At 66.6% G+C, this 49,954-nt stretch carries 44 protein-coding genes and 2 pseudogenes; 22 read left to right on the top strand and 24 right to left on the bottom strand.

All coding sequences use genetic code 11. The annotated features are described in order from the left end of the window. Nucleotides 1-152: 152 nt before the first annotated feature. Both DIE13_RS29820 and DIE13_RS29815 read right to left on the bottom strand, forming a co-directional pair. Nucleotides 153-2,900: a type VI secretion system Vgr family protein gene (locus tag DIE13_RS29820; RefSeq protein ID WP_124830613.1), complete on the bottom strand. Its 2,748-nt coding sequence runs from the start codon at nucleotides 2,898-2,900 to the stop codon at nucleotides 153-155. Between the two features lie 35 nt (nucleotides 2,901-2,935). Beyond that, entirely contained in the window at nucleotides 2,936-3,613 is a 678-nt protein-coding gene (locus DIE13_RS29815) for a response regulator transcription factor (protein WP_124830612.1), read from the bottom strand. 376 nt (nucleotides 3,614-3,989) lie between these two features. Here DIE13_RS29815 and DIE13_RS29805 point away from each other — a divergent pair, with 376 nt between their 5' ends. Further along, on the top strand, nucleotides 3,990-4,481 hold the full coding sequence (locus DIE13_RS29805) for a hypothetical protein (protein WP_124830611.1): 492 nt from the start codon (nucleotides 3,990-3,992) through the stop codon (nucleotides 4,479-4,481). Nucleotides 4,482-4,556: 75 nt separating this feature from the next. Here the strand turns inward: DIE13_RS29805 and DIE13_RS29800 are convergent, their stop codons facing one another. The 7 genes from DIE13_RS29800 to DIE13_RS29765 all read right to left on the bottom strand — a co-directional run bounded on the left by DIE13_RS29800 (nucleotide 4,557) and on the right by DIE13_RS29765 (nucleotide 11,281). Further along, on the bottom strand, nucleotides 4,557-5,918 hold the full coding sequence (locus tag DIE13_RS29800) for a sigma-54 dependent transcriptional regulator (protein ID WP_124830610.1): 1,362 nt from the start codon (nucleotides 5,916-5,918) through the stop codon (nucleotides 4,557-4,559). A gap of 172 nt (nucleotides 5,919-6,090) precedes the next feature. Next, nucleotides 6,091-6,675 carry a hypothetical protein gene (locus DIE13_RS29795; protein WP_124830609.1) on the bottom strand — a complete coding sequence of 195 codons (585 nt, stop codon included), beginning with the start codon at nucleotides 6,673-6,675 and terminating at the stop codon, nucleotides 6,091-6,093. A 155-nt stretch (nucleotides 6,676-6,830) separates the two neighbouring features. Beyond that, nucleotides 6,831-8,375 (bottom strand): chemotaxis protein CheA, encoded by a 1,545-nt coding sequence (locus DIE13_RS29790; protein ID WP_124830608.1) that lies wholly within the window; start codon nucleotides 8,373-8,375, stop codon nucleotides 6,831-6,833. A 44-nt stretch (nucleotides 8,376-8,419) separates the two neighbouring features. Beyond that, complete coding sequence (locus tag DIE13_RS29785) at nucleotides 8,420-8,692, bottom strand: hypothetical protein (RefSeq protein ID WP_098551554.1); 273 nt, start codon at nucleotides 8,690-8,692, stop codon at nucleotides 8,420-8,422. A 74-nt stretch (nucleotides 8,693-8,766) separates the two neighbouring features. Continuing rightward, nucleotides 8,767-9,357: a hypothetical protein gene (locus DIE13_RS29780; RefSeq protein ID WP_124830607.1), complete on the bottom strand. Its 591-nt coding sequence runs from the start codon at nucleotides 9,355-9,357 to the stop codon at nucleotides 8,767-8,769. A 110-nt stretch (nucleotides 9,358-9,467) separates the two neighbouring features. Beyond that, the gene (locus tag DIE13_RS29775; protein ID WP_124830606.1) at nucleotides 9,468-9,794 is read right to left on the bottom strand and encodes a hypothetical protein; all 327 of its coding nucleotides are present in this window, start codon (nucleotides 9,792-9,794) and stop codon (nucleotides 9,468-9,470) included. A 1,271-nt stretch (nucleotides 9,795-11,065) separates the two neighbouring features. Beyond that, nucleotides 11,066-11,281: a hypothetical protein gene (locus DIE13_RS29765; RefSeq protein WP_124830604.1), complete on the bottom strand. Its 216-nt coding sequence runs from the start codon at nucleotides 11,279-11,281 to the stop codon at nucleotides 11,066-11,068. Nucleotides 11,282-11,724: 443 nt separating this feature from the next. Between DIE13_RS29765 and DIE13_RS32705 the strand changes: the two genes are divergently transcribed. Genes DIE13_RS32705 through DIE13_RS29740 form a run of 5 tightly spaced genes read left to right on the top strand, consistent with a single transcriptional unit; the run spans nucleotide 11,725 to nucleotide 18,068 of the window. Then, the gene (locus DIE13_RS32705; RefSeq protein ID WP_148094092.1) at nucleotides 11,725-11,949 is read left to right on the top strand and encodes a hypothetical protein; all 225 of its coding nucleotides are present in this window, start codon (nucleotides 11,725-11,727) and stop codon (nucleotides 11,947-11,949) included. Further along, the gene (locus tag DIE13_RS29755) at nucleotides 11,942-12,949 is read left to right on the top strand and encodes a UDP-glucuronic acid decarboxylase family protein (protein ID WP_124830602.1); all 1,008 of its coding nucleotides are present in this window, start codon (nucleotides 11,942-11,944) and stop codon (nucleotides 12,947-12,949) included. The genes DIE13_RS32705 and DIE13_RS29755 overlap by 8 nt, the downstream gene beginning before the upstream one ends. Then, nucleotides 12,946-13,935 (top strand): UDP-glucose 4-epimerase GalE, encoded by a 990-nt coding sequence (galE, locus tag DIE13_RS29750; protein WP_124830601.1) that lies wholly within the window; start codon nucleotides 12,946-12,948, stop codon nucleotides 13,933-13,935. Before DIE13_RS29755 ends, galE begins: the two co-directional genes overlap by 4 nt. A 39-nt stretch (nucleotides 13,936-13,974) precedes the next feature. Then, complete coding sequence (locus DIE13_RS29745; RefSeq protein WP_233410029.1) at nucleotides 13,975-15,393, top strand: UDP-glucose/GDP-mannose dehydrogenase family protein; 1,419 nt, start codon at nucleotides 13,975-13,977, stop codon at nucleotides 15,391-15,393. 29 nt (nucleotides 15,394-15,422) lie between these two features. Beyond that, a complete protein-coding gene (locus DIE13_RS29740) occupies nucleotides 15,423-18,068 on the top strand; it encodes a glycosyltransferase (RefSeq protein WP_124830600.1) in 2,646 nt (881 codons plus the stop codon). 12 nt (nucleotides 18,069-18,080) lie between these two features. Here the strand turns inward: DIE13_RS29740 and DIE13_RS29735 are convergent, their stop codons facing one another. Continuing rightward, nucleotides 18,081-19,007, bottom strand: coding sequence for an AraC family transcriptional regulator (locus tag DIE13_RS29735; protein ID WP_124830599.1), 927 nt, complete (start codon nucleotides 19,005-19,007; stop codon nucleotides 18,081-18,083). A 180-nt stretch (nucleotides 19,008-19,187) separates the two neighbouring features. Between DIE13_RS29735 and DIE13_RS29730 the strand changes: the two genes are divergently transcribed. From DIE13_RS29730 to DIE13_RS29720, 3 genes are all read left to right on the top strand, one after another. After that, nucleotides 19,188-19,649, top strand: coding sequence for a (2Fe-2S)-binding protein (locus DIE13_RS29730; protein WP_124830598.1), 462 nt, complete (start codon nucleotides 19,188-19,190; stop codon nucleotides 19,647-19,649). 2 nt (nucleotides 19,650-19,651) lie between these two features. Next, entirely contained in the window at nucleotides 19,652-21,862 is a 2,211-nt protein-coding gene (locus tag DIE13_RS29725; protein ID WP_124830597.1) for a xanthine dehydrogenase family protein molybdopterin-binding subunit, read from the top strand. 335 nt (nucleotides 21,863-22,197) lie between these two features. After that, a complete protein-coding gene (locus DIE13_RS29720; protein ID WP_124830596.1) occupies nucleotides 22,198-22,596 on the top strand; it encodes a winged helix-turn-helix domain-containing protein in 399 nt (132 codons plus the stop codon). A gap of 161 nt (nucleotides 22,597-22,757) precedes the next feature. On the opposite strand, the gene asnB is transcribed toward DIE13_RS29720, so the two are convergent. From asnB to DIE13_RS29705, 3 genes and pseudogenes are all read right to left on the bottom strand, one after another. Then, the gene (asnB, locus tag DIE13_RS29715; RefSeq protein WP_124830595.1) at nucleotides 22,758-24,725 is read right to left on the bottom strand and encodes an asparagine synthase (glutamine-hydrolyzing); all 1,968 of its coding nucleotides are present in this window, start codon (nucleotides 24,723-24,725) and stop codon (nucleotides 22,758-22,760) included. Nucleotides 24,726-24,942: 217 nt separating this feature from the next. After that, nucleotides 24,943-25,068, bottom strand: a pseudogene (locus tag DIE13_RS33060) (EscS/YscS/HrcS family type III secretion system export apparatus protein); the annotation flags it as partial. A gap of 119 nt (nucleotides 25,069-25,187) precedes the next feature. Beyond that, a complete protein-coding gene (locus DIE13_RS29705) occupies nucleotides 25,188-26,021 on the bottom strand; it encodes an autoinducer binding domain-containing protein (protein ID WP_124830593.1) in 834 nt (277 codons plus the stop codon). Nucleotides 26,022-26,304: 283 nt separating this feature from the next. Between DIE13_RS29705 and DIE13_RS29700 the strand changes: the two genes are divergently transcribed. After that, the gene (locus tag DIE13_RS29700) at nucleotides 26,305-27,216 is read left to right on the top strand and encodes a LuxR family transcriptional regulator (protein ID WP_124830592.1); all 912 of its coding nucleotides are present in this window, start codon (nucleotides 26,305-26,307) and stop codon (nucleotides 27,214-27,216) included. 117 nt (nucleotides 27,217-27,333) lie between these two features. Here DIE13_RS29700 and DIE13_RS29695 read toward each other — a convergent pair whose 3' ends face one another. From DIE13_RS29695 to treA, 3 genes are all read right to left on the bottom strand, one after another. After that, nucleotides 27,334-28,980, bottom strand: a complete 1,647-nt coding sequence (locus tag DIE13_RS29695; RefSeq protein ID WP_124830591.1) for an NRAMP family divalent metal transporter — start codon at nucleotides 28,978-28,980, stop codon at nucleotides 27,334-27,336. 114 nt (nucleotides 28,981-29,094) lie between these two features. Beyond that, nucleotides 29,095-29,232 (bottom strand): hypothetical protein, encoded by a 138-nt coding sequence (locus DIE13_RS33055; protein ID WP_175752182.1) that lies wholly within the window; start codon nucleotides 29,230-29,232, stop codon nucleotides 29,095-29,097. A gap of 675 nt (nucleotides 29,233-29,907) precedes the next feature. Next, nucleotides 29,908-31,656: an alpha,alpha-trehalase TreA gene (gene treA, locus DIE13_RS29690; RefSeq protein ID WP_124830590.1), complete on the bottom strand. Its 1,749-nt coding sequence runs from the start codon at nucleotides 31,654-31,656 to the stop codon at nucleotides 29,908-29,910. Nucleotides 31,657-31,986: 330 nt separating this feature from the next. Between treA and DIE13_RS29685 the strand changes: the two genes are divergently transcribed. Continuing rightward, entirely contained in the window at nucleotides 31,987-33,375 is a 1,389-nt protein-coding gene (locus DIE13_RS29685) for an MFS transporter (protein WP_124830589.1), read from the top strand. A 354-nt stretch (nucleotides 33,376-33,729) separates the two neighbouring features. Continuing rightward, nucleotides 33,730-34,941, top strand: a complete 1,212-nt coding sequence (locus DIE13_RS29680; protein ID WP_124830588.1) for a winged helix-turn-helix domain-containing protein — start codon at nucleotides 33,730-33,732, stop codon at nucleotides 34,939-34,941. Nucleotides 34,942-35,008: 67 nt separating this feature from the next. On the opposite strand, the gene DIE13_RS29675 is transcribed toward DIE13_RS29680, so the two are convergent. From DIE13_RS29675 to DIE13_RS29665, 3 genes are all read right to left on the bottom strand, one after another. Further along, entirely contained in the window at nucleotides 35,009-35,227 is a 219-nt protein-coding gene (locus DIE13_RS29675) for a DUF1653 domain-containing protein (protein ID WP_124830587.1), read from the bottom strand. Nucleotides 35,228-35,291: 64 nt separating this feature from the next. Then, nucleotides 35,292-35,735: a GNAT family N-acetyltransferase gene (locus tag DIE13_RS29670; protein WP_124830586.1), complete on the bottom strand. Its 444-nt coding sequence runs from the start codon at nucleotides 35,733-35,735 to the stop codon at nucleotides 35,292-35,294. Between the two features lie 94 nt (nucleotides 35,736-35,829). After that, the gene (locus DIE13_RS29665; RefSeq protein ID WP_199568879.1) at nucleotides 35,830-36,156 is read right to left on the bottom strand and encodes a DUF4087 domain-containing protein; all 327 of its coding nucleotides are present in this window, start codon (nucleotides 36,154-36,156) and stop codon (nucleotides 35,830-35,832) included. 278 nt (nucleotides 36,157-36,434) lie between these two features. Between DIE13_RS29665 and DIE13_RS29660 the strand changes: the two genes are divergently transcribed. Continuing rightward, on the top strand, nucleotides 36,435-37,058 hold the full coding sequence (locus DIE13_RS29660; protein ID WP_124830584.1) for an HAD hydrolase-like protein: 624 nt from the start codon (nucleotides 36,435-36,437) through the stop codon (nucleotides 37,056-37,058). A gap of 397 nt (nucleotides 37,059-37,455) precedes the next feature. Then, the gene (locus tag DIE13_RS29655; RefSeq protein ID WP_124830583.1) at nucleotides 37,456-38,025 is read left to right on the top strand and encodes a DUF4142 domain-containing protein; all 570 of its coding nucleotides are present in this window, start codon (nucleotides 37,456-37,458) and stop codon (nucleotides 38,023-38,025) included. 97 nt (nucleotides 38,026-38,122) lie between these two features. On the opposite strand, the gene DIE13_RS29650 is transcribed toward DIE13_RS29655, so the two are convergent. Next, on the bottom strand, nucleotides 38,123-38,722 hold the full coding sequence (locus tag DIE13_RS29650) for a GNAT family N-acetyltransferase (RefSeq protein ID WP_124830582.1): 600 nt from the start codon (nucleotides 38,720-38,722) through the stop codon (nucleotides 38,123-38,125). Nucleotides 38,723-38,797: 75 nt separating this feature from the next. Continuing rightward, the gene (locus DIE13_RS29645; protein WP_124830581.1) at nucleotides 38,798-39,712 is read right to left on the bottom strand and encodes a LysR family transcriptional regulator; all 915 of its coding nucleotides are present in this window, start codon (nucleotides 39,710-39,712) and stop codon (nucleotides 38,798-38,800) included. A 109-nt stretch (nucleotides 39,713-39,821) separates the two neighbouring features. Here DIE13_RS29645 and lysA point away from each other — a divergent pair, with 109 nt between their 5' ends. From lysA to DIE13_RS29610, 7 genes are all read left to right on the top strand, one after another. Next, on the top strand, nucleotides 39,822-41,060 hold the full coding sequence (gene lysA, locus DIE13_RS29640; RefSeq protein ID WP_124830580.1) for a diaminopimelate decarboxylase: 1,239 nt from the start codon (nucleotides 39,822-39,824) through the stop codon (nucleotides 41,058-41,060). A 148-nt stretch (nucleotides 41,061-41,208) separates the two neighbouring features. Then, nucleotides 41,209-41,502: a hypothetical protein gene (locus tag DIE13_RS29635; protein WP_124830579.1), complete on the top strand. Its 294-nt coding sequence runs from the start codon at nucleotides 41,209-41,211 to the stop codon at nucleotides 41,500-41,502. A 157-nt stretch (nucleotides 41,503-41,659) separates the two neighbouring features. Beyond that, nucleotides 41,660-42,463 (top strand): transporter substrate-binding domain-containing protein, encoded by an 804-nt coding sequence (locus tag DIE13_RS29630; RefSeq protein WP_124830578.1) that lies wholly within the window; start codon nucleotides 41,660-41,662, stop codon nucleotides 42,461-42,463. A gap of 67 nt (nucleotides 42,464-42,530) precedes the next feature. Further along, on the top strand, nucleotides 42,531-43,190 hold the full coding sequence (locus DIE13_RS29625; protein WP_124830577.1) for an amino acid ABC transporter permease: 660 nt from the start codon (nucleotides 42,531-42,533) through the stop codon (nucleotides 43,188-43,190). A gap of 44 nt (nucleotides 43,191-43,234) precedes the next feature. Further along, nucleotides 43,235-43,960, top strand: coding sequence for an amino acid ABC transporter ATP-binding protein (locus DIE13_RS29620; protein ID WP_124830614.1), 726 nt, complete (start codon nucleotides 43,235-43,237; stop codon nucleotides 43,958-43,960). A gap of 51 nt (nucleotides 43,961-44,011) precedes the next feature. Then, complete coding sequence (gene metC, locus DIE13_RS29615) at nucleotides 44,012-45,199, top strand: cystathionine beta-lyase (RefSeq protein ID WP_124830576.1); 1,188 nt, start codon at nucleotides 44,012-44,014, stop codon at nucleotides 45,197-45,199. A 95-nt stretch (nucleotides 45,200-45,294) separates the two neighbouring features. After that, nucleotides 45,295-45,639, top strand: coding sequence for a DUF3088 domain-containing protein (locus tag DIE13_RS29610; protein ID WP_124830575.1), 345 nt, complete (start codon nucleotides 45,295-45,297; stop codon nucleotides 45,637-45,639). Between the two features lie 133 nt (nucleotides 45,640-45,772). On the opposite strand, the gene DIE13_RS29605 is transcribed toward DIE13_RS29610, so the two are convergent. Next, nucleotides 45,773-46,660 (bottom strand): DMT family transporter, encoded by an 888-nt coding sequence (locus tag DIE13_RS29605; RefSeq protein WP_124830574.1) that lies wholly within the window; start codon nucleotides 46,658-46,660, stop codon nucleotides 45,773-45,775. Nucleotides 46,661-46,787: 127 nt separating this feature from the next. Between DIE13_RS29605 and DIE13_RS29600 the strand changes: the two genes are divergently transcribed. Beyond that, nucleotides 46,788-48,269, top strand: coding sequence for a PLP-dependent aminotransferase family protein (locus DIE13_RS29600; RefSeq protein WP_124830573.1), 1,482 nt, complete (start codon nucleotides 46,788-46,790; stop codon nucleotides 48,267-48,269). Here the strand turns inward: DIE13_RS29600 and DIE13_RS29595 are convergent. Then, complete coding sequence (locus DIE13_RS29595) at nucleotides 48,266-49,696, bottom strand: cytosine permease (protein ID WP_175752196.1); 1,431 nt, start codon at nucleotides 49,694-49,696, stop codon at nucleotides 48,266-48,268. The genes DIE13_RS29600 and DIE13_RS29595 overlap by 4 nt on opposite strands. Nucleotides 49,697-49,841: 145 nt before the next feature. Beyond that, nucleotides 49,842-49,954: pseudogene (locus tag DIE13_RS29590) on the bottom strand (electron transfer flavoprotein subunit alpha/FixB family protein); the annotation flags it as partial.

The following is a 49,954-nucleotide window of genomic DNA, read 5'->3' as shown; positions in this document are numbered from 1 at the left end:
CCTTCGACACGACCGACGATGATCGATGGCGGTTCAGGGCGCGACGCAGGTGCGTCAGGCAACCCGGCCTCAGTGGCTGGTTCGTCGGTGGGTGTGTCCGCTACCGGATGCGGATCGAGAAATGAATCGATCATTCAGACTCCTACGCATGCTTATACGTTTTTCTTGATGAACTGCACCGCCAGCCTCTCGACCTGGTCGGCATCAACCGCCGGCAGCGTGCCCGCCGCGTCGGTCATAGAATTCGGCAGCCCGGTGGACGACTTCTTTACCCGGCCGTCGACCCCCGCAGCCGCGTTGCCGTCGGTGGGATGGATCAGCTTCGGCACCCTGCCAAGCTTGTCTCGACCGAATTTCGGCATGTCCGCCGTCATGCTGGCCGCCCCACCCCACGAATGCCCCGCCGACTTCACCGTAAAGGTGCCCGGACACCCCAGCTCGATATCGCCGCCGCGCAGCTTCAGATACGCGCCACCGGACGTCACGAACACGACTTCATCGCTCGCCGTGCCGGTCAGCGTTCCGCCCGCCGCGGTCAATTGAATGTTCTTCGCCGAATCGACTTGCGTATCGTCGTTCTGCGACTGAATCGTGACCTTCCCGTGATTCGCGATCGCCGACACGCCATCGCTGTGCGCGAACATCGCGACACCGCGACCGGCATGCAGATTGATGCGCTCGCCGCTCGCGACCTGTACGTGCCGCTGCGCGATCTGATCGATGTTCTCGCCCGCATACACGACATGCGTTTTCGGCGTGACGTTGAGCGATCCCGACTGCGCGCCGAATGCCATCAAGGCGGACGCGTCGTCGCCCTCACCGCGCTGCGCGCTGTCGGGTGTCCAGTTTCGAAACGCGTCGGCGATGCTGTCCTGGCCCGCGGCATCGGCGGTCCGCCCACCGTGCTGGCCGGCATGGTCGCCGAGCGACTTGAAGAGTTCGGTGCATTGATCGAGCAGGCGAATCAGTTCCTCCCGATCAAGCTGGCCGCCGGTAGCCCGTGCACGCGCATAGGTCGACAGCAAAATGCCGCGGGCCGCGCGCAACGCCGCGGCGGCATCGGTGCGCAGTTCCGCACCTTCCCCCCGGTCGCTGCCGTGCCCGCCGTCGCGCGGCTGAGTCAGATAGCCCAGATTCAATTGGGTATGCGCGTGTTCGCTCGCCAGCTGTGCGGAGATTTGCGACGGGGTATCGTCCAGACGAAGCTGGTTATGACGCCGGCCCTTGATTTCCCTGGTCTTGATGCCGGACAGGTAGCGATTGCCGGGCAGCGCGCCGGTATCGCTGAAATTCGCGGGCGGGTTCGCACCGTTGCTCAACACCCCGATGATGACCAGCCGGTCGGGGTCGCCCGACAGACACCCCAACAGGACTTCCATACCGACCCGCGGCAGGAACAGCGCACCGAACCCGCTGCCCGCCAGGCTTGCCCCAACGCGAATGGGTGCACTGTCGCCGGCCGAATCGTTCGTACCGGCACCTTGCGCGTGCGCATGGTCTGCCGGATCGAAGCCGTGTATGCGCACGCGCACACGGCCGGCCGCGTCGCAAAACACTTCCTCGCCCTCGGTGCCGACGATCGTGCCGGTCAGCAGGTGAACCGGCGGCACATCGATGTTCGGATCGTAGGCAGGCTTGAGCGGCACGCCGCGCCGCACGCACGTGAAGCGGTTCTCGTAGCGCGTGTCGGTGTGCGCCGATCCGTCGACAGGTGCCGGGGAAGCGGTTTGCGCGAGGTTCAGACTCGCCGCGAAGAGCTCGCCCACGCGCCCCGTCAGATGCTTCGGCAGGTTGTTCAGGATCTCGTGCCGAACCGACGTGACCACGAACTGACGGCGATCGACCGGCTTCATGTCGAGCTCGGGGTCGCCCGTCAGCGTGAACCAGTGACCGACCGGCAAATCGCGCACGCTGCCGATCCCGTCGTAACGCTCGGCTTCGAACTGGTGCGCCAGTATCCGGTCGCGCGTGATGCGGTCGTGATCGCACCATGAATCGCCGACGTGCGGAATGTCGATCGCGACGTCGGTCAAGAGGTGCGCAAGGTCGTTCCCCGCGTCACCCTGGTCGATGCCGGTGACGGCCATGGAATCGTCTGCGCGAGCCGTCTTGTAATCCCAGGACGGACGGCGCACCTTGCCGGACGACAGGCTTTGACCGTGCGCAAACAGCGTCACGGTGTCGCGTTGTCCGGCCCGGGCGTCGCGCGGCTGAAGGCGCAGCGTACCGGCCGGTGCTTCCGTCACGCGATACGGGTCGTCGCAGAATATGAGCGTATGCGTCGGCCGCTCGCCACCCCGGCCGGCCTTCGCGAAGACCGTGATGCCCTCCCGGCGCAGCAGCCGCCGGATGAAACGCGCATCGGACTCGTTGACCTGCCGCGTGAGCTCGCGCACCGGATAGCGTTCGGCCTGCAATCCCGACAGGTCGAAATCGAACGCACGCGCGAGCGCGACGCTGCGCAGCTTCCACTCGTTCATCAGCGTCGCCAGGATTTCCGTCACGCTGCGCGACCGGAACACACGGGCGTTGGTGCGGCGATCCATCAACGACAGCGCGTCGCACACGTGCAGTTGATACACGGTCAGTTCGCCGTCGGACTGACCGGTCCGCACTTCGCGCACGATCGCGTTGATCGCCCGAATGCCGCCCCGGTCGGTCGTCAGCCGGACCGACACGGGCAGGCCGAGAAACAGCGCAGGCGACAAATGATCGTGGATGGACACGCAGGTCAGCGTGCCTTCGATGCCCGACATCAGCCCTTCGCGGATATCCGCGTGGTGAAGCGCCAGCAGATGGCCGACCGCGTGTTGTGCCTGCCCGAAATGAAGGGCGACCGGCCGCCGGTTCAAGTCACCCAGACCGGACGCAAAATGCCGGAATGCGGTTGCTGTCGACATCGCCATGCCCTCGTCATGCTTGCTTCCGGCCACCTCTATTGCACCCCGCCCGACCGTATCGCCACCCTGTTGCCGGCGAACCCGAGCCCGGCCGCCCGCTGGACCAGCTCGATATCGTTGGTCACGCCGAGCTTCTTCATCGCGCTGATCTTCTGCGCACTGACGGTCTGCTTGCCCTTGTTCAGCCGCTGAGCGATCGTCTTGATCGGAACGCCGGCCAGATACATGCGAATCACCTCGATCTCGCGCGCCGACAGCTTCACCGGCTGATGGTCGGGTTCGGCGAGCGAGTCGAGCGCGCGCCGCACGAGCGGCGACAGATAGCGCCCGCCGCTGTAGCTCGAATGGATCGCGGTCACAATGTGGCCGACTTCGTCGAACTTGCTGACGAGGCTGGCGCCGCCTTGCGCGAGGATCGAGCGGAAGATCACCGGATTCTCGTTGCCGACCAGCGCGACGATGCCGACGTTCGGGCGCATGCGCCGCAGCCACTCGAACAGCGCGAGGCCATCCATTTGCCTGTCGGCGCTGATCGAATAGTCGACCAGTGCGATGTCGCATTCGATGCTGTCGAGCGCCGCGGCGAGTTCGCCCGGGGACCGGTAGACGCCGACGAGATCGATCGCGCACGCGTCGACGGCGATGTGCTCCATGCCCGCCAGCGTCAACGGCCAGTCGTACGCGAAAACGGTGCGAATACTGAATTTCCCCATGCGCAGTTCCAGAAGGTTCGCCGGGCCGCGTAGCGCGGAATGCGCGCGCGGCCGGATCGGCGTTGAATCGGCAAGCGAGATATTTTTATCCCGGTCGTTATTCTATGAAGCCGTGCGCGGCAGGGATATCGGACGACGTATAGGACAGCCCTCAGGAACGTAATACGAGTTTGATATTTGCGCCGATTCGCTCGTTCGGCGGCAACCGGAGTCGGCCGGACGGCCAACGTTGCAGGCTGCGCGGGCCGCATGGCCGGCCCGCGGGGTAAAATTGCCCCCTTTGCATGCCATTCCGGGCGACCGGCCAGCGGCAGCGCGCCGATCGCGGCAGCGCGCCGCGCCCGCTCGCCGGCAGCCCGTACTCCCCGCTTCTCCCATGACCGAATCCGACCTGCAATCCGACGACACCTCCATCCACGAAGACGGCCTCTGGCGCGACAACGGCTGGACGGCACGCATCATCAAGAACGAAGACGACGACGGCTGGGCCGTCGAGATGATCAAGGACGGCGAGGCCGAGCCAGCGCTCGTCGGCCCGTGGACGATGGGCCGCGACAAGAAGAATCCGAAACCGATGGACGCGAACGCGTTCCGCACGCTCGTGAAAACCGCGACCGAGGTGCTGATGCGGCACGCGCAGCAACGCCGCGCGCTGCTGCACAAGGAAGTGACGGTTCAGGGCGAAGACGGACAGGATGTGTCGGTCACGCTCGACATCGTGCCGGACGAGTTCGAGCCGTACGCGGAGCTGAAGGCGTTCGACCCGTATGGCGAGCTGCTGGCCGACGCGAAAGTGTCCCCGGGGTTCAAGCTCAACAAGGCCAGTGCCCAACGCTGGGTCGAATCGGGCTTCGAACGTCCGGCCTGACGCCTGCGCCGGCGGCCCGACGCCGCCGGGCCCGCACCGTGGGCGGCGCATCCGGCGCGATCGGCACGATCGGCGTCAGCCGTGCAACCCGTGCGCGATCATCAGGCGGTACAGCGTCGCGCGCGAGACGCCCAGCTCCGCCGCGACGTCCGCGTGCTGGTGCCGGTGGCGCAGCAGCGTTTCCTCGATCGTGCGCCGCTCCGCCTGCCGGCGCACTTCCGCGAGCGTCGGCGGCTGGCGCGACGTGTACTGGTTCAATTCGAGGTCGGCAGCCGAGATCAGCGGGCCGTTCGTCATCACGACCGCGAACCGGATTCGGTTGATCAGCTCGCGCACGTTGCCGGGCCATGCATAGTTGTGGATCGCCTCGATCGCACTCGGCATGAAGCCGCGGATCCGGTGCGAGCTGTCGCCGCGATAGCGCCTGAGCACGTGCTCGGCGAGCAGCATGATGTCGCGGCCGCGCGCGCGCAGCGGCGGCTCGTCGATGCGCAGCACGCACAGGCGGTAATACAGGTCCGGGCGAAAGCGCCCTGCCTGCATCGCGGCCTCGAGATCGACGTGGGTCGCGGATACGATCCGCACGTCCACCGGAATCAACGCATGGCCGCCCAGCCGCTCGATCTTGCCTTCCTGCAGAAAGCGCAGCAGGCTCGCCTGGCTCTCGAACGGCATGTCGCCGATCTCGTCGAGAAACAGCGTGCCGCCGTGCGCGGCCTCGATACGCCCGATCTTGCGCTGATGCGCGCCGGTAAATGCCCCGCGCTCATGACCGAACAGCTCGGCCTGCAGCAGCGTCGACGGAATCGCCGCGCAATTCACGGCGACGAACGGCGCATCGGCGCGCGACGACTGCTGATGGATCGCGGCCGCGGTCAGCTCCTTGCCGGTGCCGGATTCGCCGGCGATGAAGACAGTCGCCTCGGTGTTGGCGACCTTGCGGATCGTCGCGAACAGGCGACGCATCGCGTCGCAGGCGCCGATCATCGTACCGCCGGGTAGTGCGGCATCCGCGGCCGGGTCGCCCTCCGACAGTTTCACCATCCCGTATGCGTGGCCGACGAGATAACCGATGGTCGCGTCCGCGCTCCCGTAGCGCACGTAGTCGAAGCAGCACTGGCGGATCAGGCGCGCAACCGTCGTATCGCGCAGCCCGTCGTCATCCGCGAGCGCGACCCAGCCGACGCGCGGATCGCGCAGCAACGTCTCGAACGCTCCGACGTCGGGCGACGCGAAGTCGCCGAAATCGACGATACCCGCATGCAGCCGGTTCGCCTTGACGAGATTGAGTGCGTCCGCAACGGTTTTCGCACGCCATACGTCCCAGCCGCGCGACGCGAGACAGTCGATCAGCGCAGGGGCGGGATGCTGCGACAGATAGATGAGCGGACGCGACGGCGCGGTGTGGTGGCGCCGGGCCGGCACGAACGGCGGCATGCATGCGTCCGGTTCGTCCTCCTCCGGGCCTGACAGTCTGATCGGGCAGCAATAGTTCACGATGGCCTCGCCGCGTGGGATTGTCCGTCGGGCCGCCCGGCGCGCCACGATGCGCGACGGGTCTCCCTGCCCGCGCGCGGCGCTGCCGGCGTGTCCGCACGGTAGTGTTTCGTTATCGGCAGAACACGACCCGCTGCGTATAGATTTGCGGTTCTGCGACTGGCCCCGCGGGCTGGTTGAGTTCATGGTTGTAGGGCCGGTAGACCTTGCCGTTCACTGTCACGTCCGTCGCACGCGCCGTCTCGATCGTGTTCAGACTGTTGCGTTGCCAGTCGCTGACGCGGTCCGACGCCGATACGCTCGACTCGCCGGCGATCTTCTGCGTGATCGCGCTGCTGTCGCTCCACGGTTGCGTCTGCATGTCCTCCGCGTGCTGCATCGCGCCGACCGTCTTGCCGGTCGACGCCGGCCCGTTCTGCGCTTCGAACGGCGTGCCGCGGCCGTATACCGGCGATTGCCACGAAGGCGCATGGCCTTCCTCCGGCATCATGTAAATCATCTGCGGATCGCCGACCATCATCATCGGCACGCATGCCGTGTTGTCCGGGCGGCCGAGCGTGGTCAGCGCCTGCTGCACGCTCGCTGCGTTCGCAAGGGTCTGCTCGCTCAGGATGACGAAAACCGCAGGGTTCTGGAAAACCGACTGTGCGGCAGCTTGCGTGCCGTACAGCAACAGAGCGACCAAAAAGATCCTCATGATTGAGGCCTCCTTGTACCCTCGACAGGCAAAAAGAGGTGTTGACCTCGGGGATGGGACCAACACCCGTCAAACCTGCAACGCGCGTCGCGCAGCGGGTTCCGGCGGCTCCCGCACGGCCGGCGTGCGGTCGCGCGGGAGCCGGACCCGCTTGCTTACGACGACGTGCTCGTCGAGATGACGGCCGGAGCCGGCATGGCCGGAGCGGCCGGTGCAGCCTGCTGGTCGACTGCCGGCGCGAGATCCTTCGCCTGGTCGGTCACGGCCGGCGAATCGGCGGCCGGTACCGGCGCGGCGGGCTGGGCGGCTTCGGGGGCCGGCGCTTCGGCAGCCGGCGCTTCAGCAGCCGCTTGCGGTGCCGCATCGGCAGCCTTCGCATCGACCGCGGGCGCGGGCATTGCAGCAGCGTCGGCCTGCGGTGCGGCGTCGGTCGTGGCCGGAGCGGCTTGCGCGGCATCCTGCGTCTTCGTGTCGACGGCCGGCTGCGCCGCTGCTTGCGCGGCGGTGTCGGTCGCGGCCGGCGCAGGTTCCGGTGCCTTGTCGGCCACTGCCGGCACTGGTTCCGGTGCCGGTGCCGTGTCGGCAACCGCAGGTGCGGGCTCCGGTGCCTTGTCGGCAACGGCCGGCGCAGGTTCGGCTGCCTTGTCGGCGACGGCCGGCGCAGCGACGACGGCGGCCGCAGGGACCGCGGCCATCGCGGCCGGTACGACGGCAGGTGCAGCCGCAACCGCAGGCGCTGCCGCAGGTGCTGCTGCCGCAACCGGCGCAGCGGCGGCAGCCGGCACGGCTGCCGCGGCCTGGGACGCCTTCGCGGCGGCCGCCTGTGCGGCGACCGGCACTGCGCTGACAGCAGGTGCGGCGATCGACGGTGCGGGCATCGGTGCGGCGATCGGTGCTGACTGGACGGCGGTCGTCGCCACCGGGCGCGTCTGTGCGGGTGCCGGCGCGGCCGCGTCGAGCGGCGGCAGACCCATGCGGTTGCGCACCAGCGGATCGCGATACTTCACGTCGTCGGCGACGGTCGCTTCGGCAGCCGGCGCCACGTTCGAGCGCGCCAGCGGCGCGGTCGTGCCCGGGCACAGGTGGCCGGTCGCTTCCACTGCACGCCGGTTCGCATCGCTCTGGCAGAGCAGCGCGAGCGCAACGTCGGTCAACCCCATCGCACGGAATTCACGCGCATCGAGGCGACGCACGCACGCCTGGTCGACGAGCGTCGTGCCGCCGGTCGCGCCGAATCCCGGGAACGACACGCCGACGCTCACCGAGCCCATGCAGGTATCGGACAGCGTGGTCGTGAGGCCGGGCGCCTGGATCGCCGGGTTCGTCTTGATTGTCTGGGTACCCGAATAGTTGACGTTTTCCGCCGACTGGGTGTTGTACGGGTTGGTGCCGGGTGAGCCAGCCGACGCGAGAGAGCTCACGCCTTGCGGTGTCACGTTCGAACCGCCGCTCGTGCTGGACGGCATCGTCACGTTCACGTTCACGTTCGAATTGCCGCTCCCGCGCACGCCGCTGCTGCTGGTCGCACTGCCGCCGGTCGAGGTGTTCGTATTCATGCTCGAACCGCCGCCCTGGCTGATCGACGTCGACGATGTCGACGACTGCGCGCTTGAGGTCGAGTCGGCGGTTTGCGCTTGGGCACCGATCGTGGTCATCGCGAACATTGCCGCGCATGCCACCTTGATCTTGTTGCTGTTCATTTCAATCTCCGGACGAGGTTTGACCTCCCACCCAGGCAACCGTACTAATTCCCCTGAATTCCTTCAGCTTTGCCTGCTTCCCCGAACTGCTTCCAGCCACTACCCAGCTGGGACCACGAGCCGCCCGACATTCCCGGCCATGGCTGAGAGTCCGGTGCCCCGATGGCATTGCCCGACGAAAGCGATTGTTGTTCTGACGGGTTGGTTGTAGGGTTTGACGTCTGCAAATTTGATTGCACGTCCTCGGCAGCACGGTCAGCGCCATATGCCGTCAGAGACGCGAGCATCAGAGCGGCGGCAATCAGTTTCTGCTTCATGCCAACTCCTTACGGTGACAACAGGTGAGGCAAGAGACCAGCGTCGCTGGGAAACTGGTCCCCCCAACACACTGTTATGGACTGCTTGCGGTTGCGCCAGAACTTCCCTGGCTGCCGCCCGATGCGGACGGTGATCCTGCCGAACCGGTACTCCACACGGTGGACGAGTTGTAGTGGTTGGAACCAGCGATCGTCCCCGACCCGCCACTGCCGGTTCCGCCAGCAGCGCCAGCGTTGGCAATGCCGTTGTCGTTCGCACCCGTTGCCGTGTAGTGATTTGCGCCGAGTACGATCGTGGCGGTAACACCGCCCGACAGCGCATTTGCGTTCTCGCTGGTCGTGCTGTTCCCGCCGTACGAGCCTGCGGCACCGATACCGCCGCCTGCTGCGAACGCGCCCCCGTTCGTGCCTGAACCGCTGGCCGTCGAAGTCGAGTTGTGGAAGGCGGATGCCGTTCCGGCGGAACCACTGGGTGTGACGGTACTTCCTGCGCTGGCACCCGCGACCGAATTCGAATTGCTCGTATAGCTGCCGGAGCCGACCAATACCGAACCGGACACACCCGCTGCGACGGATTGCGTCTGGTTCACTGTCGACGGCCCGGCGGCCAGTACGGCCGACGATAGGGCTGTGAGCGCTGCAGCTACAAAGACGTTGGCTTTCATAGCAATTCCTTGCTGTGATGAAGTTCAGCAGTCCGGTGCCGGGCCCGCCTCAACCAGACGCCGCCCGGCATCCGCACCGCCAGCCAATGACGAACGCTACGCGCCGCGGCTTAGTGGTGATACGTCGTCCAGCCGATCGAGCCGGCGTTCGCGCCGCTGCTGCCGCCAGCTTGCGAGCCGCCGAACCCGAAGCCGCCAACCGACGAGGTTTGGGTGTGGCTCGTGTACGAGATCGAACCGCTGCCCGGGCCGCCGGCAACTGCGCCAGCTGCGCCGAGTGCCGAGCCCGAATCGGTCGCAGTGAAGTGACCGAACCCGACGACGCCGGCCGACGTCGCACCACCGCTCGACGAGCTGCTGCTCGACACCGTGCCGCCACCTGCGAACGCTGCACCCGAAACGGCCAGAACTGCTGCTGCAATCAGAAGCTTCTTCATGGTCGACTCCATAACGGCGTGGACGGAATAAGCGAGGAAGGTTGCACGCCTTCAACCCTCCCGCCTTGAGCAATCCCAATAAATTAGGACCACCATCTAATTACGAAGCATCGATTCGAATTCTCCGCTTCATAATTTTTGCCAAGCGAAGTGTAGTTCTTATTTCTTAGTTTTCCGAAATTTCTTGTAGGTGTTTTCGATAATACCCGCAATACTCCGCGATTACCAAAAGTCAACACATTCACAAAATCCGGATTAACTAATTCGATATACCGGATTATTTTATTCGACACCCTGCCAGCGGCATGCCGGCACATGGCATCCCGTTTCAGCGATCGAAAATGCGTGAATATAATTATCTACCGCAAACACAGGGCCGCCGGCAATATCTGCCTTATTACAGCGATAACGGGGCTGCTTCACGGTCAGATGGCATCGCATCTCCCTGAGAAACCGATCAAAGGTCTTCCTGGCAATCCGGCCGAGGGCATTCGAGCTAATCCAGCCAGCGCCGGCATTGGTCCGACGCAATCGAAGCGGCCCTGCATGGTCGAAGACGAATCGGCGTCAAGCTGTTCGGCACGAACAGCATGGTCCAGCCGGGTGAACTGAATGAAGGCGAGCGTCGCTGTCGGCCGGTCGTCGTCCGCAGCGAAAGGCGCTCCAGCGCGTGCACCGCGCGGAGACCATGAAACCGGCAAGGTGTAACCCGCGAAGCTGGCACTGCGTCGCGAGCGATACCCCTATTTGTCCGACTACCCCACTGTTGCGCCAAGAACGCGCGGATCAAGCTGCTGCTTATGGTCTTCATCGCCGTTTCCCCGACTGGCTTATTGACGAGTTGGCCGCCCCACATCTTTGTTACGTGATGTCGACCGCCCGCCGATGCCCCGAATGTCGCAAGCAGCATGCCATGCGTTATTCCACCAACCGTTGCGCACGATGCGCTACAACGACCGCGAAACGCAGCGTCATAAATCGCACTTTTTGTTTCAGGAATGTATCGCGACAACCGTCGGGAACGCTCCGCGATCATTGAACGCCACGAAGCAATCCCGGCAATAGACGGACGAATGCGGCATGCAGCCGGGCCTGGAACGGGTCCGCGAACGGGTGTTTCAAACTTGAGAAACGCGCCGCCGTGCGCTCGAGGCAGCGCCCTGCACGGCTGTCGCGAAACGGCCGCGGCGGCCCCGGATCGCCCGGACAGCAGTAAATCGAAGTGCACAACCCGCAGTTCCGGAGGCCCGGCGCGACGGGCATCGATACGTTTACACGATACGCGCTGCCTCAGAACCCGAACGCAATTGATTCATCCGTGAAAATACCGCCAGACTCGCCCGCGAGCGACATGTCGCATGGAAGACGAAGCCGGCGAAAAAACAAATCCATTCGCACTGCGCCAGCACGGCCGCCACCCCGACCCAGCACCCGAGATAAACCATCGACGCGCCCTCATTACCATCTATTGCAGTTTCCTTATCCATCCATTCCATCCCATTCAATTCACTTTCTTTCAATAAAAAACGCCTTTTCGATGATTATTTTTATATCGAATCGATCGGGACACAGTTCACGGACGATACATTTTTTAATCGACGACCAACGTCAATCTCATTGCTGCAACATGCGCATTCCAACGTCCGATCGACCGCTGAACATCCGTCGCAGCAGGATCTGCCGTGCATTTCGTGTGATCGATCCGTGTCGCGGCGACCATCTCCAGGCGCATCGAACTGTCCCGACGATTCACGTCTGAAACAGAAATGCGCATGCCGCGCGGCCGCGCGGACGCAATGCCGGGACGACGCGTTCAGCCAGCGTCCCTGGCATGCCGATTGCCTGATATCCGATCCTGGCGAGCCGCACGTCACGCCCCGAAGAAGGCGGGCGGCGGCGGCATCGTCAATAAGCCATCCGGGGTAAGGCAATGAAGCTCACCAGCGATCGAGCGGCGTTCGCGTCGCTCAGGCATCAGCGTGGCAATCAGCGAAACCGGAGTGCCGGTCACGGCACTTCGGCGAACTCCGCCTACATGGGCCGGCGTGCGCCGACTCAATGCCCGCACAACGCGATGGCGCCCGTTCGTGCGCTCTTCACACACCTCGATCTCGCGCTGCCGACGATGCTCGACGACGGAGAGGACCATGAATGACCGGGTTTCGATCGAAACGCGCGTCGGTCAGCGCGTGCTCGTAACGGGCGGCGCCGGCTTTCTCGGCAGCTATGTCTGCGAACGCCTCGTGATGGAAGGCGCAAGCGTCACGTGCGTCGACAACCTGCTGACCGGGCGCAAGCTCAACATCGCCGACCTGAAGGCGTCGGGCCGCTTCGAGTTCGTGAAGGGCGACGTGTCGCTCGGCCTGCCGCAACTGCAGGTGGACGAGATCTGGAATCTCGCGTGTGCCGCTTCGCCGCCGACGTATCAGATCGATCCCGTCCACACGATGATGACCAACGTGCTCGGCATGAACCACTGTCTCGCGCTCGCGCGCAAGACGGGCGCACGGGTGTTCCAGGCGTCGACGAGCGAGATCTACGGCGACCCCGGCGTGCATCCGCAGATCGAGACCTATCGCGGCAACGTGAACACGATCGGCCCGCGCGCGTGCTACGACGAAGGCAAACGCGCCGCCGAGGCGCTGTGCTACGACTACTATCGCGCACACGGCATCGACGTGCGCGTCGCACGCATCTTCAACACGTACGGCCCGCGGATGTCGCCGCGCGACGGCCGCGTCGTGTCGAACTTCATCGTCGGCGCGCTGAACGGCGAACCGCTCGAGATCTACGGCGACGGCAAGCAGACACGCTCGTTCTGCTTCGTCAGCGACCTGATCGACGGCTTCTTCTCGCTGATGGGCGCCGCGCGCAATGTCGGCACGCCGGTCAATCTCGGCAATCCCGGCGAATTCACGATGATCGAGCTCGCGGAGAAAGTGCTGGAGATAACCGGCTCGTCGTCCGAAATCGTGTTCCGTCCGCTGCCGATCGACGATCCGCACCAGCGCAAGCCCGACATCGCCGTCGCCGCCACCGAGCTCGACTGGCACCCGGACGTCGATCTCGACGAGGGGCTGCGCCGCACCGTCGACTACTTCAGCCGCGAACTGTGGCTCGAGCCGGTGCTGCGCATGACCGGAGCCATCGCATGAACGTGCTCGTGACAGGCGGCGCAGGCTATATCGGCAGCCATACGTGCAAGGCGCTCGCACAGGCAGGGCACGAGCCGGTCGCCTACGACAACCTGTCGACCGGCCATCGCGACGCGGTCCAATGGGGACCGCTCGTCGTGGCCGACATCCTCGACCGCGACGCGCTCGCGATCGCGATGGCCCGGTACCGGCCCGAGGTAGTGATCCATTTCGCCGCGCTCGCCTACGTCGGCGAATCGGTGCTGCTTCCCGAGCGCTACTACACGGTGAACGTGACGGGCACCTGCACGCTGCTCGGCGCGATGCGCGAGGCCGGCGTGAACCGGCTCGTGATGTCGTCGTCGTGCGCGACCTACGGCATCCCGGACACGCTGCCGATCTCGGAGCGCACGCCGCAGCAGCCGATCAACCCGTACGGCTTCAGCAAGTATGCGATGGAACGGATGGCCGCGGATTTCGAGCGTGCGTACGGGCTGAAGTGGGTCGCGCTGCGCTACTTCAACGCGGCGGGCGCGGACCCGGACGGCACGATCGGCGAGAACCACGACCCGGAAACGCATGCGCTGCCGCTCGCGATCCGTGCGGCGCTCGGCACCGGCAGCGTATTTCGCGTGATGGGCACCGACTACCCGACACCCGACGGTTCGGCGATTCGCGACTACATCCACGTAAGCGACCTGGCGGACGCGCACGTGAGGGCCACCGCGCACCTGTGCGGCGGAGGCGACAGCGTCGCGCTGAATCTCGGCACCGGCACCGGCACGTCGGTGCTCGAAGCGGTTCGCGCCGTCGAAGCGGCAACCGGACGCGCGGTGCCGACGGTGATCGCCGCGCGCCGCCCGGGCGACCCGCCCGCGCTGTATGCGGACGCGACGAAGGCCGGGCTCGTGCTCGGCTGGCGGCCGCGCTTCATCGCAATCGAACAGATGGTCGAACACGCAGCACGGTGGTTTCAGAAGGAACGGCATCGCGAAGCCATCCGATAGTCACGCAGGCATCAGACAAACCCACGCAGGGGAATCACCATGAATGTGCGGATTGCCATCGTCGGCACCGGCTACGTCGGGCTCGTCAGCGGCGCCTGCTTTGCGGATCTCGGGCATGACGTCGTGTGCATCGACAACAATCGCGGCAAGATCGACGCGCTCAACGACGGCTGCATGCCGATCTACGAGCCGGGCCTCGACGCCGTGGTCGCACGCAACGTCGAACGCGGCACGCTGCGCTTCAGCAGCGACCTGGCGGCGAGCGTGCGCGACCGCGACGCGGTGTTCATCGCGGTCGGTACGCCGACGCTGCCGGGCACCGACCGCGCGGACTTACGGTACGTCGAGGCGGCCGCACGGGAAATCGCCTCGAACCTGAACGGGTTCACGGTCGTCGTCACGAAGTCGACGGTCCCCGTCGGCACCAACCGGGTCATCGAACACATCGTCGAGCATCACGCCCCCGCCGGTATCGAAGCGGCGATCGCGTCGAATCCGGAATTCCTTCGCGAAGGATCAGCGCTCGACGATTTCATGCATCCGGATCGCATCGTGTTCGGCGCCGAGCATCCGCGCGCGATCGAGATCATGAAGACGATCTACGCGCCGCTCGAGGCGATGGGCCATCTTGTGCTCGCCACCGAGATCGAGACGGCCGAGCTGGTCAAGTACGCGGCGAATGCATTCCTAGCCGTGAAGATCAGCTACATCAACGAAATCTCCGACCTGTGCGAAGCGGTCGGCGCGGACGTCGAGCTGGTCGCGAACGGCATGGGCCTCGACCGGCGCATCGGCGCGTCCTTCCTGAAGGCCGGCCCCGGCTGGGGCGGCTCGTGCTTCCCGAAGGACACGCGCGCGCTGAAGGCGACGGCGTCCGAATACGCGGTGCCGCTGCGCATCGTCAGCGCGGCGATCGAATCGAACGCGCTGCGCAAGGAACAGATCCTCCACCGCATCGAGAAGGCGTGCGGCGGTTCGATCAAGGGCAAGCGCATCGCCGTGCTCGGTCTGACCTTCAAAGGCCAGACCGACGACGTGCGCGAAAGCCCGAGCATCGACGTGATCCAGCTGCTGGTCGGCGCCGGCGCGCATATCCGCGCTTACGACCCGGCACGCCCGCACGAGGCGTCGCGGCTGCTGCCGCAGGTGTTCATGGAAGGCTCGGCGGTCGACGCGGTGCGCAGCGCGGACGCGGTCGTCGTGATGACCGAATGGAAGGCGTTCGAAGCGCTCGATCTCGCGGATCTCGCGGACCACATGGCCGACCCCGTGATGCTCGACATGCGCAACCTGTTCAGCGAGCGGCTCGCGGTCGACAGCGGCTTTCGCCGCTACGAACGCGTGGGCCGCTCGTGCGGCGAACATCCGAGCGCGGACCGTGCGAACGCGCCGCGCACCCCGTCCGCGGACGCGCCCGCGGCACCCCTTGCTTCAACCCAGATGGTCGACTCGAAGTAACCGTTACCCAACCGTTGCGGGAGAACGCCATGAAGAATCTGGTTGCGTCGCTTGCCGGCGGCCCTGCCCGGGAAACATTGGATACCGAAGCAGAACACGTCGACAGCCCGCACACGGAAGCTCCCCTCCTCGTCCCGCTGATGGACGCCGAGACGAAGACGGTGTTCCAGCTCCTCGCGCTGTGCTGGTTCGGCGCGCTGGCGATCTTCTGGCAGTGGTGGCTGCGCGACGAGCACTACGTCGATGCGTTCCGCTTCGGCGTCAACTGCTTCGTGCTGTTCTGGACCACCTTCATTCCCGGTTACTTCATCTTCATCATCCGCTCGGCGGTCGTGCCGAACCCGGCACTCGCGGTGCCGCGCGACTGGCGCGTCGCGATGGTGGTCACCAAGGCGCCGTCCGAGCCGTTCGACATCGTGCGCACGACGCTGCTCGCGATGCTCGACCAGAGCTATCCGCACGACACGTGGCTGGCCGACGAGGATCCCGCGCCGGAAACGCTCGAATGGTGCGCCCTACACGGCGTGCGCGTGTCGACGCGGCGCGGCATCGCCGAGTACCACCGCACGAGCTGGCCGCGCCGCACGAAATGCAAGGAAGGCAATCTCGCGTACTTCTACGATAAGTACGGCTACGACAACTACGATTTCGTGTCGCAGCTCGATGCGGACCACGTGCCGACCCATACGTATCTCGAGGAGATGCTGCGGCCGTTTCTCGATCCGAAGGTCGGCTACGTGTCGGCGCCAAGCATCTGCGACAGCAACGCGGCCACCAGCTGGAGCGCGCGCGGACGCGTCAACGTCGAGGGGCCGCTGCACGGCACGATGCAGGCCGGCTACGCGGCCGGGCTCGCGCCGCTTTGCATCGGCTCGCACTACGCAGTGCGCTGCCGCGCGCTGCGCGAGATCGGCGGGATCGGGCCCGAGCTGGCCGAGGATCACTCGACGACGATGATCTTCAACGCGAATGGCTGGCGCGGCATGCATGCGCTGAACGCGATCGCGAACGGCGAAGGGCCGCGCACCTTCGCCGATCTCGCGACGCAGGAATTCCAGTGGTCGAAGAGCGTGATGATCATCATGCTGCGCTACACGCGCCACTATTTCATGGGCCTGCCGCCGAAGCTGAAGATACAGTTCCTGTTCTGCCAGCTCTGGTATCCGCTGTGCGCGCTCGCGATGGCCGGCAGCGTCGTGATTCCGGTCGTCGCGCTCCTCACCGGGCGCGTGTGGGCGCACGTCGACTACCTCACGTACCTGACCTATGCGCTGCCGCTCACCGTGCTGCTCCTCTGCGTCGTCACGTGGGTCACGCGCACGACCCGGTCGTGCCGGCCGCTCGATACGAAGCTGCTGTCGTGGGAAGGCCTGTCGTTCGTGTTCGCGCGCTGGCCGTGGGTCGTGCTCGGCTGCGGATCGGCGGTGCTGGACTGCCTGCGCGGCAAGGAATTCGCATTCAAGGTCACGCCCAAGGGCGGCACGATCGAACAGGACGCGCCGCTGCGCGTCGTGTCGCCATACCTGCTGATCTCGCTGTTCTGCAGCCTGCCCGTCGTCGCGATCGACAATCCGCACAACGCGGCCGGCTTCTACCTGTTCTCGACGCTCACGAGCATCCTGTACCTCGTGATCGCCGGCATCGTCACCGTCAATCACGGCAGGGAACAGGGGCGCACCGCATCGGCGCTCCGGCAGATGTTCTTCAGCCGCCTGCCCGTGCGCAACGCGCTGTTCGTGTTCGCGCTCGCGATGCTGCTGACGGGCATCGGGCTGCGCGCGCCGAAGGGCTGGCAGGCGATGATGTGGCGTTCGGGGCTGCCCGCGGTGGTCGCGCCCGCACCGGGGCAACCGGTAAAGCAGCCGGAGTTCGGCGCGTACGACCCGGGCCATGCGTTCGCGGACGATCCGGACCTCGCGTTCGATCACGTGTTCGTGTCGTGGAACGCACCGGACCTCGGCGCGGAAATCGACCTCGCGTACCGCACCGCGCAGGCCCGCAACCGGTCGCTGATGTTGACCATCGAACCGTGGGCGATCGGCGGCGACACACGGCACGGCGACTTGCTCGAGGACATCGCGCACGGCCGCTACGACACGCGCATCGCGGGGACCTGCGCGGCGCTCGCCGCGCTCAAGGGCCCGGTGTTCGTGCGCTGGGGCCACGAGATGGATGTCGACACCGGACGCTATCCATGGGCGAACGGCGACGGGCCCGCGTACGTCGACGCCTATCGGCGCGTCGTGACCGCATGCCGGATGGTGACCAACCAGATCCGCTTCGTGTGGTCGCCGGCCGGCAATCGCAACCTCGACGACTATTTCCCCGGCCGCGGCTACGTGGACGACATCGGGCTGTCCGTTTTCGACTGCCGGCGCTGCGCGGTGTGGCCGCCCGGCGGCCAGTTCTCCGCGGCGGGCATCCTGAAGACCAAGTACGCGCGGGTGACCGACTACGGGCTGCCGGTGATGGTCACGGAGCTGGGCGTCGACGGGTCGGACGCGCGCAAACGCGCGGAGCTCGACGAATTCCAGCGGTCGTTGTGGCGCTATCCGCTGCTCACGGCCGTGTTCTATTTCAACGCGGTCGATACGCCCGGCGCGTGGCCGGCGAACTATGTGCCGGACTGGCGGATCGCTCCGACGTTCCTGCAGACGAGCGTCATCGCGAAATGAGCCGCCGCGCCGCTAAGTGCCGAGCAGTTCCTTCCTGCGCAGGTGCACGACGTCGCGCAGCGGCGGCGCGCCGAACAGCCGGCTGTATTCGCGGCTGAACTGCGACGCGCTTTCGTAACCGACGGTCGCCGCCACCGACCCGACGTCGCCGCCCTGGCGCAGCAACAGCCGCCGCGCCTCGTGCAACCGCAACTGCTTCTGGTACTGCAACGGGCTCAGCGTCGTCACGTGCTTGAAGTGATGGTGCAGCGACGACACACTCATGTTGACCGCCTGCGCGAGCGTGTCGACGCGCATCGGTTCCGCGTAGTGATCGCGGATCCACTCGATCGCGCGCGCGATCCGGTGCGTCTGGCTGCCCGCGACGGCCATGTGCCGCAATCGCGTGCCCTGCCCGCTCGTCATCAGCCGGTACAGCAGCTCCTTTTCGATCAGCGGTGCGACCACCGGAATGTCGGCCGGCGTGTCCAGCAGCCGCAACAGCCGCAGCGCGGCATCGAGCAGCGGCGGCGTGAGTTCGGTAAGGGCGATGCCTTCGCCTTCGGGGCCCGCGTCGGGCTCCGGCAGCCGCATCTCGGCCGCGAGCTCGACGATGCGCTGCGGATCGAGCGTCAGCGACAGGCAAAGGTAAGGCGCATCGGGCGATGCCTGCGTCACGCGCGAGAGGATCGGCAAGTCGATCGACGTAATCAGGCAGTTTTGCGTATCGTATTCGTAAGCCTGGCCGGCGACGATGACGCGCTTCGCGCCCTGCGCGGCGATCACGAGCGCGGCGCGCGACACGCCGCAGCCGAGATCGACCGGATGCGTGTGCCGGTGCAGCAGCAGCGCCGGCACGGCCGTCGAGTGTGAGCCGTCCGTCGGCGCGAAGCGGCCGATCAGCGAGGCCAGCTCGCGCCGCCCGGATTCGCGCGACGCCGCGATATCGGTCATGTCCATGACGCCATCCTCGATTCATTTCCCTGTGTCGCGGGAGCATAGCGAAACGGTCCGCGACGCGCCGGGGATTTGCAGGATTGTTCAATAAATTTGCAGGATTGGGTAGACGGAAAAATCGGGCGCTCGCGCACACTGCCACCTGATCCGGCGTACGCCGGGTTTTCCCCACGGAGACAAAAAATGCCCACCACGTTTGTCCTGAACGGCAAGAGCGTCACGCTCGACGCCGATCCGTCGATGCCCGTCCTCTGGGCGATCCGCGAGCACGCGGGGCTGACCGGCACGAAGTTCGGCTGCGGCATGGCGCAGTGCGGCGCGTGCACCGTGCATCTCGAAGGCCAGGCCGTGCGCTCGTGCGTGCTGCCGCTCGCCGGCATCGCTGGCAAGCACGTCACGACGATCGAAGGGCTGCAGAGCCAGCCCGCGCACGCCGTGCAGGCCGCCTGGGTCAAGCTGCAGGTGCCGCAGTGCGGCTACTGCCAGTCCGGCCAGATCATGTCGGCCACCGCGCTGCTCGAGCAAAACCCGAAACCGACCGACGCGGACATCGATGCCGCGATGAACGGCAATATCTGCCGCTGCGCGACCTACGCCCGCATCCGGGCCGCGATCCACGACGCAGCCGCGACGCTGGGAGCCTGACCATGACGATCGAACTCGACAATCCCGGTTCGGTGCGACCGTCGCGTCGCACGTTCCTGAAAGCCGCGGGCGCCGCGGCCGCGGTCAGCCTGACGATCGGCTTCGAATGGGCCGGCCTCGGCCGCCGCGCGCTCGCCGCGACGCCGCCCGCCGCCGACTTCGCGCCGAACGCGTTCCTGCGCATCACGCCCGACGGCGCCGTGACCGTGATCGCCAAACACGTCGAACTCGGCCAGGGCGCATACACGGGCATCGCGACGATCGTCGCCGAGGAACTCGACGCCGACTGGTCGAGCGTGCGCGTCGAAAGCGCACCGGCCGATGCGAAGCGCTACGCGAACCTCGCGTTCGGCACGATGCAGGGCACGGGCGGCAGCTCGGCCATGTCGAACTCGTGGCAACAACTGCGCGAAGCGGGCGGCAAGGCGCGCGCGATGCTGGTGTCGGCCGCCGCCGCGCGCTGGAAAGTACCGGCGAGCGAGCTGAGCACCGCCGACGGCGTCGTCACGCACGCGAAAAGCGGCAAGACGGCCGCATACGGCACGCTCGTGGCCGACGCGTCGAAACTGCCGGTGCCCGAGAAGGTCGTGCTGAAGCAACCGGCCGATTTCAGGCTGATCGGCCATCGCATTCCGCGCGTCGACGCATCGGCAAAATCGAACGGCACCGCGCACTTCACGCTCGACACCGCCTTCCCCGGGATGCGCGTCGCGTTGCTGCAGCGCCCGCCGCGCTTCGGCGCGACGGTCAGGTCGTTCGATGCGACGGCCGCGAAGGCCGTGCCGGGCGTGGTGTCGGTCGTGCAGGTGCCGGGCGGCATCGCGGTCGTCGCGACCGGCTTCTGGGCCGCCAAACAGGGACGCGACGCGCTGAAGGTCGACTGGGACGAAACGAACGCCGAAAAGCGCGGCTCGGACGAGATCATGCGCGAATACCGGCAGCTCGCCGCAAAGCCAGGCGCGTCGGCGCGCAAGGATGGCGATGCCGACGCGGCAATCGCCGGCGCCGCGCGCAAGATCAGCGCGACGTACGAATTCCCGTATCTCGCGCACGCGCCGATGGAGCCGCTCGACGCGGTGGTCAAGCTGAGCGCCAACAGTTGCGAAATCTGGGCCGGCGACCAGTTCCAGACAGTCGACCAGGGCAACGCGGCGAAGGTCGCGGGCCTGAAGCCCGAGCAGGTGCAGATCCACACGCTGTACGCGGGCGGCAGCTTCGGCCGGCGCGCGAACGCGTGGTCGGACTACGTGGTCGAGGCCGTGTCGATCGCGAAGGCGCTCGGCGCGGACGGCAAGCCGGTCAAGCTGCAGTGGACGCGCGAGGACGACATCCAGGGCGGCTTCTATCGCCCGATGTACTTCCACAAGATGGACGCCGGGCTGACCGCGGACGGACGGCTGGTCGGCTGGCGCCACCGGATCGTCGGCCAGTCGATCCTCGCCGGCACGCCGTTCGAGGCGTTCATGGTCAAGAACGGGGTCGACGCGACGTCGGTCGAGGGCGCGGCGAACCTGCCGTACGCGGTGCCGAACGTGTCGGTCGAACTCACCACCACCAAGGTCGGCGTGCCCGTGCTGTGGTGGCGCGTGGTCGGCAGCTCGCACACGGCCTACGCGGTCGAGGCGTTCGTCGACGAGGCCGCGCACGCGGCCGGCAAGGATCCGTACCTGTTCCGCCGCGACCTGCTCGCGAAGGAGCCGCGCATGCGCGCGGTGCTGGACCTGGCCGCGCAGAAGGCCGGCTGGGACCCGGCGAAGCCGCTGCCGAAAGGCCGCGGGCGCGGCATCGCGGTCGCCGAGGCGTTCAAGAGCCATGTCGCGCAGGTGGCCGAGGTGTCGGTCGACGCCGACGGCAAGGTGAAGGTCGAGCGCGTGGTGTGCGCGGTCGACTGCGGGATCGCGATCAATCCCGACATCGTCGCCGCGCAGATGGAAGGCGGGATCGGCTTCGGCCTCGGCGCGGTGCTGCACAGCGCGATCACGCTGAAGGACGGCCAGGTCGAGCAGCGCAACTTCGACGGCTACCACGTGCTGCGGATGGCGGAGATGCCGAAGGTCGATGTGCACATCGTGCCGTCGGCCGAGGCGCCGACCGGCGTCGGCGAGCCCGGCGTCGCGCCGGTCGGGCCGGCGGTGGCCAATGCGATCTTCGCGGCGACGGGCAAGCGGCATTACGTGCTGCCGTTCGATGCGACGGATACCGCGAAGGCTTGATGGCGGGAGAAAGGCCAGCCGCGGGGCGGGGACGTCGCGCGGCCGGCCCCCTCCCGCGCCACCGCCCGATTCGCGTCACGGGCCGCCCGTTCCGACGTTACGCCGCCCGTAACGCACGTAACGTTCCCGCTTCACGCTACGTAACAATCCTTCAATGCGGCTCCGACCCTTCCACTCCCGCCACGCCTCCCGCGTTAAAAATTCTTTTAAATTCAAGGCTGGCAGGCCGATCGCACCACCGCCGCTGACCGTCGCTTCCCGACAGAAAATCCTTGGTCCGAAAGTTGCTTCATATGTTCCCGCAAACACTCCTTTACGGACATGCGAGGGCCAACATGGATTGCAAATACCTGTACATCGACGACATAAAAATCAACTTCGTGCGCCGCACGATCGAAATCGACAACCAAGTCGTCGACGTAACCCCGCGTGAATTCGACGTCGTCGAATTCCTGCTCGACAACATGAACAAGATCGTGCCGCGGCAAGCGATCCAGGAAGCGGTCTGGGGCCGCGAGCTCAGCGTGTCGTCGCGCACGCTCGACACCCATATCTCGCGCATCCGCTCGAAGCTGCAGCTCGATCACGACAAGAACCTGCGGATCATCCCGATCTACGCGGTCGGCTACCGGCTGGTGCTGTTCGGTGCGGCCATGACACACGTCGAACGCCACGACGCGGCGCCGATCCTGCGTGCCGCGCCGCAGCCGGCGATGGCCGCCGACTACGCGTAACGCGTAGCGGCCGACCCGCGCGCCGCCGCTGCGCGGCGCGCCGGCAAGGTCCCCCCGAAGCGCTGCGCCTCGCCGTGCAGCGCATCGCGACCCGGCGTGCCTGCCGCGCCGCGACACGACCGCCGCCTCCGGGCGGCGGTCGCCTTTGTCGGCGCCCCGCCTCACCCGGCGCGCTGCGCGTCGAGCCACGCCTGGAACATCAGCACCGTCCACAGCGGGTGCTGCCAGTTCATCCGGCCCGTCTGGTGCTGCCGCCACAGCCGCTCGATCGCCTGCGCGTCGAAGAACCCCTCGTCGCGCAACCGCGACGGCTGCAGCAGCGCCTCGGCCCAGTCGCGCAACGCGCCGCGCAGCCAGTGATCGACGGGCGCGCAGAATCCCTGCTTCGGCCGGTCGATGAGCGCCGACGGCACGTACCGGTCCAGCAGCCGGCGCAGCAGCGCCTTCGACTGTCCTTCCGGCAAGCGCACGGACGCCGGCAGCCGCCACGCGAATTCCACGACGTGATGATCGAGGAAAGGCATGCGCGTCTCGAGGCTCACCGCCATTGCCGCGCGATCGACCTTCGCGAGGATGTCGGTCGGCAGGTACGCGAGCGTGTCGATCGCCATCGCCTGTTCGGCGAAGCTCAGGTGCGCGGGCCACGCGGACACCGTATCGAGCGGCGTCGGCGGCTCCTGGCCGGCGAGCGCGATGCGCTCCGGATGGTGCACCGACGACATCAGCAGCCGGTACAAGCCGATCCGGCTCTCGGCCGTCATCACGTGGCCGAGCTTGTGCAGCCGGTCGCCGATGCGCGTCGCCGATTCGCGTGCCTCCACGCCGCCCCACGCGCCCTGCGCGACCGCCGCGAGCTGGTCCGCGTGATCGGGGCGCAACGCATGCAGCGCGGCGGCGATCCGCGCACGCACCGCCGCCGGCACGCGATGCAGCTTGCGCCACAGGCGCGGCGTCAGGAAGTAGCGTGTATAGCCGCCGAACAGTTCGTCGCCGCCGTCACCGGACAGGCTCACCTTCACGTGCCGGCGCGTCAGCTCCGACACGAGGAAGGTCGGGATCTGCGACGCGTCGGCGAACGGTTCGTCGTAGATCGCCGGCAGCTTCGGCACGACGCCGAGCGCGTGATCGGCCGTCACGTAGAGTTCGGTGTGCCGCGTGCCGAGATGGCGCGCCACCGCCTTCGCGTAACCGGCCTCGTCGTAGCCGGCCTCGTGAAAGCCGATCGTGAACGTGTCGACGGGATGCGCCGATTGCGCCTGCATCAGCGCGACGATCGCCGACGAGTCGACGCCGCCCGACAGGAACGCGCCGAGCGGCACGTCGGCTTCCATCTGCCGTGCAACCGCCTGCCGCAGGATCGCGTCGAGCTGCCCGACGGCATCGTCGGCGCTGCCGTCGAACGGCGCCTCGCGCCCCGCTTCGATCGCCTGCTCGAGCGTCCAGTACGCACGCACGTGCGGCATGTCGCGCGCATGCTCGAACTGGATGTAGGTGCCCGGCGGCAGCTTGCTGATGCCGCGATAGATCGTATGCGGCGCGGGCACGCCCGACTGACGCAGATACAGGCACAGCGCATCGCGATCGATCTCGCCGTCGAAACCCGGATAGCCGCGCAGCGCCTTGAGCTCCGACGCGAACACCAGCGCGTCGCCGACCCGGCCGTAATAGAGCGGCTTCTCGCCGATCCGGTCGCGTGCGAGCGTGAGCACCCGCGACGCGCGATTCCACAGCGCCAACGCGAACATCCCGGTCGTGCGCCGCAGCGTCGCCTCGACACCCCATGCGGCGATCGCCGCGATCAGTACCTCGCTGTCGGAGCGGCCGCGCCACGCCGGTGCGCGACCCGCGCGCTCGAGCTCCGCGCGCAATTCGCGATGGTTGTAGATTTCGCCGTTGAAGACCATGACGTAACGGCCGCACGCGGAAGCCATCGGCTGCCGGCCGTGCACCGACAGATCGACGATCGCGAGCCGCCGGTGGCCGAGCGCAATGCCGGCGTCCGGGTCGACCCAGACGCCTTGACCGTCGGGCCCGCGATGCGCGAGGCTCGTCGTCATCCGCGCGAGCGTGCCGCGCGCTGTCTCCTCATCGAAGGCGACGCTATTCAGAAAGCCGTCGATTCCGCACATTGATTTGTCCGCCCCTGTTGACCTGTTCCGTCACGCGGGGCGCGACCTTGCGGCCGATCGTCCGCCTGACGGTCGAGCCATATTACGAAGAAATAAATCAGCAATAATTCATGGGTGAATGTCGCCCAGGACCGAAAAAAACCGGCGTCAAGCACCGCGACGCAGTCTGCTGCAGGCGCCGCGGGTGCAGCCGGATCGGGGCGACGCATCACCGGACTCAAGTGGAAGAAACTAACCTAGGCGCCAGCGCCTGCTGCGCGAAGCGCAGCATCTCGCTGCCGAACCCGTCCGAGCGCAGCACGAGCGCGACCATCACGGCGATCGGCCGCATCGCGACGCAGATGCCCTGCCTGACCGTGCCCGGCAGCGCAAGATTGCCCCGCACCGCGCTCCCGATCGTCTCCTGCAAGCTCCGCCCGCACGGCACCCCGCACGGTGGCCGCAGCACATCCGCAGATGAATTCAGGACTCCATACGCCGTGCGGCGAGATATGCGAGCTGCGCGCGATTCTGGACGTTGAAGAGTTTTTCGAGCGAGCGGATATGGTGACCGACCTTGTGCAGCGACGTGCGCAGCGCGCTGGCGATCTCCTGGTCGGACAGCCCGTGCACGAGACGCTCGAGCACCTGCTGCTGTTCGTCGCCGAGCGCGAAGCCGCGCATGCGCGCGATGCGCGCCTCGAGAAACGGCAGCGCGACGCGATGCACCGCGAGGCACACCGACAGCGCACCGCCGATCACGCGATCGTCGATCCACTCGGTGCCATGGGTTTCCGACGTCACGTTCACCGCGACGCGCAGGTCGAGCCGTGGCGCGGACAAACTGAAGATCACGCCGCTGTTCATCGCGTGCGCACGCAGATGGCCGGCCAGCGCGAGCACCTTGCGATCGCCGCTGCCGTGCGCGGCCGCCGCGATCTCGTCGAGCCGCCACGCGACCGGCAAGCCGCTCTGGCGCACCTGCGCGAAGCGCGGGTCGCTCTCGTACAGCATTCCGTCGATGTACGGCTGCATGAACGTCGCGGGCGCGAGGTCGCGCAGCAGATGCGCGCACAGAATGCGCCGCCCGATCATCTCGTATGCGCCGTAACCGAGTGTGCTGAAACCGATTTGCCGCAAGCGCTCGTGACATTGAGCGAAATCGACAGAAACAAGGTCGGAATTACCGGGCATCAATTGCGCGCCGGTAAAAACATCGCGATCGGCCGGATGAATTTCTTTCGAATAAGCGGCAGCGGCCGCAATCTCGGCTTGCGAGAACCACTCGACACGTGGCGCGTCGTCAGCGTACGTCATGAGGAGCCCACCCTTTCCCAATATGTGAACCTGCCCCGTCACGATCTGGTCTTTTCTTTATGAATAACTTCGGGTCGTCTTTGTATGAGCGCGAACATGAATCTTTCGCCGCGACAAATATTACGGCATATTACGTGCACACCGGCATTTTTGTACAATGCCCCCGCGTTTCGTCAGGGATGACGATCGGCGCATACCACAACGATGCTCGATCGCACCGCCGCGAACGCCGTACACGATACGGCCGCCGTCAGGCGATGCGCGTCGATTCCGAGGATGGCTCATGTCCGACATTGCAGTGCATGAAGAAGCGGTCGCCCCAACCTTGTCCCGTTCGCTGCGGCGCGCGGCCGCGTGCCCCGATGCATCGAGCGCGCGCCCGGTACAGGTCGTCTGGTGCGACGACGTGAAGCGCGGCGACGTCGCGCAACCGAATGCGCCGAAGCTCGGCGTCGCCGATACGCTCGCCCATGCGCAGAGCACCGCCGAGCGCAGCCGGATCGTCGCGAGTCTGCTGCATCTGACGGGCTTCTCGACGTTTGCGTACTTCGCGCTCGAATTCGCGCGCGAGCGCGTCGAGAGTCTGTATCTTCACGAGGCATTCACGCCCGCCACCTATCGCGGCGACTACGTGCGCCGCAACCACCACGACATCGATCCACGCACGCTCGACGCCCGCGCATGCAACATGCCGATCGTGTGGGACCTGGAGCAACTGCGCCGCGAACATCGCGAGCGCAAACGCGACGCCGGCCCGTGCGTCGCGCCCGCCGCGCTCGACGGCTTCCTGCAGACGATGCAGGACGACGGCATGTGCAGCGGCATCATGTATTCGATGGCCGTGCCCGGCACGCGGCTGCATGCGTTCATGAGCTTCACCGCACCGCGTCGCACGCGCGAATGGATCACGCCGGCGACGATCGAGCAGGCACTGTCGATCGGGCTGTCGGTGCACAAGTTCGCGTCGCCGCAACTGATCGCGACGTCGCGCGCGCGCGCGGTCAACGGGCTCACGCCGTTCGAGCAGGAACTGCTGCTCGGCATCGCGGAAGGCGCGTCCGACAAGGAAATCGGGCGACGCCTCGACACCAGCGCGCACAACGTCGACTATCACCTGCGCAAGCTGCGCAAACGCTTCGGCGTCGCGAACCGGATCCAGCTCACGTACCTGACGTCGAAGCTCGAACTGATCTGACGCGGGCGCAGCGTCCCGCGTAAACGCACATGCCGGCCTCGCGGGCCGGCATGTGCGGGTTGCGGCGCGGTGCCGGGTCCGGCGCCGCTTCCAGACAGATGATCGCCGTTACTTCCGTTACTTCAGCAGCGTCATCTGCACGACCTTGACGATCACCAGACCGACCGCGATCACCAGATAGCCGCGCAGCACGGTCATCCAGACGCGCGTCGACAGCGTCATCTTCTGCGGCTCGAGCGTGCCGAGCGGCGGCATGCGCCACGTGTCGCGCAGTGCGCGATCGACGCCCGGTTCGACGACCCGCTTGTGGCGACGAATCAGCACCGTCGCGAGATAGCCGACGATGGCGAACACGCTACCGCCCACCAGCACATCGAGGATCGCTTCGCCGCTGATGTCCGGATACATCACCGATGCGGTCAGGATGATCGACAGCATCACCAGCACCCAGATCACCGCGCCCGTGAAGATATTGAGCTTCGTCGAATTGATCCACGGCCCGAGCACCTGCCTGTCATTGCAGAGCAGCAGCAGGAACACGGTCGCGCTCGGCAGCAGCACGCCCGCGAGCGTCTGCACCGCTTCGGTCAGCAGGCCGAGCGGGCTGCCCGGAATCAGCACCAGCGCAGCGGCCGCCGCGACGATCCCGAAGTAGACGAGATAGAAGCCCTTCGCATCCGACACACCGCGATGCAGCGAATGACGGATCTTGAACACGTCGCCGATCGCATAGGCGGTCGACAGCGACACCGCCGCCGCGCCGATGATGCACGCGTCGAGCAGCGCGATCGCGAACAGCGTCGCGCTCGTATGGCCCGCATACTTCTCGAGGCCCGCGATGATGCCGCCCGCGTCGGTGAAATTGCCGAATTCCGGATGACCCGAGAACAGTTGCGCCGAGAACGCGATCATCGCGACCGCGCCGACCAGCACGAAGGCGATGCCGATCCACAGGTCGGCCTTTTCATATTTCATGAAGCGCGGCGTGATGCGCTTGTCGATCACGTAGCTCTGCTGGAAGAACAGCTGCCACGGCGCGACCGTCGTGCCGACGATGCCGATCACGAGCAGCATCACGTCGGACAGCTTCGCGTGCGCGGGCCAGTTCGGCATGAAGAAATCGCGCGACATCTGCGCGACCGGCGGGTGGATCGTCACCAGCACCGGCACGAGCAGCAGGCTCATCAGACACAGCACGATCGCGAACCGCTCGAAGCGCCTGAAGTCTCCGGTACTCACCGCGGCCATCGTCAGCGCGGCGGCTACGCACACGCCGGCCACCTTCGGCAAGCCGAAGAAATCCAGCACGAACGTGATACCGATGAACTCGGTGACGATCGTCAGCGCGTTGAGCAGGAACAGGTCGATCACGCTGAAAGCGCCCCAGAACTTGCCGAAGCGCTCGAAGATCAGGCGCGCATGGCCGACGCCGGTAACCGCGCCCAGGCGCAACACCATTTCCTGGTTCACGTACAACACCGGCACGAGCAGCAGCAGCGTCCACAGCAGCGTCGTGCCGTAGTTCTGGCCGGCCTGCGTATAGGTGCCGAATGCGCCGGCGTCGTTGTCGCCGACCATCACGATGAGGCCGGGGCCGATGATCGCGAGCAGCGTGCGCAGGCGCGCCCACCACGTGCCACGCGCGGCGGTATCGTGATGCGCGATCGTGCCGAGCGCGCCGCGGATGTCGCCCAGATGGGCTTCGTCGAGCACGGCGCTGCGTTCGACAGCAACGGGTGGAGAGATGTTGGATGGCGTCGACATGATGAATTCCGTACGGCTAATGGTTATCTGGCAAGCATGCGACCTTGGAATGCACGCGGGCGGCCGCTCGACGGCGGCCACGCGTGCGCATGCCGAGGCGCGCTCGGCGCTGCTTCAGCGGATCAACGATTTCAGGTGGTTCAGCAAACGGGAGAACACTCGCGGACGGGCGTCGAGCGTCAGCATCGCGTCGTAGTGCGGACGCGATTCCGTGACGTGCGGGAGGTTCGACAGCAGAAGGCCGAAGTTCATGGTCTGGCTCCTGGCGGCGACGGCATGCGTGCCGGCCGCGTGGTGGACGCGGGGCCAGTCCGGGGCCTGAACGTCGTGTCAGGCTAGTGAGCCGGAGTGTCCCTGCGACCCGGGTTCAAAAGGGTCTGTTGGTGCAACGGGCATAAGGGACAACTGTCACTGTCGTTCATGGCGGCTCCTGTGCGGTGTTCCGGCGAACACGGTTGACCGCCACACGGCATGCGGGCCTGTATTCGCGCGCCCGGAAACGGGATGCACGAATGCGGCCGCCTGCCAGGCGGCGGTAAAACCGGACGGCGCATGCGAAAACGCATCACGCTAACCGGCGCGAATCAGGGTGCACGTAGGGAGTTACTGCGGAGTAATGCTGCGCGCACCGTTTGCCTGGGTGACAAACGGCGGCTTCGATGAGGCGCGGACGTCGGTCGCTCAGGCGGAAATTTCGTTCGAAGATCGACTACTGCAGGCGTCCAAGGCGGCGGCCCCAAGAGTGAAGATGGCGGATTCTATGGACGCCCCGAAAGTGAAGTCAACCCCTTGAAGCCCCATTTCCCGAAATAAATTTTGCGCATTGCCGCACTGAAAGATTTACCCCCGAAAACACGTGCCGCAACCTTTCAGCATGCCTCGTGCGCCACGCGAGCGTCGTGCCGGCGGCTTGTCCGCCGCTGCCCGCTACTGTCCATTGTCGCCGTACAGCCCGAGCAGCTTCAGCGTGACGCCGTTGGTCCAGCCGAAGCCGTCCTGCAGCGGATATTCACCGCCACCGCCGCCGCCTTCGCCCGCACCTTCGACCACGTACTTCTCGACGAGCTTGCCTTCGGTCGCATACACATGCCGCACGTCGGTCAGGAAGCGCGTGCCGATGTCCTTCGCGAACGCCGGTTCGCCGTAGCGGCGCAGCCCTTCGATCGCGATCCACTGCAGCGGCGCCCAGCCGTTCGGCGCGTCCCACTGCTGGCCCGTATTCCCGGTCGTCGTCGCGAGGCCGCCCGGCTGCAGCAACGTCTTGCGCACCTCGCGCGCGGTCGCCTTCGCGCGCTCGGGCCATGCGACGCCCGTGAACAGCGGATACAGCGCAGCGGCCGACACGGCGTCGCGCGGCTTGCGCAGTTGCCAGTCGTAGTCGCCGTAATAGCCGCGACGGTTCCACAGATAGCGGTTGATCGCGGCCGCGCGGCGCGCCGCACGCCCGGAGAAGTCCGCCACGCACGCGACGTCGTGCGATACCGTGCAGCCCTTCACGATCGTGCGCTCGAGATGGAACATCAGGCTGTTCAGGTCGACCGGCACGATCGACGTCGTGCGGATCGTCGCGAGCGTCTTGCCGTCGCCGAACCAGCGCGAGCTGTAGTCCCAGCCGCTTTCGGCGCCCGCGCGCAGGTCGCGGTACACCTCGTTCGCCGGACGGTTCGGCACGGCCTTCGCCGTCGTTACGTCCTCCAGATACGATTCGTCGCGCGGCGTGTCGCTCGCGTCCCAGTAGCGGTTCAGCATCGCGCCGTCGGGCATCGCGACCACGTGGCGCGCGGCCCGCCCGCGCGGCGTCGTGGTTTCGCCCTGCATCCAGTACCCGTATTCCTTGCGCAGCTCCGGCAGGTATTTCTGGTAGACCTGGTCGCCCTCGGCCTGCGCGGCGAGCGTGACCATGTATGCGAAGAACGGCGGCTGCGAGCGGCTCGCATAGTACGTGCGGTTGCCGTTCGGGATGTGGCCGACCGTGTCGATCAGGTGCGCGAAGTTGTCGAGCATGTCGTCGACGAGATCCTCGCGACCCGACACCTGCAGCCCGAGCATCGTGAAATAGGTATCCCAGTAGTAGCCTTCGCGGAAGCGGCCGCCGGGCACCACGTACGGTTTCGGCATCGGGATCAGCGAACTGTACGACGGCACCGTTGCGCTCGTGCGCGTGAGTTGCGGCCACAACCAGTCGATGTGCTGGCGCAGCGTCTGGTTCGCCGGCGGCGTGACCCCGCCTTCGGGCGGCAGCGTGAAGTGCTGGTCGACGAACGCCTTCAGCGAAAAGCCCGGCTGCGATTTTTGTTGCTGATACAACTGCACGATCGTCGCGGGATCGGTATCGGGCGTCGCATCGACGAAGGTCTTCTGGTCGGGATAGAGCTGGGCCGTCTGCACCGCGACGAACAGGTCGCCGTAGAGCTGGCTCGGCGGCGGCAGCAGCGTGCCGGATGCCGGGCTCGCGAACGCCGTCGCGGCAGGCTCGGAAGCCTGCGCGGCCTGTTGCGCAGCGGCCCGGTTCGCGCTGTCGGCCTGTGCGGCGCAGCCGGCAACGGCCAGGTACGCGACTGCCATGACGGCCGCCCAGCGCAGACGCGGCGCGGGCATGGACGGATGCGAGTCGGGTTGCGAGTCGGGTTGCGATGCGGGATGCGATTCGGTCGATGCGGCACGACGTGGCGTCATGACGTGTCCCCTCCTTTCGATGGTGAGTGGATCGGCAGGGGTCTCTTTCGCGCGTGCGCCCGTCTCGATGGCCGTCGATCGATGCGCGTGGTTGTGTTCCGCAGATGAGTGCCGACTGTCGCACGAAACGCGCAGCGCATGCAAGCTTCGCTGCCGTGGCCGCCCGTCGCCGTCATGTGTCGTGTCATGTTCCGCACCGCAGCGGCAGTCGTCTCTTTTCACGGGCACCGTAGCAGGAACGACTGTTGCAACATGCGGAACAAGCGTTGCCTCGCGTGACGCAACGACCACATTGTGGGCATAATGGCATCTTTACCGCGCGCCCTGCCCATGTCGCCCGTCTTTCTAGCACCGCTCATCGTTGCCTGTGCGTTGTTCATGGAAAGCGTCGACGCGAACATCATCGTCACCGCGCTGCCCGCGATGGCGAGGGACTTCGGGCACAGCCCCGTCACCCTGAACATTGCGATCACGGCCTACGTGGTCGGCCTCGGCGTGTTCATCCCGATCTGCGGATGGCTCGCCGACCGCTTCGGCGCGCGCTCCGTGTTCCGTACCGCGATCGGCATCTTCGTCGCCGGCTCGCTGATGTGCGCGGCATCCAATTCCCTAGGTCTGCTCACGTTCGCGCGCTTCGTGCAGGGCGTCGGCGGCGCGATGATGGTGCCGGTCGGCCGGATCATCATCTTCCGCGCGGTGCCGCGCGCCGATCTCGTGCGCGCGATGAACTACCTCGCCATTCCCGCGCTGTTCGGGCCCACGTTCGGGCCGCTCGTCGGCGGCTTCATCACGACCTATCTGCACTGGCGGATGATCTTCTTCATCAACGTGCCGATCGGGATCTACGGGATCTACCTCGCGAGCAAGCACATCGCGAACACGCACGAGCCCGATCCGGGGCCGCTCGACTGGTTCGGCTTCCTGCTGTCGGCGAGCGGCGCCGCGCTGCTGCTGATGGGGCTGACGCTGATCGACGGTTCGCTCACGTCGCGCGGCAACGCGGTCATGATGTGCGTGGCAGGTGCCGCGATGCTCGCGCTCTACGTGCCGTACGCGCGCCGCAAGGAGCGGCCGGTGCTCGACCTCAGCTTCCTGAAGATACCGACGTACCACGCGAGCGTGGTCGGCGGGTCGCTGTTCCGGATCGGCCTCGGCGCGGTGCCGTTCCTGTTGCCGCTCGCGCTGCAGGAAGGGCTCGGGATGAGCGCTTTCCACTCCGGCCTGATCACGTGCGCGTCCGCGCTCGGCGGCGCGGTGAGCCGCTCGACGGCCACGCATACGCTGCGCCGCTTCGGCTTTCGCACGGTGCTGATCTACAACGCGGCATTCGCCGGGCTCGCGATCGCCGCCTACGGCCTGTTCCATCCGGGCATGGCGACCTGGGCGATCTGGACGATCGTGCTGGTCGGCGGCATTTTCCCCGCGCTGCAGTTCACCAGCCTGAATTCGATGATCTACGCGGACATCTCGCAAAGCGACGCGGGCCGCGCCACCAGCCTCGGCAGCGTCGTGCAACAGATGTCGCTCGGGCTCGGCGTGACGGTCGCGGGCCTCGTGCTGCACATCTCGCACTGGCTGCAAGGACACCAGACGATGGTGTGGTCGGATTTCTGGCCGGCGTTCGTCGTGGTCGGGCTGTGCTCGTTCGCGTCGATTCCGATCACGCGGCGGCTGCCGCCCGGCGCCGGCGACGAAGTCGCGCGGGGCAAGCGGCAATAAACGGACTGGCGGGAAAAAAGTCGGCGAGGTCGGCGGCGAGAAACCGGAAAAACAAAAAAATCAGCGGACATCCACACGGGGCCGGTGCACAGCCGCATGGATGTCCGCTCAGGGCTCCGGGTCTCTCGTTGGGGGTTGAGAATCCCGGATTCGCTTCCTGCGTGCCATGGACATATCGTGCGTCGGAAGCGGAATCGTTGCGCGCACATTTCGTCGCGCCATGACTGCACTATAGGGAAACTCGCGCCGCGCATCTGTCAACCATTGTCAGACGCCAACCCTTGCCCGCGCCGCACACGCGCGCCGCTTTCGCGCTAAAGTGGTGCCCGACCGTCACCCTCAGTTGCCGTTCCGATGCTTACGCTCTCGCCCGTCGCCGCCCGCGCGCTGCATCTCGCCGCGCAGGGCCTGCTGACTCCGCCGCGCCGCAAGGCGACCAAGGCCGACGTGCTCGACACGATCCGCCGGATGGCGCAGTTACAGATCGATACCATTCACGTCGTCGCGCGCAGCCCGTATCTCGTGCTGTTCAGCCGCCTCGGCGACTTCACCCCGCAGTGGCTCGACGAACATCTCGCCGAGGCGCGCCTGTTCGAATACTGGTCGCATGAAGCGTGCTTCCTGCCCGTCGAGCAGTTCGGGCTGATGCGCTACAAGATGCTCGATCCGTCCGGGATGGGCTGGAAATACGCAGCCGAATGGCACGAACAGAATCTCCCCGACATCGAACAGCTGCTCGCGCGGATTCGCGACGAAGGCCCGGTGCGCTCGGCGGACTTCATCCGCGAAGACGGCGCAAAGGGCAACGGCTGGTGGGACCGCAAGCCGGAGAAGAAGCATCTCGAGGTGCTGTTCACGACCGGCGACCTGATGGTGTCCGAACGCCGCAACTTCCAGCGCGTGTACGACGTGCGCGAGCGCGTGCTGCCCGGCTGGGACGATGCGCGCGACCTGCCGCCGCGCGAAGCCGTGCTGCCCGCGCTGCTCGACTACACGTGTCGCGCGCTCGGTGTCGTGCGGGCCGACTGGGTGGCCGACTACTATCGGCTGCCGCGCCGTTCATACCGCGCGGAGCTCGATCGGCTCGCCGACGCGGGCGACCTGATTCCGGTGGAGATCGCCGACTGGAAAGAGCCCGCCTACGTGCATCGCTCGCTCGAATCGCTGCTGCCGGCCGCCGCGGCCGACACGCTGCGCTCGACGGTCACGACGCTGCTGTCGCCGTTCGATCCGGTGGTGTGGGACCGGCGGCGCGCATCGACGCTGTTCGGGTTCGACTACACGATCGAGTGCTATACACCCGCGCACAAGCGGCGCTACGGCTACTTCTGCCTGCCGGTGCTGCATCGCGGCCGGCTGATCGGGCGCGTCGACGCCAAGGCGCATCGCATGCTCGGCACGTTCGAGCTGAAGGCTTTCCATGTCGAGCCCGGTGTGCGGTTCGGCGCCGGGCTCGCGGCCGATGTCGCGAAGGCCGTGAAAAAGCTTGCGGCATGGCACGGGACGCCCGCGGTGACGGTCGCGCACGCGCCGCCCGAGCTGGAGAAGGCGCTGGCGGGCGTGTAACGCCTGCGTCATTGCGTCGGCCGGCGACGATGTATGCTCCGCTTGCGCGAACGTCACCTGCTGCCGCTCAGTCGCGCAGCTTGCGAAAACGCGGCGTGCCGTCCTGCAGGTTCTCGTTGAACATCGCTTCCGGGCGCACCCACAGACCGCGCGCATGCGGCCACAGATGCTCGTATACGACCACCGATTCCTCGGTTTCGGAATGACGGGCGACGCCGATGTAGCGATACAGCCCGCCCTTGTAGTGACGATGTGTGGCGAGCTGTTCGGCTTCCTGTTCGGTCATATCTGCTTTCCTTCGGCAAAAACGAAAGCGCGTATTGTATGCGCTCGTATGCGCTCGCCGTGCGTCAGCGTTTCGCGTAGATGTCGGGGCGGCGGATCTCCATCAGCCGCTCGGGATTCGCGGACGGCCCGAAGCCGACCGGGCGGTACAACTCGTGGGCATCGGTCGTCACCAGCATGATGCGGCGCAGGCCCTGCACCATCGGCTGCGCGAAGACGTGGTCGATCAGCGCGCGGCCGTAGCCGTTGCCGCGCTCGGCCGGCAACACGAACACGTCGCACAGGTACGCGAACGTCGCGTGATCGGTGACGAGCCGCGCAAACCCGACGAGCCGGTCGCCGACATACGCGCCGAAGCACAGCGACCCTTCGATCGCGCGTTCGACGACGTCGCGCGGAATGCCCTGCGACCAGTACGCGTCGCGATGCAGGAAATCGAAGATCGCGTCGATGTCGAGCTCGCGCTTGTCGGTGGAAAATCTCAGCGTGGCGGGTGTGGCTGCGGGCACGTCGGCTCTCCGGTCGGATCGGGGCGGAGCAGCCACGATAGCGCGGTGCGGGGTGGGCGACAAGCGATTGGCTTCAATCCGCCGCTTTCCCCGCTCACGGCGCCGGCAACGCGCGATCGGCCTTGCAACGCTTCAACGGCAGCGGCCGGGCCGCGACGATCCGCGTCACCTCGCGAGTGCGCGGGTCGATTTCCAGATCGAGGCATGCGCAGCCGTAGCCGTGCATCCCCGCGTTGGTCACGACCCACCCGCGCGTCGACATGTCGGGCATCTCGTCGAGGCCCGGCACCGGCGGACTGCCCTGCGTCGACAGCGTCCAGCTGGCGTCCTTGTCGACCAGCCACCAGTTGGCCGGCGTCGGATTCTCGAGCCATCCGCAGCGCTTTTCCGGCGCGGCGGCGGCGGGCATCGCGACGGTCAAGGCGAAGGCCGCCCCGAGAACCCACGTCGCAGGGCGAGTACGCGCGATTTTCATGTCGGTGAATGCGGACGGAAGAAACGCCGACAGCATACCCGCCTTTGCGTCCGTTACGCGTCCGTTACGCGCCCTTTCCTGCCCATGCACGAATTCCTGCGAATCGGGTAGCCTGTGCGCAACCTGCTTGCGGCGCCGGCCGCCGGCCACGCCCGACTGGAAGAAGACACTTCAATGCGCGGCCGCGCCGCGCTCGCCGCCCGATAACGCCACCACGCTGTCTCATGCCCTACCGACTCATCGCGTTCGACTTCGACGGCACGCTCGCCGATTCGCTCGACTGCTTTCTCGCGGCGCTGACGCAGGCGTCGCGCCTGCACGGCTTTCGCGACGCCACGCCCGAACTGCGCCCCGCGCTGCGCGGGATGTCGGCGCGCGAGATCATCCGCGCGCTCGAGGTGCCGATGTGGAAAGTGCCGCGCGTGACGGTCGACATGCGTCGCCTGATGCGGCCGCACATTGCGCGGGTGAAGCTGTTCCCCGGCGTCGACGACACGTTCGATGCGCTCGCCGCGCGCGGGATCCGTATCGCGATCGCGACGTCGAACACCGAGGACATCGTGCGCGACCGGCTCGGCCCGCGCGCCAGCCGTCACGTCGATCTCTTCGCGTGCGGCATTCCGTTGTTCGGCAAGGCGCACCGGCTTCGCGCACTCGTGCGCGAAGCCGGCATGCAACCCGCCGAGGTGCTGTACGTCGGCGACGAAATCCGCGATGCCGATGCGGCACGCCGCGCGGGCATCGCGTTCCTGGGCGTCGCATGGGGCTATACGGCGCCCGACGCATTGCAGTCGCATTGCGCGACGCCGCTGCTCCCGCGCCTCGACGCCCTGCTCGATCGCGTGTGACCGACGTCGCGCGATTCGATGCGACGTCGCGCATACGGTGTGCATCCGCTACGTGTCCGACCCGCGCGACGATGAAACGCCGACGACACGCGTGCACGCCGCATCCATTTCAAGCACACCGTGCACGCAAGAATTGCCGCCGCGATACGCGCGACAGGTACGCGCTACCTGCCCGTTCGCGCGCCCATCGACTCGTCTTACCAACCGTTACACAAGGCACAGCGCGGTTGCACCTGCTACCCGGACGCTCTCCTAGAATCAGTCGGGCCGCGAAACACTTCGACCGCCATCGCGGCAGAGCGGCGGTCGATTCCGGCCCGGGCGCGCCCGGTCTCTCGCAAAGCTGCGGATCACGCGATCCGTCCGTTAATCAGAGCCCCGATCGAAAGGAGGTCCCATGAACCGCTTTCCCACCCTCTCGCGCCTTGCATTGTCTGCCGCTGGCCTGCTGCTCGTCGCCGTGACGGCGAATGCGCAAACCGCGCAACCGTCGCCGTCCGCACCGGCCGCCGCAGAGACACGCATCCACGAAGCCGACCAGACCTTCATAACGAACGGCACGAAGACCGTGTCGACGCAGCACGACGCAGCGCGCATCGCCGATTCGCGCACGTCGGACAGCCAGGTGAAGGCATTCGCGCAACGCGTGTCGACCGACGATGAAAAAATCATCCAGGCGATGCGCGCAGCGAGCCCGCGCGGCGTCGACGTGCCGGCCAACAATCCCGACACCACCGTGCTGGACAGCATCAAGAGCCTGCGCGGCGCGGATTTCGACAAGGCGTATATCGAACAGGTCGCGCTCGCCGGCGAGCAGAAGACGATTTCGGCGTTCCAGGCCGAAATCGCCTCGGGCCGCGACACGAAGCTGAAGGAAGTCGCACGCCAGTCGCTGCCGATCCTGCAGGCGCACTACGCGGACGCGCAGAAGCTCGCGCAGCGTCACCACCTCGCATCGGCACAGTAACGCGATGCATGGCCGCGCATCGCGCGCGGCACACGACGTCCCCCCATCGTCGCGCCGCCCCTTCCGGCGGCGCGATGCATACAACACCCGTTACGCGTCACGTCGCAAGCTTCGCCTTCAACCGCTCGCGCACTTCCGGCCATTCGTCGTCGATGATGCTGAAGCGCACCGAATTGCGCTTGCGGCCGTCGGGCATGATCCGTTCGTGACGCACGATCCCTTCCTGCTTCGCACCGAGCCGCAGAATCGCCGCACGGGACTTCTCGTTCAGTTCGTCGGTCGTGAACTGCACGCGCACGCAATGCAGCGTGTCGAACGCGTACGCGAGCAGCAGCCATTTCGCTTCGGTATTCGCGCGCGTGCGCTGCGACGATTCGCCGAGCCACGTATGACCGATCTCGAGCTTGCGATGCTGGCGGTCGATCTTCCAGAAGCGCGTGCTGCCGATCACGCGGCCCGACGCGCGATCGACGATCGCGAACGGCATCACGGTGCCGCTCGCGCGCCCTTGCAGCGCGGTGTCGATATACGCGTCGACCGTCTCCTCGCCCGGCACGACCGTGACCTTCAGGTTCCACAGTCGACCATCGGCGGCGGCATCCAGCAGCGCCTGCCGGTCGGACGCTTCGAGCGGCCGCAGTTCGATGCGCTCGCCGGTGAGCGTCGGTTGTGCGAGGGAGGATGAAGCGTCGTTCATGACGGGTTCCGTTTCCGTGAAAGTGAGGACGAGGATGGCAACGACTGCGGCGAAACGCTCATCATACGGCCGCCGCTAACCGGGCAGCGCAGCGAGCCGGCGCCGGATCGCTTTCGCTTCGCCGCGCAGCGCGTCGGCGAATGCGTCGACGAGGAGGCTCTTCGGCCGGTGCTCCGGCACGATCACGCTGACGCGATACGGGAACGCCCGCGTGAGCGGCCGCACGTGCAGATCGCGCCCGACGAAATCGAGCGCAGTCAGCGGATTGACGATCGCGGTGCCGAGCCCCTGCCGCACGAACGCGCACACCGACACCGCCGACGGCGTTTCGATCACCGAGCGCGGTGCGACACCGAGCTGCGCGAACGCCTCGTCGATCATGATCCGGTACGGGTCGTTCAGCGACAGGCTCACGAACGGGCGATCGGCGAGATCCGCGAGATCGATCGCATCCTTCGCCAGCAGCGGATGGCCGTCGGGCAGCACGCACACCTCGTCGACTTCGAGCAGCGGCGTGAGCAGGGTGCCGGCCGGCGCGACGTCGTGCTCGGTCAGCCCGAGGTCGTAGCGTTGCGCCGTCAGCCACTCCTCGAGCACCGGCGACTCCTGCGTCGCGACCGACACGCTGACGCCCGCATGCGCGTCGTGAAAACGCCGGCACGCCCCGGGCAGGATCGCGTGCGAGAACGCCGGCAGCGCGATCACCGACAATTGTCCGTCGCGAAACTCGCGCAGCCGCGCGGCCGTCGCCGCGACCCGCTCGAGCCCCACATAGGCGAGCCGCACGTCGTCGAACAGCGTGAGCGCGGCCATCGTCGGCCGCAGCCGGCCATGCGAGCGCTCGAACAGTGCAAAGCCGACCACATGCTCCATGCGGGCGAGTTCGCGGCTGATGGTCGGCTGCGACGTATAGAGCATCTCGGCCGCTCGCGTCGTGCTGCCGGTGACCATCAGCGCGCGAAAAACCTCGATATGCCGGTGTGTAAGCATGGCACCCTATATCCAGAATGAATCGAATATCGATAAACAGGCATTTTACCGCATAGCCTTTCAGGCGCATCATTCACGCTATCCGTTCATTCGATCCGATTCATCCGCCATGTCTCTCGATTCCCGCCAGCTCGCGGCGCTCGCGCAGCAATACGGCACCCCGCTGTGGGTGTATGACGCCGACGTCATCCGCGACCGCATCGCCCAACTGCGCCAATTCGACGTGATCCGTTATGCGCAGAAGGCGAACTCGAACCTGCATATCCTGAAGCTGATGCGCGAGGAAGGCGCGTGCGTCGATGCCGTGTCGCTCGGCGAAATCGAACGCAGCCTCGCGGCCGGATTCAGTCCGGCAGGCGAACCGGAAGGCGTCGTGTTCACGGCCGACCTGATCGACCGCCCGACGCTCGCGGCCGTGCTCAAGCACGGCGTAACCGTGAACGCCGGCTCGCTCGACATGCTCGCGCGCGTGGGCGAGCATGCGCCCGGCCATCGCGTATGGCTGCGCGTGAATCCGGGTTTCGGCCACGGCCACAGCAACAAGACCAACACCGGCGGCCCGCAAAGCAAGCACGGGATCTGGATCGACGACGTGCCGCGCGCGATCGAGATCGTGCGCCAGTACGGGCTGAAGCTGGTCGGCATCCACATGCACATCGGCTCGGGCGTCGACTACGGCCACCTGTCGCAGGTGTGCGATGCGATGGTCGACCTCGTCACGTCGCTCGGCCACGACATCGAAGCGATCTCCGCGGGCGGCGGCCTGTCGATCCCGTATCGCGACGGCGAGCCGCGCGTCGACGTCGGCCACTACTTCAGCCAGTGGGATGCCGCGCGCAAGCGGATCGAACGGCATCTCGGCCACGCGGTGCGCATCGAGATCGAACCGGGCCGCTTCCTCGTTGCGGAAGCCGGCACGCTCGTCACCGAAGTGCAGGGCGTGAACCGCCGGCCAAAGCACGACTTCGTGCTGATCGATGCGGGCTTCAACGACCTGATGCGTCCGTCGATGTACGGCAGCTATCACGCGGTGTCCGTGCATGCGCACGATGGCGCACTGCCCGCCGGCCGGCCGCTCGTCGACATCGCGATCGCCGGACCGCTGTGCGAATCCGGCGACGTGTTCACGCAGGACGCAGGCGGCGTGGTCACGCACCGCAAGCTCGCGCAGCCGCAGATCGGCGACCTGCTGTTCCTGCACGACGCGGGCGCGTACGGCGCATCGATGTCCTCGAACTACAACAGCCGGCCGCTCGCACCGGAAGTGCTCGTCGATCGCGGCACCCCGCGGCTGATTCGCCGCCGGCAGACGATCGACGAACTGCTCGCGCTCGAAACGTTCGAGTAACCGCGCCTTCACGCCGCGTTCGACACCGCTCGAACGCTCACGGCCAGGCTTGCCGCTTCAGGCATGCCTGGCCGTTTTGCTTTTGGCGCGTGCCGCTCGCGCAGGGCAACCGCTCGCGCACGCCGTAGCACCTCATGCTGCGCACCCCGTGCAACCGCAGCAGATCGCCTGCATCACGTTCCACACAGAGAGAAAAACATTCCACGGCGCGTGGAAAGTGCCTGCATTTTTGGAAGCACTTTCCTTTTTGACAAAACTAAGATTGCCCTCAGTCGTTCAGCATTTGCGTCGCCGGATACGCATCGACGATGCAGCCGGTCTACCTCACTCGCAAGCCGCACGGGCAATCATGAACACGATGCTTGAACTCCTCGCCGCACACCGGAACCCGTTCGATACGAACGCCGTGCGGTCCGCCTGCGCGCGCGAACGCAAGCCGTAACGCATCGCGGCGAACGGCTCGCGCCGCACTCGCCGCCACACCGTCGCGCGCCGCGTCTCGCCGCGGCTCCTTCGATCCGATTCCCGCCCACGGCGACGCCGCCCGTCGCTGCGGACACGCACACCCTGAATTTTCGACAACGACCACGGAGACGACCATGAAGAAACACTTCAACCCGACGCTCAAGCAAGGCCTCGCCGCCGCCCTCCTCTGCGTTGCGGCCACGGCCTCGCACGCGGCGGACCTGCTCGACACCGTCAAGCAGGCCGGCGTGCTGAAGATCGCGCTCGAAGGCACCTACCCGCCGTTCGACTACCGCAATGCCGACGGGCAGCTCGAAGGGTTCGACGTCGACGTCGCGAAGGCGGTCGCCGCCCGGCTCGGCGTGAAGCCGCAGTTCGTCACGACCGAATGGAGCGGGATTCTCGCCGGGCTGCAGGCCGGCAAGTTCGACGTGATCGTGAACCAGGTGGCGATCACGCCGTCGCGCCGGCAGGCGCTCGATTTCAGCACACCGTACGTGTATTCGTCCGCGCAACTGCTGCAACGCCAGAACGACACGCGTGCGTTCAAGTCGCTCGGCGAACTGAAGGGCAGGAAAGTCGGCGTGACGATGGGCAGCAACTACGTCGACCTCGTGAAAACCGTGCCAGCGATCGATCTGCAGGTGTATCCGGGCACGCCGGAAAACCTGCGCGACCTCGCGGCGGGCCGCATCGATGCGGCGGTCAACGACCGCCTGATGCTGAGCTACCTGATCAAGAACTCGCACCTGCCGCTGCGCCCCGGCTCCGTGCTCCCCGGCGGCGAAGACCAAATGGGCATCCCGTTCCGCAAGGGCAATCCGAAATTCGCGAAGGCGATCGACGACGCGGTCGCATCGCTGCAGCAGGACGGCACGCTGAAGAAGATCTCGATGCAGTGGTTCGGTGCGGACACCTCCCGGCCGGTCACGCAATAACGCAGCGCTGCAAGGGCCCGCGCACCCCGATGCGCGGGCCGTCGAAAACACAATCAGGAGACACGTGGTGGAAGCACTCGATCTGATCATACATACGCTGCCCGTCATGGTGAAGGGCGCGCTGCTCACGCTGAAGTTCGCGGTGGCGTCGATGGCGCTCGGCCTCGTCGTCGGGCTCGTGGCCGCCATCATGCGCATCGGCAGCAACCGGCTCGCGTCCGGCCTCGCACAAGGCTACGTGAGCCTGATGCGCGGCACGCCGCTGCTCGTGCAGATGTTCGTCGTCTACTACGGACTGCCCGATCTCGGCATCACGCTCGACCCGACGACGGCGGGCATCTTCACGCTGACGCTCAATGCCGGCGCGTACCTGTCCGAAAGCATGCGGGGCGCGATCCTCGGCATCGGCCGCGGACAATGGGCGGCGGCGCACAGCCTCGGCCTCACGCACGTGCAGACGCTGCGCTATATCGTCTGCCCGCAGGCGCTGCGCCTGGCCGTGCCGAGCCTCGGCAACACGCTGATCAGCCTGATCAAGGACACCTCGCTCGTGTCGGTGATCACCGTCACCGAGTTGCTGCGCTCGACGCAGGAAGTGATCGCCGCGACCTTCCAGCCGCTGCCGCTCTACCTCGCCGCCGCCGCGATCTACTGGGTTCTCAGCACGCTGCTCACGCGCCTGCAGGGCCGCGTCGAAACGCGTCTCGCGCTGCCGTCCACGCATTGAGCAGGCGCGCGCCCATCGACATGAACCTCAACCACGGACACAACATGATCACGCTCGACAACGTTTCGAAGTGGTATGGCAAGCATCAGGTCCTTTCCGCATGCAGCGCGGCGGTATCGAAAGGCGAAGTGGTCGTCGTGTGCGGGCCGTCGGGCTCCGGCAAGTCGACACTGATCAAGACGATCAACGGCCTCGAGCCGTTCCAGAAAGGCAGCATCGTCGTCGACGGCATGCGGCTCGGCGATCCCGCCGCGAAACTCGCGCAACTGCGTGCGCGGGTCGGCATGGTGTTTCAGCATTTCGAGCTGTTTCCGCACCTGTCGATTACCGACAACCTGACGCTCGCGCAGGTCAAGGTGCTCGGTCGCCGCAAGGACGAGGCGATCGAGAACGCGATGAAGCTGCTCGATCGCGTCGGCCTGAAGGCCCATGCGCACAAGTATCCGGGGCAGTTGTCCGGCGGGCAGCAGCAGCGCGTCGCGATCGCGCGCGCGCTGTCGATGAACCCGGTCGCGATGCTGTTCGACGAACCGACCTCCGCGCTCGACCCCGAGATGATCAACGAAGTGCTCGACGTGATGGTCGAGCTCGCCCGCGACGGAATGACGATGGTGTGCGTCACGCACGAGATGGGCTTCGCGCGGAAGGTCGCACATCGCGTGATCTTCATGGATCAGGGTGCGGTGGTCGAGGATGCGGCAAGCGATGCGTTCTTCGCCGCGCCGCGCTCCGATCGCGCCCGCGACTTCCTCGACAAGATCCTGCACTGAGCACACGACGGCCGCACTGCTTCGATTGACCGACTTTCAAAGGACGACATCTTGAACCACCCGCACTCGACCGACACACTCCTCGCTCACGAAGGCCGCTCGCACGGCCAGCCCGGCTCGCCGGTGAATCCGCCCGTGTACCGCCAGTCGACGCTGCTCTTTCACGGCACCGATGCGCTCGACGCGGTGCGCGGCACGCCGCTCGCTTACGGACGGCACGGCAGCCCGACCACGCGCGCGCTCGAGAAGGCGCTCGCGCGTCTCGAAGGCGCGCACGCCGCACTGCTGACACCGAGCGGACTCAGCGCGATCACGACCGCGCTGCTCGCGGTGCTCGATCCCGGCGACCATCTGCTGATGGTCGACTCCGCGTACGACCCGACGCGCTCGTTCTGCGACGAAACGCTCGCGCGCCTCGGCATCGAAACGACGTACTACGATCCGTCGATCGGCGCCGGCATCGCGTCGCTGATGCGACCCAACACGCGCGCGATATTCACCGAATCGCCCGGCTCGCTGACCTTCGAGGTGCAGGACATCCCCGCGATCTGCCACGTCGCACACGAGCACGGCGCGGTCGTGCTGCTCGACAACACGTGGGGCACGCCGCTGAATTTCCGTTCGTTCTCGCATGGCGTCGACGTGTCGATCCACGCGGCAACGAAATACATCGCCGGGCATTCCGACGTGCTGATGGGTGTAATCCTGACCACCGAGGCGCTCGCGCCGAAAGTCACGCGCTGCTACCGGCAGCTCGGGATGACCGTCAGCGGCGACGATGCGTATCTCGCGCTGCGCGGCCTGCGCACGCTGTCGGTGCGGCTCGAGCGGCACCAGCGCAATGCGCACGTGTTGACCGAATGGCTCGCGCAGCAGCCGGAAGTCGCGCAGATCCTCTATCCGGCGCGGCCAGGCGATGCCGGCCACGCGCTGTGGCAGCGCGACTTCACGGGCGCGTGCGGGCTGTTCGGCCTGGTGCTGCATCCGCAGCCCGACGAGGCCGTGCGTGCGCTGCTCGACGGGATGACGTGCTTCGGCATGGGCTACAGCTGGGGCGGCTTCGAAAGCCTGATCATCCCGTCGAACCCGTCGCGTCATCGCACCGCGACGTCATGGGCTGCCGCCGGCCCGCTGCTGCGCATTCACGCGGGGCTCGAGCATCCGGACGACATGATCGCCGACCTCGACGCCGGTTTCGCGAGAATGCGTGCCGCCGCGGCCGCATTCGTGGAAGCCTGACATCGGGCAACGCAGCGCATCTCGCGCACGCCTGTTCGTGCCACGACGCATCACATCTTTTTCAACGTTCGACCACCACTGATAGCGAGGCCATCATGAAAGACACGCTGTTCATTCTCCGCCCGGGTTTCTTCAAGGACTCCGAAGGTCCGTTTTACTGCGGCGACTCGGTTGCCGTCGAAGGATTGCTCAGTTTCTATCCGCAATTGCGCGACGCGGTCGCGGTCGAGTACATCGACGCGCCGCGGCCGCGCCAGCCGATCGTCGCGCTGATCGGCGAGGACAATCAGTCGGCACCCGTGCTCGTGCTGGCCAACGGGCAGACACCGAAGGATGATGCGCTCGGCGTGCGCGAGCACAACGGCCGTCGCTTCATCGATTCGCCCGCCGATATCCGGCGCTATCTGTCGTCGCAATACGGCGTTGCGCACGTTGCGTAAGCACGCCGACGCCTGATGTCGACGGGCGCCGGCGAACGGGCCGCGCAACATGCGCGGCCCGTCTTGCGCGACGCTCGGCGCGCGGCAGAGCCGCTCGTTCGGCTTGGCCCGTCACGTCGCCGTGCACCGCGCGTCAGCCCGCGCGCTGCATCGGCGCCATTTTCGAAAAGTACTTCGCGCCCGCGACGCAGCCGACGACCACGACCGTCACGACGAGCATCGACGGCGGCACCGCCTCGTGCAGCAGCCCGGCTGCGAGCAGGAAACCGAAGAACGGCTGCAGCAGTTGCAACTGGCCGACGCCCGCGATCCCGCCGAGGGCGAGCCCGCGATACCAGAACACGAAGCCGATCAGCATGCTGAACAGCGACACGTAGGCGAGCCCCCACAGCGCGGCGGCGTCGACGCCGTCGAACGTGGCCGGCCACGTGAACCACGCGAGCGGCAGCATCACCGGCAGCGACAGCACCAGCGCCCACGAGATCACCTGCCAGCCGCCGAGCTGGCGCGACAGGCGCGCGCCTTCCGCGTAGCCGAGCCCGCATGCGACGATCGCGGCCAGCATCAGCGCGTCGCCGACCACCGACGCACTGCCGCCGTTGCGCAGCGCAAACGCGGCCACCGCGCCGCTGCCGAGCAGCGAGAAGATCCAGAACGGCAGCCTCGGCCGTTCGCCGCCGCGCCACACGCCGAACAGCGCGGTCGCCAGCGGCAGCAGCCCGACGAACACGATCGCGTGCGCGGACGTCACGTGCTTTAACGCAAGCGCGGTCAGCAACGGAAAACCGACCACGACCCCTAGTGCGACGACGACGAGCGACGCGGTCTCGGCGCGCGTGGGCCGCTTCTGCTTCAGCGCGACGAGCAACCCCAGGCCGAGCACGCCGGCAATCGTCGCACGCGCGAACGTGAGGAACAGCGGGTCGAGCCCCTGCACCGCGACGCGTGTCGCAGGCAGCGAGCCACTGAAAATGATCACGCCCAGCAAGCCGCTGAGCCATCCGTCGGTCGTCTTTTGCACGGCACATCCTGATCGGAAAAAGGGGGATGTCTGATAATCCGCCGCCCGCGAAATGCGCGTAAGCTACAGCTCAATACAATTCGGACAAACTGTACTGAACAACCGGCCGTACAGTTCACCCTTCGCCATGAGCCAATCCGCCCAGCACCTCGCCCCGCCCGCGGCATCGCGCACGCGTGTGGAAACCGTGATGGACACGCTGCGCGCGCGGATCGCGAGCCGCGCGCTGATGCCTGGCGCGCGCGTGCCGTCGATCCGGATGATGGCCGACGCGCTGCATGTGTCGAAATCGACCGTCGTCGACGCGTACGAACGGCTCGCGAGCGAAGGCGTGCTCGTCGCGCGGCGCGGCTCCGGCTTCTACGTGTCGGGCCATGCGCCGCCGCTCGCGCTCGCCGAACTCGGGCCCCGCCTCGATCGCGAGCTCGATCCGCTGTGGCTGTCGCGCCAGGCGCTTGAAGCGGCGCCCGGCTCGGTGAAACCCGGCTGCGGCTGGCTGCCATCGTCGTGGCTGCCCGACGAGAGCCTGCGCCGCGCGCTGCGCGCCGTATCGCGCGACGAACCCGACGCACTGACCGACTATGCGACACCACTCGGGCTGCCCGCACTGCGCCAGCAGCTCGCGTGGCGCCTCGCGCAGCACGGCATCCATGCGGAGCCCGCGCAGATCATGCTGACCGACGGCGGCACGCATGCGCTCGATCTGGTGTGCCGGCTGCTGCTGGAGCCCGGCGACACCGTCGTGCTCGACGACCCGTGCTACTTCAACTTCCAGGCGCTGCTGCGCGCGCATCGTGCGCGGATCGTCAGCGTCCCGTACACGCCGAACGGCCCCGACCTCGCGCGCTTCGAGCAGGTGCTCGTCGAGCATCGTCCGCGGCTCTACATCACGAACGCGGCACTGCACAACCCGACCGGCGCAACGCTCGCGCCGCCGGTCGCGCACCGGATGCTGACGCTCGCGGCCGAGCATGGGCTGCTGATCGTCGAGGACGACATCTTCGCGGACTTCGAGAGCACGCCCGCGCCGCGCCTCGCGGCGTTCGACGGGCTGTCGCGCGTCGTGTCGATCGGCAGCTTCTCGAAGACGCTGTCGGCTGCGATCCGCTGCGGCTATGTCGCCGCGCGTCCCGAATGGATCGATGCGCTCGTCGACCTGAAGCTCGCGACGTCGTTCGGCAATGCGCAGATCGGCGCGAACGTCGTGCATCGGCTGCTCGTCGACGGCACGTACCGGCGCCATCTCGACAGCCTGCGCGCGCAGCTCGCGGACGCGATGGGCGAGACGATCCGGCGGCTCGCGCGCGCCGGGCTCGGGATCTGGACGGAACCGCGCGGCGGACTGTTCGTATGGGCGGAGTTGCCCGACGGGCTCGACGCCGCGCACGTCGCGCGCCACGCGCTCGATCACGACGTGGTGCTCGCGCCGGGGAACGTGTTCAGTGCGGCGCGCAGCGCGACGTCGTTCATGCGCTTCAACGTGTCGCGCTGCAAGGGGCCAGCGGTGTTCGATGCGCTTGCGGGGGCGATGGAGGCGGCGCGGGCCGCATCGCACGACCCCGACACGCCGCCGCCCGTTACGCGCAATCGCGAGCGAACCGTGACCTAGTCGACGTCGCGCGCCGAGTCGGACAGGATCAGGCGATCCGGCACGCTCGCCACGGCGCCGCGCGACGCGACGTAGTACAACAAGCCCGGCACGACGATGCCGACGATCCACGACACGTCGACGCCGCCTAGCGCATCGACCCACGGCCCGGTGTAGAACCCCGTCGCGACGAACGGCATCTGCACGAGCACGCCGACCGCGTAGACCGCGATACCGACGACGTTCCAGCGGCCGTACCGGCCGTCGGGGTCGAACAATGCCGGCACGTCGTAACGCTCGCGGGTGACGCAGTAATAGTCGACGAGATTGATCGCGCTCCACGGGGTGAAGAACACTAGCAGAAACAGCAGGAACGACGAGAACGCCTTGAGGAAATCGTGCTGCCCGGCCAGCGCGATCCCGCTCGATGCGGCGACGGTCAGCAGCACGAACGCGATGCGCGTGCGCGGCGAGATCTCGCGTCGCCCGCCGAAGCCGGTCAGGATCGCCGCAACCGACATCACACTGCCGTACGCGTTGAGCGTCGTGATCGTCAGCTTGCCCAACGCGATCGTGAAATAGAGCACCGCTGCGATCGTACCCGTCGCGCCGAGGCCGACGATGAACGCGACCTCGTGCCCGGCGAAGCGATCGCCGGCGAGCGCCGCGGCCAGCACGCCGAACGTCATCGATACCTGCGCGCCGATCACGGTGCCGCAGAATACGGCGGCAAAGGTCTTGACGGGCGACGTCGCTCTGGGCAGGTAACGGGAATAGTCGGCGACGTACGGTCCGTACGCGATCTGCCACGACGCGGACAACGACACCGCGAGCAGGAACGACGCGGGCGTGAAGTGGCGATTCGCGAGCAACGCGCCGAGCGCGGGCCCGTTCAGCAGGCTCGCAAACAGATACAGGAATGCGAGCGTGCCGACGATGCTCGATATGCGCCCCATTGCATGAATCGTCCGGTAGCCGAGACCGGTGAGCAGCACGACGAGCGCGGAGAAGATCAGGATCGCGGCGGTATGGCCGACATGCAGCAATTCGGCGATCGCCTGCCCGGCGAGGACCGTTCCGCCCGCGGAGAATCCGACATACATCACGCAGACGAGTGCGAGCGGCACGATCGCGCCGTACACGCCGAACTGCACGCGGCTCGACACCATCTGCGGCAGCCCGAGCTGCGGCCCTTGCGCCCCGTGCAGCGCCATCACCGCGCCGCCAAGCACCTGGCCTGCCAGCAAACCGATCAGCGACCAGAACACGTCGCCGCCGAGCACCACCGCCAGCGCGCCGACGACGACTGCCGTGACCTGAAGGTTCGCGCCGAACCACAGGGTGAATTGACTGAACAGGTTGCCGTGGCGCTCGGCATCGGGAATATGGTCGATCGAACGACGCTCGATCAGCGACGGATTGGCGACAGGTGAAGCGGTACGTTCCATGCTCGGCTCCTGACCGGTGGAAAACTGCGCTTGGGGGTTCGCTCGGACCAGAGGCATCAGGCCGCGGTCCTTCGCGTGAATCGCATGCCGGTTGCAATGACACGGCATGCGGGCAGGATCAGTGGATCCTGATGAGTTGCAGGGATCAGAGCGACGCGGTCAGTTGCGGGACAAGCTCGTGCAGATCGCCGACGAGACCGTAATCGGCCACGCTGAAGATCGGCGCCTCCGGATCCTTGTTGATCGCGACGATCACCT

The sequence above is a fragment of the Burkholderia sp. Bp9016 genome (assembly GCF_003857765.1).
GTDB lineage: Bacteria > Pseudomonadota > Gammaproteobacteria > Burkholderiales > Burkholderiaceae > Burkholderia.
This window is presented reverse-complemented; position numbering and strand designations above follow the sequence as displayed.

Excerpts from the sequence above, each read along its gene's own strand:
- DIE13_RS29680 (WP_124830588.1), top strand. The coding sequence starts at position 33,730 with ATGCTTACGCTCTCGCCCGTCGCCGCCCGCGCGCTGCATCTCGCCGCG.
- lysA (WP_124830580.1), top strand. The coding sequence starts at position 39,822 with ATGTCTCTCGATTCCCGCCAGCTCGCGGCGCTCGCGCAGCAATACGGC.
- treA (WP_124830590.1), bottom strand. The coding sequence starts at position 31,656 with ATGACGCCACGTCGTGCCGCATCGACCGAATCGCATCCCGCATCGCAA.
- galE (WP_124830601.1), top strand. The coding sequence starts at position 12,946 with ATGAACGTGCTCGTGACAGGCGGCGCAGGCTATATCGGCAGCCATACG.
- DIE13_RS29745 (WP_233410029.1), top strand. The coding sequence starts at position 13,975 with ATGAATGTGCGGATTGCCATCGTCGGCACCGGCTACGTCGGGCTCGTC.
- DIE13_RS29675 (WP_124830587.1), bottom strand. The coding sequence starts at position 35,227 with ATGACCGAACAGGAAGCCGAACAGCTCGCCACACATCGTCACTACAAG.
- DIE13_RS29730 (WP_124830598.1), top strand. The coding sequence starts at position 19,188 with ATGCCCACCACGTTTGTCCTGAACGGCAAGAGCGTCACGCTCGACGCC.
- DIE13_RS29720 (WP_124830596.1), top strand. The coding sequence starts at position 22,198 with ATGGATTGCAAATACCTGTACATCGACGACATAAAAATCAACTTCGTG.
- DIE13_RS29775 (WP_124830606.1), bottom strand. The coding sequence starts at position 9,794 with ATGAAGAAGCTTCTGATTGCAGCAGCAGTTCTGGCCGTTTCGGGTGCA.
- DIE13_RS29800 (WP_124830610.1), bottom strand. The coding sequence starts at position 5,918 with ATGCCGCCGTTCGTGCCGGCCCGGCGCCACCACACCGCGCCGTCGCGT.
- DIE13_RS29660 (WP_124830584.1), top strand. The coding sequence starts at position 36,435 with ATGCCCTACCGACTCATCGCGTTCGACTTCGACGGCACGCTCGCCGAT.
- DIE13_RS29725 (WP_124830597.1), top strand. The coding sequence starts at position 19,652 with ATGACGATCGAACTCGACAATCCCGGTTCGGTGCGACCGTCGCGTCGC.
- DIE13_RS29755 (WP_124830602.1), top strand. The coding sequence starts at position 11,942 with ATGAATGACCGGGTTTCGATCGAAACGCGCGTCGGTCAGCGCGTGCTC.
- DIE13_RS29705 (WP_124830593.1), bottom strand. The coding sequence starts at position 26,021 with ATGACGTACGCTGACGACGCGCCACGTGTCGAGTGGTTCTCGCAAGCC.
- DIE13_RS29645 (WP_124830581.1), bottom strand. The coding sequence starts at position 39,712 with ATGCTTACACACCGGCATATCGAGGTTTTTCGCGCGCTGATGGTCACC.
- DIE13_RS29740 (WP_124830600.1), top strand. The coding sequence starts at position 15,423 with ATGAAGAATCTGGTTGCGTCGCTTGCCGGCGGCCCTGCCCGGGAAACA.
- DIE13_RS29600 (WP_124830573.1), top strand. The coding sequence starts at position 46,788 with ATGAGCCAATCCGCCCAGCACCTCGCCCCGCCCGCGGCATCGCGCACG.
- DIE13_RS29630 (WP_124830578.1), top strand. The coding sequence starts at position 41,660 with ATGAAGAAACACTTCAACCCGACGCTCAAGCAAGGCCTCGCCGCCGCC.
- DIE13_RS29780 (WP_124830607.1), bottom strand. The coding sequence starts at position 9,357 with ATGAAAGCCAACGTCTTTGTAGCTGCAGCGCTCACAGCCCTATCGTCG.
- DIE13_RS33055 (WP_175752182.1), bottom strand. The coding sequence starts at position 29,232 with ATGAACTTCGGCCTTCTGCTGTCGAACCTCCCGCACGTCACGGAATCG.
- DIE13_RS29785 (WP_098551554.1), bottom strand. The coding sequence starts at position 8,692 with ATGAAGCAGAAACTGATTGCCGCCGCTCTGATGCTCGCGTCTCTGACG.
- DIE13_RS29795 (WP_124830609.1), bottom strand. The coding sequence starts at position 6,675 with ATGAGGATCTTTTTGGTCGCTCTGTTGCTGTACGGCACGCAAGCTGCC.
- DIE13_RS29655 (WP_124830583.1), top strand. The coding sequence starts at position 37,456 with ATGAACCGCTTTCCCACCCTCTCGCGCCTTGCATTGTCTGCCGCTGGC.
- DIE13_RS29620 (WP_124830614.1), top strand. The coding sequence starts at position 43,235 with ATGATCACGCTCGACAACGTTTCGAAGTGGTATGGCAAGCATCAGGTC.
- DIE13_RS29805 (WP_124830611.1), top strand. The coding sequence starts at position 3,990 with ATGACCGAATCCGACCTGCAATCCGACGACACCTCCATCCACGAAGAC.
- DIE13_RS29685 (WP_124830589.1), top strand. The coding sequence starts at position 31,987 with ATGTCGCCCGTCTTTCTAGCACCGCTCATCGTTGCCTGTGCGTTGTTC.
- DIE13_RS29610 (WP_124830575.1), top strand. The coding sequence starts at position 45,295 with ATGAAAGACACGCTGTTCATTCTCCGCCCGGGTTTCTTCAAGGACTCC.
- DIE13_RS29650 (WP_124830582.1), bottom strand. The coding sequence starts at position 38,722 with ATGAACGACGCTTCATCCTCCCTCGCACAACCGACGCTCACCGGCGAG.
- DIE13_RS29695 (WP_124830591.1), bottom strand. The coding sequence starts at position 28,980 with ATGTCGACGCCATCCAACATCTCTCCACCCGTTGCTGTCGAACGCAGC.
- DIE13_RS29735 (WP_124830599.1), bottom strand. The coding sequence starts at position 19,007 with ATGGACATGACCGATATCGCGGCGTCGCGCGAATCCGGGCGGCGCGAG.
- DIE13_RS29815 (WP_124830612.1), bottom strand. The coding sequence starts at position 3,613 with ATGGGGAAATTCAGTATTCGCACCGTTTTCGCGTACGACTGGCCGTTG.
- DIE13_RS29595 (WP_175752196.1), bottom strand. The coding sequence starts at position 49,696 with ATGGAACGTACCGCTTCACCTGTCGCCAATCCGTCGCTGATCGAGCGT.
- DIE13_RS29765 (WP_124830604.1), bottom strand. The coding sequence starts at position 11,281 with ATGGATAAGGAAACTGCAATAGATGGTAATGAGGGCGCGTCGATGGTT.
- DIE13_RS29820 (WP_124830613.1), bottom strand. The coding sequence starts at position 2,900 with ATGTCGACAGCAACCGCATTCCGGCATTTTGCGTCCGGTCTGGGTGAC.
- DIE13_RS32705 (WP_148094092.1), top strand. The coding sequence starts at position 11,725 with ATGAAGCTCACCAGCGATCGAGCGGCGTTCGCGTCGCTCAGGCATCAG.
- asnB (WP_124830595.1), bottom strand. The coding sequence starts at position 24,725 with ATGTGCGGAATCGACGGCTTTCTGAATAGCGTCGCCTTCGATGAGGAG.
- DIE13_RS29700 (WP_124830592.1), top strand. The coding sequence starts at position 26,305 with ATGTCCGACATTGCAGTGCATGAAGAAGCGGTCGCCCCAACCTTGTCC.
- DIE13_RS29790 (WP_124830608.1), bottom strand. The coding sequence starts at position 8,375 with ATGAACAGCAACAAGATCAAGGTGGCATGCGCGGCAATGTTCGCGATG.